This window comes from Acidobacterium sp. S8 (assembly GCF_009765985.1).
Taxonomy (GTDB): domain Bacteria; phylum Acidobacteriota; class Terriglobia; order Terriglobales; family Acidobacteriaceae; genus Alloacidobacterium.
This window is the reverse complement of sequence record NZ_LMUM01000004.1, coordinates 114,061-170,474: the sequence shown is the minus strand read 5'-3', so window position 1 is coordinate 170,474 and position 56,414 is coordinate 114,061. Positions and strand designations below refer to the sequence as shown.

Annotated in this window: 55 protein-coding genes and 1 pseudogene (1 of these 56 running past the window's edge); 32 read left to right on the top strand and 24 right to left on the bottom strand. The window is 55.7% G+C overall.

The window, feature by feature from the left end:
• The 5 genes and pseudogenes from GSQ86_RS23250 to GSQ86_RS01445 form a co-directional block, all read right to left on the bottom strand.
• Nucleotides 1-289 (bottom strand): annotated as a pseudogene (locus tag GSQ86_RS23250) (phosphate ABC transporter permease PtsA); the annotation flags it as partial.
• 16 nt (nt 290-305) lie between these two features.
• Entirely contained in the window at nt 306-1,361 is a 1,056-nt protein-coding gene (gene pstC, locus GSQ86_RS01460; protein ID WP_254062068.1) for a phosphate ABC transporter permease subunit PstC, read from the bottom strand.
• 150 nt (nt 1,362-1,511) lie between these two features.
• Nucleotides 1,512-2,519, bottom strand: a complete 1,008-nt coding sequence (gene pstS, locus GSQ86_RS01455; RefSeq protein WP_174239929.1) for a phosphate ABC transporter substrate-binding protein PstS — start codon at nt 2,517-2,519, stop codon at nt 1,512-1,514.
• Between the two features lie 128 nt (nt 2,520-2,647).
• Nucleotides 2,648-4,102 carry a cell wall metabolism sensor histidine kinase WalK gene (locus GSQ86_RS01450; RefSeq protein WP_254062067.1) on the bottom strand — a complete coding sequence of 485 codons (1,455 nt, stop codon included), beginning with the start codon at nt 4,100-4,102 and terminating at the stop codon, nt 2,648-2,650.
• 3 nt (nt 4,103-4,105) lie between these two features.
• Complete coding sequence (locus GSQ86_RS01445; protein ID WP_158748168.1) at nt 4,106-4,807, bottom strand: winged helix-turn-helix domain-containing protein; 702 nt, start codon at nt 4,805-4,807, stop codon at nt 4,106-4,108.
• Nucleotides 4,808-5,061: 254 nt separating this feature from the next.
• Here GSQ86_RS01445 and GSQ86_RS01440 point away from each other — a divergent pair, with 254 nt between their 5' ends.
• Together GSQ86_RS01440 and GSQ86_RS01435 are read left to right on the top strand one after the other, a co-directional pair.
• Nucleotides 5,062-5,445: a response regulator gene (locus GSQ86_RS01440; RefSeq protein ID WP_158748167.1), complete on the top strand. Its 384-nt coding sequence runs from the start codon at nt 5,062-5,064 to the stop codon at nt 5,443-5,445.
• Complete coding sequence (locus GSQ86_RS01435) at nt 5,442-7,208, top strand: ATP-binding protein (protein WP_158748166.1); 1,767 nt, start codon at nt 5,442-5,444, stop codon at nt 7,206-7,208. The genes GSQ86_RS01440 and GSQ86_RS01435 overlap by 4 nt, the downstream gene beginning before the upstream one ends.
• 66 nt (nt 7,209-7,274) lie before the next feature.
• Here GSQ86_RS01435 and gltB read toward each other — a convergent pair whose 3' ends face one another.
• A complete protein-coding gene (gltB, locus tag GSQ86_RS01430; RefSeq protein ID WP_158748165.1) occupies nt 7,275-11,741 on the bottom strand; it encodes a glutamate synthase large subunit in 4,467 nt (1,488 codons plus the stop codon).
• A 212-nt stretch (nt 11,742-11,953) separates the two neighbouring features.
• Between gltB and GSQ86_RS01425 the strand changes: the two genes are divergently transcribed.
• The 9 genes from GSQ86_RS01425 (at nt 11,954) to GSQ86_RS01385 (ending at nt 20,744) form a co-directional block, all read left to right on the top strand.
• Nucleotides 11,954-12,406: an arginine repressor gene (locus GSQ86_RS01425; RefSeq protein WP_158748164.1), complete on the top strand. Its 453-nt coding sequence runs from the start codon at nt 11,954-11,956 to the stop codon at nt 12,404-12,406.
• Complete coding sequence (gene argC / locus GSQ86_RS01420) at nt 12,403-13,464, top strand: N-acetyl-gamma-glutamyl-phosphate reductase (RefSeq protein ID WP_158748163.1); 1,062 nt, start codon at nt 12,403-12,405, stop codon at nt 13,462-13,464. Before GSQ86_RS01425 ends, argC begins: the two co-directional genes overlap by 4 nt.
• On the top strand, nt 13,461-14,243 hold the full coding sequence (argB, locus tag GSQ86_RS01415) for an acetylglutamate kinase (protein ID WP_158748162.1): 783 nt from the start codon (nt 13,461-13,463) through the stop codon (nt 14,241-14,243). The genes argC and argB overlap by 4 nt, the downstream gene beginning before the upstream one ends.
• 11 nt (nt 14,244-14,254) lie before the next feature.
• Nucleotides 14,255-15,514, top strand: a complete 1,260-nt coding sequence (locus GSQ86_RS01410; RefSeq protein ID WP_158748161.1) for an aspartate aminotransferase family protein — start codon at nt 14,255-14,257, stop codon at nt 15,512-15,514.
• Nucleotides 15,507-16,496 (top strand): ornithine carbamoyltransferase, encoded by a 990-nt coding sequence (argF, locus tag GSQ86_RS01405; protein ID WP_254062066.1) that lies wholly within the window; start codon nt 15,507-15,509, stop codon nt 16,494-16,496. Before GSQ86_RS01410 ends, argF begins: the two co-directional genes overlap by 8 nt.
• An 83-nt stretch (nt 16,497-16,579) precedes the next feature.
• Nucleotides 16,580-17,944, top strand: a complete 1,365-nt coding sequence (gene argG, locus GSQ86_RS01400; protein WP_158748160.1) for an argininosuccinate synthase — start codon at nt 16,580-16,582, stop codon at nt 17,942-17,944.
• On the top strand, nt 17,944-19,413 hold the full coding sequence (gene argH, locus GSQ86_RS01395; RefSeq protein ID WP_158748159.1) for an argininosuccinate lyase: 1,470 nt from the start codon (nt 17,944-17,946) through the stop codon (nt 19,411-19,413). The genes argG and argH overlap by 1 nt, the downstream gene beginning before the upstream one ends.
• On the top strand, nt 19,400-19,921 hold the full coding sequence (locus GSQ86_RS01390; protein ID WP_158748158.1) for a GNAT family N-acetyltransferase: 522 nt from the start codon (nt 19,400-19,402) through the stop codon (nt 19,919-19,921). The genes argH and GSQ86_RS01390 overlap by 14 nt, the downstream gene beginning before the upstream one ends.
• A gap of 64 nt (nt 19,922-19,985) precedes the next feature.
• Nucleotides 19,986-20,744: a hypothetical protein gene (locus tag GSQ86_RS01385; protein WP_158748157.1), complete on the top strand. Its 759-nt coding sequence runs from the start codon at nt 19,986-19,988 to the stop codon at nt 20,742-20,744.
• A gap of 59 nt (nt 20,745-20,803) precedes the next feature.
• Here GSQ86_RS01385 and GSQ86_RS01380 read toward each other — a convergent pair whose 3' ends face one another.
• From GSQ86_RS01380 to GSQ86_RS01365, 4 genes are all read right to left on the bottom strand, one after another.
• Nucleotides 20,804-21,499, bottom strand: coding sequence for a lipid-binding SYLF domain-containing protein (locus tag GSQ86_RS01380; RefSeq protein WP_158748156.1), 696 nt, complete (start codon nt 21,497-21,499; stop codon nt 20,804-20,806).
• 396 nt (nt 21,500-21,895) lie between these two features.
• Nucleotides 21,896-24,352, bottom strand: coding sequence for an ABC transporter permease (locus GSQ86_RS01375; RefSeq protein WP_254062065.1), 2,457 nt, complete (start codon nt 24,350-24,352; stop codon nt 21,896-21,898).
• Nucleotides 24,353-24,518: 166 nt separating this feature from the next.
• Nucleotides 24,519-25,004, bottom strand: a complete 486-nt coding sequence (locus tag GSQ86_RS01370) for a quercetin 2,3-dioxygenase (protein ID WP_158748155.1) — start codon at nt 25,002-25,004, stop codon at nt 24,519-24,521.
• A gap of 71 nt (nt 25,005-25,075) precedes the next feature.
• Nucleotides 25,076-25,420 (bottom strand): hypothetical protein, encoded by a 345-nt coding sequence (locus tag GSQ86_RS01365; RefSeq protein ID WP_254062064.1) that lies wholly within the window; start codon nt 25,418-25,420, stop codon nt 25,076-25,078.
• A gap of 94 nt (nt 25,421-25,514) precedes the next feature.
• Between GSQ86_RS01365 and GSQ86_RS01360 the strand changes: the two genes are divergently transcribed.
• From GSQ86_RS01360 to GSQ86_RS01345, 4 genes are all read left to right on the top strand, one after another.
• The gene (locus GSQ86_RS01360) at nt 25,515-25,763 is read left to right on the top strand and encodes a FeoA family protein (RefSeq protein WP_254062063.1); all 249 of its coding nucleotides are present in this window, start codon (nt 25,515-25,517) and stop codon (nt 25,761-25,763) included.
• Nucleotides 25,760-27,646 (top strand): ferrous iron transport protein B, encoded by a 1,887-nt coding sequence (gene feoB, locus GSQ86_RS01355; RefSeq protein ID WP_158748154.1) that lies wholly within the window; start codon nt 25,760-25,762, stop codon nt 27,644-27,646. Before GSQ86_RS01360 ends, feoB begins: the two co-directional genes overlap by 4 nt.
• 166 nt (nt 27,647-27,812) lie before the next feature.
• A complete protein-coding gene (locus GSQ86_RS01350) occupies nt 27,813-29,420 on the top strand; it encodes an ABC-F family ATP-binding cassette domain-containing protein (protein ID WP_158748153.1) in 1,608 nt (535 codons plus the stop codon).
• Between the two features lie 121 nt (nt 29,421-29,541).
• Nucleotides 29,542-31,353: an ABC-F family ATP-binding cassette domain-containing protein gene (locus tag GSQ86_RS01345; protein ID WP_254062062.1), complete on the top strand. Its 1,812-nt coding sequence runs from the start codon at nt 29,542-29,544 to the stop codon at nt 31,351-31,353.
• Between the two features lie 3 nt (nt 31,354-31,356).
• Here the strand turns inward: GSQ86_RS01345 and GSQ86_RS01340 are convergent, their stop codons facing one another.
• Complete coding sequence (locus GSQ86_RS01340; RefSeq protein ID WP_158748152.1) at nt 31,357-31,794, bottom strand: DUF6526 family protein; 438 nt, start codon at nt 31,792-31,794, stop codon at nt 31,357-31,359.
• 188 nt (nt 31,795-31,982) lie between these two features.
• Between GSQ86_RS01340 and GSQ86_RS01335 the strand changes: the two genes are divergently transcribed.
• Genes GSQ86_RS01335 through GSQ86_RS01310 form a run of 6 tightly spaced genes read left to right on the top strand, consistent with a single transcriptional unit; the run spans nt 31,983 to nt 35,511 of the window.
• Nucleotides 31,983-32,285 (top strand): hypothetical protein, encoded by a 303-nt coding sequence (locus GSQ86_RS01335; RefSeq protein ID WP_254062061.1) that lies wholly within the window; start codon nt 31,983-31,985, stop codon nt 32,283-32,285.
• Nucleotides 32,286-32,344: 59 nt separating this feature from the next.
• A complete protein-coding gene (locus tag GSQ86_RS01330; protein WP_158748151.1) occupies nt 32,345-33,217 on the top strand; it encodes a DUF692 domain-containing protein in 873 nt (290 codons plus the stop codon).
• Nucleotides 33,214-34,089, top strand: a complete 876-nt coding sequence (locus GSQ86_RS01325; RefSeq protein ID WP_158748150.1) for a putative DNA-binding domain-containing protein — start codon at nt 33,214-33,216, stop codon at nt 34,087-34,089. Before GSQ86_RS01330 ends, GSQ86_RS01325 begins: the two co-directional genes overlap by 4 nt.
• A gap of 16 nt (nt 34,090-34,105) precedes the next feature.
• Entirely contained in the window at nt 34,106-34,606 is a 501-nt protein-coding gene (locus GSQ86_RS01320) for a DoxX family protein (RefSeq protein ID WP_158748149.1), read from the top strand.
• Nucleotides 34,607-34,609: 3 nt separating this feature from the next.
• A complete protein-coding gene (locus tag GSQ86_RS01315) occupies nt 34,610-35,266 on the top strand; it encodes a sigma-70 family RNA polymerase sigma factor (RefSeq protein ID WP_158748148.1) in 657 nt (218 codons plus the stop codon).
• On the top strand, nt 35,257-35,511 hold the full coding sequence (locus GSQ86_RS01310) for an anti-sigma factor (RefSeq protein WP_158748147.1): 255 nt from the start codon (nt 35,257-35,259) through the stop codon (nt 35,509-35,511). The genes GSQ86_RS01315 and GSQ86_RS01310 overlap by 10 nt, the downstream gene beginning before the upstream one ends.
• A gap of 3 nt (nt 35,512-35,514) precedes the next feature.
• Here GSQ86_RS01310 and GSQ86_RS01305 read toward each other — a convergent pair whose 3' ends face one another.
• The gene (locus GSQ86_RS01305; protein WP_254062060.1) at nt 35,515-35,943 is read right to left on the bottom strand and encodes a hypothetical protein; all 429 of its coding nucleotides are present in this window, start codon (nt 35,941-35,943) and stop codon (nt 35,515-35,517) included.
• A 223-nt stretch (nt 35,944-36,166) separates the two neighbouring features.
• Here GSQ86_RS01305 and GSQ86_RS01300 point away from each other — a divergent pair, with 223 nt between their 5' ends.
• Nucleotides 36,167-36,697 (top strand): DUF3011 domain-containing protein, encoded by a 531-nt coding sequence (locus tag GSQ86_RS01300; RefSeq protein WP_158748145.1) that lies wholly within the window; start codon nt 36,167-36,169, stop codon nt 36,695-36,697.
• Between the two features lie 57 nt (nt 36,698-36,754).
• Here the strand turns inward: GSQ86_RS01300 and fdhA are convergent, their stop codons facing one another.
• The 6 genes from fdhA to GSQ86_RS01270 form a co-directional block, all read right to left on the bottom strand.
• Nucleotides 36,755-37,951, bottom strand: a complete 1,197-nt coding sequence (gene fdhA / locus GSQ86_RS01295; protein WP_158748144.1) for a formaldehyde dehydrogenase, glutathione-independent — start codon at nt 37,949-37,951, stop codon at nt 36,755-36,757.
• Nucleotides 37,952-38,019: 68 nt separating this feature from the next.
• Complete coding sequence (locus GSQ86_RS01290; protein WP_158748143.1) at nt 38,020-38,439, bottom strand: heme-binding protein; 420 nt, start codon at nt 38,437-38,439, stop codon at nt 38,020-38,022.
• Between the two features lie 161 nt (nt 38,440-38,600).
• Complete coding sequence (locus GSQ86_RS01285) at nt 38,601-38,906, bottom strand: ATP synthase F0 subunit C (RefSeq protein ID WP_158748142.1); 306 nt, start codon at nt 38,904-38,906, stop codon at nt 38,601-38,603.
• A 125-nt stretch (nt 38,907-39,031) separates the two neighbouring features.
• Nucleotides 39,032-39,775 (bottom strand): F0F1 ATP synthase subunit A, encoded by a 744-nt coding sequence (gene atpB, locus GSQ86_RS01280; protein ID WP_158748141.1) that lies wholly within the window; start codon nt 39,773-39,775, stop codon nt 39,032-39,034.
• A gap of 35 nt (nt 39,776-39,810) precedes the next feature.
• Nucleotides 39,811-40,221 (bottom strand): ATP synthase subunit I, encoded by a 411-nt coding sequence (locus GSQ86_RS01275; RefSeq protein ID WP_158748140.1) that lies wholly within the window; start codon nt 40,219-40,221, stop codon nt 39,811-39,813.
• A complete protein-coding gene (locus GSQ86_RS01270; protein ID WP_158748139.1) occupies nt 40,218-40,481 on the bottom strand; it encodes an AtpZ/AtpI family protein in 264 nt (87 codons plus the stop codon). The genes GSQ86_RS01275 and GSQ86_RS01270 overlap by 4 nt, the downstream gene beginning before the upstream one ends.
• Nucleotides 40,482-40,638: 157 nt before the next feature.
• Between GSQ86_RS01270 and lysS the strand changes: the two genes are divergently transcribed.
• Nucleotides 40,639-42,201 (top strand): lysine--tRNA ligase, encoded by a 1,563-nt coding sequence (gene lysS, locus GSQ86_RS01265; RefSeq protein WP_158748138.1) that lies wholly within the window; start codon nt 40,639-40,641, stop codon nt 42,199-42,201.
• Nucleotides 42,202-42,300: 99 nt separating this feature from the next.
• Entirely contained in the window at nt 42,301-43,146 is an 846-nt protein-coding gene (locus GSQ86_RS01260; protein ID WP_158748137.1) for an SCO family protein, read from the top strand.
• A gap of 7 nt (nt 43,147-43,153) precedes the next feature.
• Here the strand turns inward: GSQ86_RS01260 and GSQ86_RS01255 are convergent, their stop codons facing one another.
• The gene (locus GSQ86_RS01255) at nt 43,154-43,411 is read right to left on the bottom strand and encodes a helix-turn-helix domain-containing protein (RefSeq protein WP_174239928.1); all 258 of its coding nucleotides are present in this window, start codon (nt 43,409-43,411) and stop codon (nt 43,154-43,156) included.
• Between the two features lie 271 nt (nt 43,412-43,682).
• Nucleotides 43,683-44,717, bottom strand: a complete 1,035-nt coding sequence (locus GSQ86_RS01250; protein ID WP_158748136.1) for a 6-phosphofructokinase — start codon at nt 44,715-44,717, stop codon at nt 43,683-43,685.
• Between the two features lie 165 nt (nt 44,718-44,882).
• Here GSQ86_RS01250 and GSQ86_RS01245 point away from each other — a divergent pair, with 165 nt between their 5' ends.
• Complete coding sequence (locus GSQ86_RS01245; protein ID WP_158748135.1) at nt 44,883-45,962, top strand: DUF3857 and transglutaminase domain-containing protein; 1,080 nt, start codon at nt 44,883-44,885, stop codon at nt 45,960-45,962.
• 453 nt (nt 45,963-46,415) lie between these two features.
• Here GSQ86_RS01245 and GSQ86_RS01240 read toward each other — a convergent pair whose 3' ends face one another.
• The 3 genes from GSQ86_RS01240 to miaB are packed head-to-tail and all read right to left on the bottom strand — an operon-like array spanning nt 46,416 to nt 48,732.
• Nucleotides 46,416-46,811, bottom strand: a complete 396-nt coding sequence (locus GSQ86_RS01240; protein WP_158748134.1) for a hypothetical protein — start codon at nt 46,809-46,811, stop codon at nt 46,416-46,418.
• Nucleotides 46,812-46,864: 53 nt separating this feature from the next.
• A complete protein-coding gene (locus GSQ86_RS01235; RefSeq protein WP_158748133.1) occupies nt 46,865-47,350 on the bottom strand; it encodes a bifunctional nuclease family protein in 486 nt (161 codons plus the stop codon).
• Between the two features lie 11 nt (nt 47,351-47,361).
• A complete protein-coding gene (gene miaB, locus GSQ86_RS01230; protein ID WP_158748132.1) occupies nt 47,362-48,732 on the bottom strand; it encodes a tRNA (N6-isopentenyl adenosine(37)-C2)-methylthiotransferase MiaB in 1,371 nt (456 codons plus the stop codon).
• Between the two features lie 151 nt (nt 48,733-48,883).
• Between miaB and GSQ86_RS01225 the strand changes: the two genes are divergently transcribed.
• A complete protein-coding gene (locus tag GSQ86_RS01225; RefSeq protein WP_158748131.1) occupies nt 48,884-49,846 on the top strand; it encodes a threonine dehydratase in 963 nt (320 codons plus the stop codon).
• Nucleotides 49,843-50,289 (top strand): PaaI family thioesterase, encoded by a 447-nt coding sequence (locus tag GSQ86_RS01220; RefSeq protein WP_158748130.1) that lies wholly within the window; start codon nt 49,843-49,845, stop codon nt 50,287-50,289. The genes GSQ86_RS01225 and GSQ86_RS01220 overlap by 4 nt, the downstream gene beginning before the upstream one ends.
• Before the next feature lie 116 nt (nt 50,290-50,405).
• Here GSQ86_RS01220 and GSQ86_RS01215 read toward each other — a convergent pair whose 3' ends face one another.
• Entirely contained in the window at nt 50,406-50,681 is a 276-nt protein-coding gene (locus tag GSQ86_RS01215) for a DUF4242 domain-containing protein (protein ID WP_158748129.1), read from the bottom strand.
• Nucleotides 50,682-50,934: 253 nt separating this feature from the next.
• On the opposite strand from GSQ86_RS01215, the gene pdxS reads away from it, so the two are divergent.
• From pdxS to GSQ86_RS01190, 5 genes are all read left to right on the top strand, one after another.
• Nucleotides 50,935-51,900 carry a pyridoxal 5'-phosphate synthase lyase subunit PdxS gene (gene pdxS / locus GSQ86_RS01210; RefSeq protein WP_158748128.1) on the top strand — a complete coding sequence of 322 codons (966 nt, stop codon included), beginning with the start codon at nt 50,935-50,937 and terminating at the stop codon, nt 51,898-51,900.
• Between the two features lie 735 nt (nt 51,901-52,635).
• The gene (gene pdxT, locus GSQ86_RS01205) at nt 52,636-53,241 is read left to right on the top strand and encodes a pyridoxal 5'-phosphate synthase glutaminase subunit PdxT (RefSeq protein ID WP_158748206.1); all 606 of its coding nucleotides are present in this window, start codon (nt 52,636-52,638) and stop codon (nt 53,239-53,241) included.
• A 157-nt stretch (nt 53,242-53,398) separates the two neighbouring features.
• Nucleotides 53,399-54,136, top strand: coding sequence for a cytochrome C oxidase subunit II (locus tag GSQ86_RS01200; protein WP_158748127.1), 738 nt, complete (start codon nt 53,399-53,401; stop codon nt 54,134-54,136).
• Nucleotides 54,133-55,839: a cbb3-type cytochrome c oxidase subunit I gene (locus GSQ86_RS01195; RefSeq protein WP_254062059.1), complete on the top strand. Its 1,707-nt coding sequence runs from the start codon at nt 54,133-54,135 to the stop codon at nt 55,837-55,839. Before GSQ86_RS01200 ends, GSQ86_RS01195 begins: the two co-directional genes overlap by 4 nt.
• A gap of 25 nt (nt 55,840-55,864) precedes the next feature.
• Nucleotides 55,865-56,414 carry the 5' portion of a cytochrome c oxidase subunit 3 gene (locus tag GSQ86_RS01190; RefSeq protein WP_158748126.1) on the top strand. Its footprint extends 209 nt past the window's final position, so 550 of the gene's 759 nt are visible here — the first part of the coding sequence; its start codon is at nt 55,865-55,867; its stop codon lies beyond the right edge, outside the window.

Genomic DNA, 56,414 nt, shown 5'->3' with positions numbered 1-56,414 from the left:
CCGCGGCGATTCCAATGGGAACGCCCATCAGACTGCCTACCGCCAGCAGGACACCTGATCCGACGATAGCATTCGCCATACCACCGCCCTTTTCTCCTACAGGCGCTGGAACCTTAGTGAAGAAATCAAAATTCAGAGAGCTGGCGCCCTTGTAAAGCAGGTAGACAAAAATCGCAATGAGCGGAGCAATGACAAGAATTGTGCTGAGGACAGCAAGGCCGCTTGCCAGATGATTGGCAATGACACGCCGGGTGCGGTTTGCTCTGCTCGTTTTGTATTGAGTGGCCATTCTTTCTCTCAATTGCTTAAGTCACTCTGGGTGGTGCACCACGGGTGACCGCCCAGACCAGCAGCCGCGCCAGCCCATTCACCACAATGGTTACAAGAAAGAGGGCGAGACCAATCTCGATGAGCGCGCTTCGATACATATCATCCGAGGCTTCGCTAAATTCGTTGGCAATCACGCTCGCCATGCTGTAACCCAGTCCAAGCAGGTTTTTTCCGATTACCGGACTATTCCCGATCACCATAGTCACGGCCATCGTTTCGCCCAATGCGCGTCCCAGTCCAAGAATGACCGATCCGACGATACCAATGCGCGCGTTGCGCAATACCCCCATGCGGATCATCTCCCAGCGCGTAGCTCCCAAGGCCAACACAGCCTCACGCTGGGTATGGGGTACGGCTGTCATCACCTCGCGCGTTAACGACGAGATGATGGGCAGGATCATGATCGCCAGGATTACCCCGGCTGCCAGCAGTCCAATACCAAAATTCGGGCCAGAGAAAAAACCTGTCCATCCTAATGCCTTGATCAGAAGCGGATTTACTCGCTCACGAAGGATAGGGACGAGGACAAAAATAGCCCAGAAACCGTAAACAACGCTGGGAATCGCAGCCAACAGCTCGGTCAGAAAGGAGAGCGGCCCTCTCAGAATTTTAGGACACATTTCCGTGAGAAATATGGCAACACCGATTGCGAGTGGCACTGCCAGCAGCAATGCGAGAAACGAAGAAGTCAGGGTCCCGAAGATGAAGGGCAGCGCACCGAAGTTGGCGTTAACCGGATCCCACGCTGACTTGAAGAAAAAGCTAAGCCCAAATTTCGAGATCGTCAACTGCGAGCTTTTTACGAGTTCCACAGCAATCAGCGCGACGATGGCAAAGATGCTCAGGGCGCAGAGCAGCATGATCCAACGAAAAGCGCGGTCGCTGATCGCCGAACTTCCCCGGCTTGTCAGAAACTTCCGAATTTCGGACGGAGCAGGGCTTTCAGTCCCTAGCGATGAGGGCTCCGGCGTTGGCGTTAGTTCTAGAGGCGGGCCGGACACGCGGGCTTCCTGTACTTTAGAATTCAACACCTATTAGCTTAAATGGCAATTTTGAATAGAACGTTAAACGCTATGAAAAATAAGGCAATAAACGCAGCTTTGGGCGTCCATTGTAACGTAATAACGACAAAATGCGCGAGAACGGGCCGTGACCCGCTCCGCGCATTTTGAGGTTATGGTCTACTTCAACTGGCCGACAGTAGTCCGAACCTTTTCGGCAACCGATTTCGGCAGTGGAGCATAATAAAGAGCGCTGGTTTCAGATTGTCCCTGGTCGAGCATCCAGGTCAGGAAATCTTTGATGATCTTTCCATTGGCTCCGTTTGCGGCAGGATCCGGAATCAGCAGCCAAGTGAAGCTCGAAATGGGATAGGCATTTGCTCCGGGAGCGTTTGTAATCGAAACGCGATAATCGGCCGGCATCTGTTTCACCGTGGCCGCCGCTTCCGTAACACCATCTATGCTTCCCTTTACCCAATTCCCGGCCGCATTCCTGATATAACCAAACGAGATCTTGTTCTGCATCGCATAGATAAGCTCGACATATCCAATCGCACCGGGCATCTGGCGGACCATTCCGGCAACGGCCTCGTTACCCTTGCCGCCAATTCCTTTAGGCCACGGCACTGCGGTATTTTTACCTACCGAATTCTTCCAATCGGCACTGACCTTCGAAAGATAGTCAGTGAAGATATAGGTAGTTCCGCTGCCATCGGAGCGATGAACGACGACAATGTCCGAATTCGGCAGATTCACGCCGGGATTGTCTTTTGCAATGCGGGCATCATTCCAATTGCCGATCTTGCCGAGATAGATATCGGCCAGAACATCGGGCGAAAACTTCAGCTCAGCGGAAACTCCGGGCAGGTTGTAGATCGGAACTACAGCTCCCAGAACCGTCGGAATATGCAGAATTTTTACCTTTGAAGCCTTGAGCTGCTCATCGCTCATTGGGCCGTCGCTGGCACCGAAATCGACCGTGCCACTTGTGACCTGACGGATACCCCCGCCACTGCCAATCGGCTGGTAATTGATCTGAACTCCGGAATGTGCCGTGCTGTATTCGCTAAACCATTTTGAATAAATAGGATACGGAAATGTAGCTCCCGCGCCGTTCAGCTTCTGGGCAAATCCTGCAGATGCTGCACACAAAACGAGCGCAGCAGTCAATAATGTACTTTTTTTCACTTCTTCCCCCTCGGAAAAACTAGTTTGATTCTGTGGGGGGATTGTTAAAACCACTTTACGATTGCGTGAATTACGGGCAAACACTCGATGCTGCGGCTGACCAAATGTGCCGCAGTCGAGCGGTTAGATCAGGACACTGTCGCTTCAGGAACTGCCGTAGGAGGTATCGAGACTGCCTTCTTTTCCGGTGCGTAAGGTAGGGTGAAGAGAAATGTCACACCCGCGCCCAATTCGCTTTCGGCGCGAATCATTCCTCCGTGAGCCATAATAATGTGCTTCACAATGGCGAGCCCAAGTCCGGTGCCGCCTGATTCACGGGAACGGGCTTTGTCGACCCTATAAAAACGTTCAAAAATACGGTCCAAATGCTCTGAGGCGATTCCCTGTCCAAAATCCCTGACGAAGAACTCGACCATGTTCTGCGCTTCGAGTGGACGGGCACCGACCTGTACACGTTTGCCGGATTTGCCGTATTTCATTGCGTTCTCGATCAGATTACCGAAGACCTGATTGAGTGCATCGGGATCTGCCAGAACGAGCGTGTCGACACTCTCGGCCGCCTCCAACATGACGGCCGAGTCGATTACCATTCCGGCAAGCGAATCAATGGCGTCCTCGACGATCGCCGAAGCGCGCATCGGCTGAAGTGCCAGCTTGTAGTCGGCCGACTCTACGCTAGCCAACGCCAGCAGATCCTCCGTCAACCGGTTCATACGAGTGGCGTTCCGGAGGATGATGGAAAGAAATTCGCGTGTCGTCGGGGAGGCCTGTTCGGGGGAATCCAGCAGCGTCTCTACATAACCAGAGATGGAGGTGAGGGGTGTGCGCAGCTCATGGGAGACATTCGCGACGAAGTCACGCCGTGTCTTCTCTGCCTTTTCGACGCTTGTCACGTCGTGAAGAACGGCGACAGCGCCACCGCCGGGCATAGGCGCCGCATTCACCTCGAAGATGCGGCCCGGAGCTACAGTAAACGCTTTGCCATTAAAGTTTTCCCGCTTCTGCAATGCCCCTTCCACGCAGGCCAATACGTCGGGATCACGCAGAAGCTCCACTAACGGACGTCCTTCTCGCACGGCAGCGGAGCAGATACGATGCATGACTGCGTTCGACCAGATAACCTGTCCCTGCTCGTTCACGGCAATCACTGCTTCCTGCATGCTGTCGAGCAATGCAGCCAGTTCCCGCCGGCTGGTTTCGAGCGCATGAAAACTCTGCTCGAGACGACTGGCAGTGGCATCCAGCGCGTGGGCTACTTCTGAAAGTTCATCGAGTTCGTCTTCCTCCAGACGCGCAGAGAGATCGCCTGCCGCAATGCGGTTAGCAAAGAGCATGATGCGATCAAAGCGCTGCGCTACCCGGCGGGCAAAAAACGCCGCCAGTAATGTGGCAGCAGCTAAAGCCAGCAGCGATCCGAATATGAAGTCTCGCGTGGCGTGCGGCTGCTCGTGCAATGAATGTTCCACGATCGGCCGCAGGGAAACATCAAGGATGGCAGTGCCGACCAGCAACACCAAAACAAACGATAGAAGAAGCTTTGTAAAGACCCTGCCTGTCAAAGTGAGGCCCCGTTCATTGCGCAAACATCACTGCGCCGCCCGTGGAACCTCGAAACGATATCCGGCGCCGCGCACCGTTTTCAGATATCTCGGGTTCTCGGGGTCTGTCTCAATTTTCTCACGGATGCGGCGCACATATACGTCAACTGAGCGCGGGGTTACAAAGCGCGCATCGCCCCAGACGGCATCCAGCAGATGGTCACGGCTGAAAACGCGGCCGGGATGACGGGCGAGATAATCCAGGAGTCGAAATTCGGTCGCCGTCGTAGTCGTCAGCTCTCCGCGCACCTTTAATTGCATCGCACCTGCATCGATCACAACTTCTTCAAATTGAATGACCGTCGGCGTGGTAGGCCGTTCGAAACGGCGTAACACTGCCTTGACGCGAGCAAGCAGCTCCCGCGGAGCGAACGGCTTGGTGATGTAGTCGTCAGCGCCGAGCTCAAGGCCAAGCACCCGATCGTTCTCTCCAGCGCGCGCGGTCAAAAAGATGATAGGTACTGTGCTCAATCCGGGGTGGCTGCGCAGGCGGCGGCATAAATCAAGCCCATCGCCGCCCGGAACCATAATATCCAAGAGAAAAAGAGCGGGCGTTTGGCGTTCCGCATCCCCAAGAATATTGGCTGGGCTTGCATATACGCGGGCGGCAAAGCCGGCGGCTTCCAAGTGATGCTGCACAAGACGGGAAATATCTGTGTCGTCTTCGAGAACAAATACAATCTGATTCAAGCCGCTTTTCCTCAAGAAATCGTCGCGCGGCAGGACCGCAGGACATAAATATTCATCTACAGCCTATCCGATCACGGCAAAGAGAATGCAAATGTTCTGTTAATTTGAGGACATCCCCGAAGACCACCATTAAGTCGTTCTGCAGGAATATTCTTCAATGCTATACTTCGCCAAGTTATTCTTATCTTGCAGTTTCTGAGATTTTCGTCCTTCTGCTTTGGGTTTACTGTTGGCGTTACAGATTAGGGGTAATCATGTCATCATTCACGATTTTGTGCGTTGATGATGAGGCTTTGGGTTTGCAGATTCGGCGGGCCGTCCTTGAAGTCGCGGGCTATCAGGTACTGACCGCACAGGATGGACAAACGGCATTGGCGATTTTTTCCCACAATTCCGTGCATGCTGTCCTGCTCGATTACCTTATGCCTGGCATGGATGGAAGCCAGGTGGCAGCAGCAATGCGCAGCATTAAGCCCAAAATTCCTATTCTTCTTCATTCTGCATGTGTTGATCTACCCCCGGAAGCCCTGAAGCTTGCCGACGCGACACTATCTAAAGGAGAAGGCCCGGACGCGCTGATTCAGCGCTTACAGCTGCTCATTTCGACTGTGGGAGTCGCTGCGGAGAGCAGCCGGTGACCTTTCAGCAATTCCAGCAGATTCTGAGACAGGCCTTTTTTGTACCGCTGCTTACACTTTTAGCCTTGGCCGGTCTGCTGCTGTGGCAGGTCTCCAGTGCTCAGGATGCACAACGCTGGCTTGACCATAGCGATCGCGTGAGCGCCGAGATAGCAGAACTTGAGCGCAATATTGTTGACCAGCAAACTGCATTACGCGGCTACGAATTAACGGGTGACCGAACCCTCTTGAACGGCAGCGGGCTGGGAAGTGGATCGATTCGCGGCCAGTTCGATCTGTTGCAAGGGCTTGTTTCCGATAATCCGCAGCAAATAGGAAACCTGGTCAACATTAAGGATCGTTACCAGCTATGGCTCGGATTTGCCAACGACACGATCGGCAAACCGTTTGTTGTCGCAGACAAATCGGCAGCATATCGCGGCACCGACCTCATGAATGCGGTGCGCGCAGCAATCAAAGCCATGGGCAATGCCGAAGATGGCCTGAGGGCAGAACGCTTGCAGAAGGCCATCAACATGGAGCGTCAGGAAATCATCCTGATCATCGCTGGAACCCTGGCGGCGGGATTTGCTCTCTCGTTTTTTTCTCTCATGCGACTGCGGCAGGTCTCGAATGCTCACCAACGCTCGCTTCGTGAAATTGAAGAAGGCCGAGAATGGTTGCGCACTACTCTGCGATCTATCGGAGATGCGGTGATCGTATGCAGCGCGGAGAGTGCGGTCCAATTTATGAATCCGGTGGCGGAAGAGCTTACGGGATGGCCACGCTCAGAAGCAGAAGGCAAGCCTCTGCAACAGGTCTTCCACATCATTCATGAACAGACTCGCGAGGAAGCGGAAAATCCGGTTGAGAAAGTTCGCCGATTGAACAAGGTGATCGGACTCGCGAACCATACGGCGCTACTCTCGCGCACGGGCGCCGAATACATCATCGATGACAGCGCTGCACCGATCTTCGACAAGAGCGGAGTGTTGGTCGGAATTGTGCTGGTTTTTCGCGATGTTACTGAACAGCGAAGGAGCGAAGCTGCTCTGATCGCAAGCGAAAAGCTGGCTGTAGCCGGCAGGCTCGCGGCCAGCATTGCACATGAGATCCACAATCCGCTTGATTCCGTGGCTAACCTGCATTACCTGATTTCACGGGAAGAAAACCCGGAAAGAAGGGGGGAATATCTGAATATGGCTGAGCAGGAGTTGAAGCGCACACTCCAGATCAGCCGTACGATGCTGAATCTTTATCGAGAACCTAACGATCCCGTCAAGATTGACCTGAACGATCTTCTCGAAGGCGTTCTGCTACTGCTCCAACGGCGCATTCAGATTGAAGGCGTAAATATACAACGGGAGTTTGAGGGCACATTCATAATCGAGGGCTTCCCTGCTGAGCTTCGCCAGGTCTTTACCAACCTGATCACGAATGCTGTAGATGCGGCGCGTCCCAATGGAAACGTGCTGATCAGGTTGACGGATATTCCAGCTGAAGAATTTCGCGGTGCCGGCGTCGCGGTAGAAATTATCGACAGCGGTCCGGGAATCACAGAACAAGCATCGCAAAAACTATTCCAACCGTTCTTCACGACAAAAGGCGAACAAGGAACCGGACTCGGGTTGTGGGTAACGATGGGTATCGTTCAGAAACATGGAGGGACGATACGCCTTCAAAACAGCAATGATCCAGCGTTTCCCGGCGCCTGCGCGCGTGTCTTTCTACCGGCGCATACACTGGCAACTTCTCTGTCGCGCACCACGGCGCACATGGGTTGACTCTGATAGCGTTTTCTCGAAATGAAAAAGAAAAGCGCGCCTTATGTGAGCGCGCTTTTCTCTTATCTATGCTTGCTTCTTCGGAGTCAGCCGGATGAACCGCTCACCCAGATTGTCCCATTCGGCGAGGAGCCATTGTGCGCGGGTGCTGCCGGTTTTTTCCGCGTGCAGCGCAATCAGATCCCGGATACTGGCTTGTGCCTCTTCGTCGAGCGCGCCATAGCCTTCCGCGTTCAGGAAGTCAGAGTGATAGCGAGCTTCGCTGAGGAACTTGTCTTCCTCATCGAAGACCCACGCCAGACCGCCCGTCATTCCAGCGCCGAAATTGATGCCGGTATCGCCGAGGATAACTACCAGTCCGCCAGTCATATACTCGCAGCCGTGATCGCCCACCCCTTCGACAACGGTGACGGCGCCAGAGTTGCGCACCGCGAAGCGCTCGCCAGCACGCCCCGCAGCGAAGAGCGTGCCGCCGGTTGCGCCGTAGAGGGCCACGTTGCCGAGGATGACGTGCCGCTCACTTTCTCGGGCAGCGCGGCCCTGTCCGCGAAGAATGAGCTCACCGCCGCAGAGTCCCTTGCCCACGAAGTCGTTGGCAAGGCCTTCGAGCGTAAGCGACAGGCCCGGAACAGCGAAGGCTCCAAATGATTGACCGGCAACGCCCTTCAGCTTGAACGACAGGGGCGCCTGTGGAGCTACGCCATAATCCTGCAAGAGAGCCAGTTCGCCCGAAAGTCGTGCGCCGAGCGTACGATCTTCGTTGACGACATTGGCTTCCATCTCGAACGGAACACCAGCCTTGTAAGCTGCAATCGCAGGGGCAACCCAGGCGTCGTCGATGGGAGCATGCTCTTCGGGTCTCAGATTGCGCTGGCCTTGCCAACTGACTATGCCGGTTGCAGGAGCGGCCAGCAGAGGCTTAAGGTCGAGGCCGCCGTCGTGACGCAGCTGTTCCAGCAGGTCGGTGCGACCTATCGCTGCTTCAAGCGACGGAAGGCCGAGCTTGGCCAGCAGCGCCTGAATATCGCGTGCCAGCTCTTCGAAGAACTTGACCAGATGCTCGGGACGACCGCGGAACTTTGCGCGGAGGTCAGGACGTTGTGTGGCAATGCCCGTGGGGCAGGTATTGAGATGGCACTGTCGCGCCATATCGCAACCGAGCGCGACCAGAACAGCGGTGCCGAAAGCGAATTCGTCCGCACCGAGCATGGCGGCAAAGAGAACATCGCGAGCCGTACGCAATCCGCCATCGGTACGGAGACGAACGCGTCCACGCAGCCCGTTTTGGATGAGCACTTGTTGCGCCTCGGCGAGTCCAAGCTCCCACGGATTGCCCGCGTACTTGATGCTCGAAAGTGGCGACGCTCCGGTTCCCCCGTTATGACCGGCGATGACGATGTAGTCGGCATACGCTTTGGCCACGCCTGCGGCTACTGTACCTACCCCAAATTCAGAGACGAGCTTTACGCCGATGGCAGCCTTGGGATTGACACGGCGCAGATCGTGGATTAATTGCGCAAGGTCTTCAATCGAGTAGATATCGTGGTGCGGCGGCGGGCTGATGAGCTGGACACCAGGTTGTGCGTGGCGCAGGCGCGCGATCAGCTCCGTGACCTTGTGACCGGGCAACTGACCGCCCTCTCCGGGCTTCGAGCCTTGCGCGATCTTGATCTCGATCTCTTCAGCATTCATCAGGTATTCGGCGGTCACGCCAAAGCGCGCCGAGGCTACCTGCTTGACCTTGTTATTGAGCAGATGAGCCGGAACATTCACGCCATTCAGGGGTAGCTCGCCTTTAGGGTCGTAAACGGCGCGGTCTTCTCCGCCCTCGCCTGTATTTGAGCGGCCGCCGAGCATGTTCATCGCTGCGGTGATGGTCTGGTGCGCCTCAGGGCTGAGCGAACCAAGAGACATGGCACTGGCAATGAAGCGCTTGTAGAAATTGCCTGAGGTCTCGACCTGTTCCATCGCCAGTGGAGCACCCGCAGGCCGGAACTCCAGCAGATCGCGCAGTACAGCTGGCTCTTTTTCGACTGCAATGGTGGCGAATGCGGCCCAGGCCTGTCCCGGCTCGGCGACTGCGGTGGCATTGCGAGCAGTGCCGACGACGGTTTGCAGAAGACGCACGGTCTGCGGCTGCCAGGAGTGAGGCTCGGCTTTCTCCGCCTTGCGGAAACGAACCCAGCCGTAATCAGGCAGATCCTTGACCGCCGTTGTCGTACCGCCCGGAGCATCTCCCGGAGCGGCATCTTCATTGAAGCTGGCGGTCCATTGCTCGCGAAGAGGCTTTTCCAGTTCGGTAAAGCCAACGCCACTGAGCGGAGCAGGCGTACCGAAGAAGCACTTGTCAATGACTTCGGCATTGAGACCGATAGAGTCGAAGAGATGCGCGCCGCGATAGCTGTCCACTACCGAGATACCCATCTTCGACATGATCTTGGCGAGACCCGCATCCAAGGCATGCAGCAGGTTCTCTTCACCTTTTTCGGCATTCACCGAGCGTGCGGTTTCGAGCGCCAGCCAAGGGCATACGGCACCTGCACCCATGCCGAGTAGGACCGCCCCATGATGCAGATCGCGGCAATCACCGGCTTCGACAGCGAGGCCCACGCGAGTGCGCTCACCGGCGCGGATCAGCGCATGGTGCACGGCTCCCGTTGCCAAAGCCATCGGAATCGGAATGGCAGTCTGCGAGCAGATGCGGTCGGTGAGCAGCAGAATCGCCGCGCCACCGCGCACGAGATCGATGGCCTTGGCGCAGAGATCATCGATCGCCGTCACCAGGTTGCAGGCTGGATTGAAGACGCAGTCGAGCACTGCAAGCGGCAGCTCATCTGCGAGACCATGTTTACGTGTCCGCAGCGCTTCAATCTGCCCGAGAGACAGGAACGGCGATGACAGCGAAAGGCCGGGCAGGTGCGCTTTCTTATTTAGGAGGCTGGGCCATGGGCCGAGACGTGTGTGCAGCTGAATCACGATGGCTTCGCGCAGCGAATCGATAGGAGGATTCGTGACCTGCGCGAAACGCTGGCGGAAGTACGCGTAGACGGGTCTGGGTGTGCGTGCCAACGGCGCGAGTGGCGTATCGTCGCCCATCGACCAGACGGCATCTTTACCGTCACTGGCCATCGGCTGCAAGATCATGCGTGCATCTTCGCGGGTGTAGCCGAATCCAAGTTGAAGGCGCAACAGGTCGGAGGCATTGAGAGCAGCGACCGGTGTTTTCGGATCGAGCGTCGTTTCTTCCAGCAGGTTTTCGTACTGCGGAGCAGCCTGATCGAAAATTTCCAGCAGTTGGTCGTTTTCGTAGAGCTTGTGTTTCTGAATGTCGGCAACGAGCATTTCGCCGGGGCCGAGGCGACCGCTGTGAATCACTTTTTCCGGATCCAAATCGACCAGACCGGCCTCTGAGCCGACAACTACAAGATCGTCTTCCGTCACGAAGAATCGACAAGGCCGGAGACCATTGCGATCAAGCGCGGCGCCTACGAAACGGCCGTCCGTAAAGGAAAGCGCAGCCGGGCCGTCCCATGGTTCGAGACAGTCTTCGTTGTATGCGAAAAATGCAGAGTTACCTTTTTCCTGCGCAGGCGGCAGCAACAGGCGTACTGACTCGGCAATCGTCCGGCCATTGTGTGCCAGCAACTCAAGCACTTCATCGAGGCTGGTCGAGTCGGAGCCATCGGGCGAGAAGATCGGCTTCAGCTCTTCGGCAAGCGTAGCGGCGCGGGCGTCCATGCGCGCACGGTTACCCCATACAGTGTTGATTTCGCCATTGTGGGACAACATGCGGAAGGGTTGCGCACGATCCCATGAAGGGGCAACGTTCGTTGCATACCGTTGATGGAAGACAGCAAAGGGGGTCACGAAACGCGAATCGGCGAGATCGGGATAAAACTCGGGCAAAAGCCGTCCGGCGCACATGCTCTTGTAGATCATCGTTGTTGATGAAAGTGAGCAAACATAGCCCGGAGCTCCACTGCGCTCAAACTGCTTCCGTGCTAAGTACAGGCGACGGTTCAGATGATCCGTATCTTTCGAAGTAATCAATACCTGCCGGATCACCGGCATCGTGGACAAAGCAATTTCACCGAGGATTTCCGGGCGCGTGGGCACATCACGCCATCCCAGCACCTGGCAATTCTGATCGGTGAGCACCTGTTCCAGTTCTGCGTGCGATTCGGCAACATCTCGCGGAAAGAAGACGACACCAACGGCAAGAGGCGCGTCGGGTGCAAGTGTCACGCCGGTAGAGGCAAGCAGAAATTCACGGGGAATGCCGGTACAGATACCAATGCCGTCGCTCGATTTGCCGTCGGCGGCCACGGCGCCACGATGCGCCAGGCGTGCTAGCGCGGTGAGTGCTTTGTCAAGAATGTCATGCGAGGGCTGATTGGTCAGGGTCGCGACGAAGCCAACTCCACAGGAGTCGTGGTCGAAACGGGGATCGATCAATGAAGGGCGGTCTGGGGCGGGAGAGACACCGTGGCGCCCCGGTGGCACCGGCGAATCAAAAAAAGTTATGTAGCCCATAGGTAACTATACGACTCTTTTCCGTGGCAAGCACCAGAATTTTTTAAGATCAAAATGAGGATGAATTGAAGCCAGAAGACTTGCACATTTTCGGATGCAATTAAAATTGCAAAAGATTGCAACCATTCTTGACAATTTGCGTCTGTATATTTATACATTGAATTGTATTTTTATGCAAAGCGAGGCGCGGCATACAGGCCGCGTTTTTCAGTTTGAGCAAAATAGAGAGACACAATGCAATTCGTGAGCTGGTAGGCTCAACCGTTATTTCCAATCAGGAAGAGCTGCGGCGCAAGCTCATCCGGCGCGGTTTTGACGTGACCCAGGCTACGGTTTCGCGCGATATTCACGAACTTCATTTATATAAGGGACCAAACGGATACGCGTTACCGAATGGCAATGGAAATGGGCAGTTTGAGGAGGATGACCTTCCGTCTGTACATGACGTGTTGAGCAGCTTCGGACTGAAGGTCAACCAGGCGCAGAACCAGCTGGTACTGATTACGACCGGCGGCAGCGCACAGGCTGTTGCTCTGGGTATCGATGGCGAAGACTGGCCGGAGGTGGTTGGAACTCTGGCAGGTGACGACACCGTATTGATTATTTGTCCGGATCAGAAACGGGCAGCACAGCTGCGCACGCGCCTCGAAGAGATGATTGGATGAAAAAGACTTTGCAAACTGCGGTACTGGGAGTGAGCGGCTACGCCGGCATGGAGCTGGCGCGGCTGCTGCTGAACCATCCACGGCTCAAGGATGTACCGCCTTTATTCCTCGGGCGCGCGGAAGCCTCCGGTTCTCCGACACCGCTTACCGAACTGCATCCGCATCTGCTGGATAATAACGGCTCACGCTCGCTCGCTATCCAGCCATTCTCCTGGGATCTGTTGAAGAAGCGCGGCGTCGATGTGCTCTTTCTGGCGACTCCGCACGAGCAGTCGCGGACTCTGGCTCCCGAGGCCATCGAGCGCGGGATTCGTGTCATCGACTTGAGCGGAGCATGGCGGCTGACCGAGGCCGGCAATCGCGCCGTATATAAATTTGAAGACGAAGGCACTGCGACCGCCGTTGCTGCGCAGGCAAAGAGCGTGTACGGCATGCCGGAGCTGCACCGCGATGAGATTAAAGATGCGGCATTAGTCGCCAACCCCGGTTGCTATTCCACCTCGATCATTCTTGCGCTCAAGCCGCTGGTTGCTAAGAACTGGATCGATCTCAGCCGTGGCATAGTGAGCGATTCGAAATCCGGCGTCTCCGGCGCGGGTAAAGCTCCTTCAGCAAAAACGCACTTTATGTATGCAGCGGACAACCTCTCTGCGTACGGCGTCTTCGGTCACCGGCACACTGGCGAATTGCTGGAACAGCTCGCGCTCCAACCCGAGCAGATCATCTTTACGCCGCACCTGCTACCGATTCCGCGCGGCATTCTTTCGACGATCTACGTATCGTTCAAAGAACCGAAGAAGGCCGCGGAGGTGGAAGCCTGTTATCGCGACTTCTTTAAGGATAGCCCGCTGGTCAGGGTCTTCCCTGCCGGACAGCTTCCGCAGATTCAGTATTCCGTGCGCACGAATTATTGCGACATCGGTTTCCAGCTGGCCGCCGATGGGCGACTATGCGTGATCGTGTCCTGCCTGGACAACCTGCTGAAGGGCGCTGCCGGACAGGCGGTGCAGAACCTGAACGTAATGTACGGATGGAACGAATCGGAAGGTCTGGCATGAGATATGTCGTAAAACTTGGCGGGGCCGCACTGGAGAATCCTGCACTGCGCGAGAGCTGCGCGAAAGCCATAGCCGAGCTGGTGAAAGACGGCAACCAGGTTGCCCTCGTACATGGCGGCGGCGTGCAGTTGACGAAAACTCTCAAACAGCTTGGCAAGCAGAGCGAATTTATCGCCGGGCTGCGGGTCACCGATGCTGAAACACGCGACACCGCTCTGATGGTCCTGAGTGGCGCCGTGAATAAATCGCTGGTTGCCTCACTCGGAGCACATGGGCAGTCTGCCGTCGGATTGTGCGGCGGCGACGGACTCATCTTCCGCGCGCGTAAGAAGAGGACGGCTCCTGATCTCGGCTTTGTCGGCGAGATCGTTGCTTCGGACACGCGATGGCTCGAGGCCATCTGGAAGATGGGCGCGGTGCCGGTATTGTCGAGCCTTGCGCTCGGCTTCGACGGCGAATACTACAATATCAACGCCGACGAGATGGCCGCGGCCTGCGCCGCAGCCTGCAAGGCCGATGCGCTGGTCTTCCTCACCGATGTCCCGGGGGTACGCGGTGCGGACGGCGAAGTGATGCGCTGGCTGAGTATCGATAAAATCGCTGCCTTGACGAAAGACGCAGTCATCAGCGGCGGCATGCTGCCGAAACTTGGCGCCTGCCGCGAAGCGCTGCTGCAAGGCGTCAAGCGTGTACGCATTCTTCCCGCTGAACTTGCAGGCGTGCTGCCCGACCTGTGCAGCACGCGCGTTACCCACGGCACCGAAGTGATGGTCGCATAGGAGATCAAAGAATGAAATTGGATGCAATTCAGGCGGCAGAAGCAAAACTGCTGCTTCAAACCTATGAGCGGAATCCCATTCTCTTCGTGCGCGGAGAGGGCGTTCACCTCATCGACGAAAATGGCGACCGCTATCTCGATCTGCTGAGCGGCATCGGCGTGAACGCGCTGGGCTATGGACATCCGGCTATTGTCGAGACGATCGCCGAGCAGAGCAAGAAACTCATCCACACCTCAAATCTATTTTTCCACGAAGGACAGGCTGAGCTGGCGCTGCGCCTCACCGAGGCCAGCGGTATGGATCGCGCCTTCTTCAGCAACAGCGGCACTGAAGCCAATGAAGCAGCACTAAAGCTGGCCCGCGCTTATGCAGGCATGAGGCGCAGCGAAGGCAAGCGGCTGGGAACGAAGTTTCTCGCGCTCGAGCACAGTTTCCATGGACGCACGATGGGTGCAGTTGCCGCGACGCACAAGGAAAAGTATCGCGAGCCCTTCGCGCCGGTCATGCCTAACGTAGAATTCGTCCGCTTCAACGATGTTGCCGATCTGAAGACGAAATTCTCCACCGATGTCTGCGCCATTCTCATCGAAGTCGTGCAGGGCGAAGGCGGCATCAACCCTGTATCGCAGGAGTTCTTCGAAGCCGCACGTAAGCTGACGCAATCTACTGGCGCACTGTTGATCGCCGACGAAATCCAGGCAGGACTGGGCCGCACCGGAAAATGGTTTGCCTACCAGCATTACGGAATTCAGCCGGATATCACGACGCTTGCCAAGCCTATCGCCGGAGGCTTGCCGCTCGGCGTCATGCTCTGCACCGAGGAAGTAGCGCAGGCGATTCACCCGGGCATGCACGGCACGACTTTCGGCGGCGGACCGCTGGCCTGCGCAGTCGGCATCGCAGTATTCGACACAATTGAGAAAGAAAGACTGCTCGATCACATCAACGAGATCGGCAGCTACTTTCAGCAGAAGCTCAATGAACTGAAGCAGAAGCACAATGCCATCACAGCGGTGCGGGGCCTCGGCCTCATGCTCGCGGCAGAACTTGATTCGGCAGAATTGGCAAAGACCGTTCTAGCCGAAATGCAGAAGCGGCATATTCTCATCAATCGCACCAGCGAGACGGTGCTGCGCTTCCTGCCGCCATTTGTTCTCGGAAAGCAGCATGTCGATGAAGCCATCGCCGCGCTTGACGAAATTTTCACCGAGCACAGCCCCGCACCCGCGGGTGAGCACGCTCACACCAACGGAGGAACACACATTGGCTAGCAAAGCATTTGCAGTTTTGGAGCAGGAGGCTGGTCTGGCGGCATCGCTCACGGGCCGGGATCTCTGCTCCATCACCGATCTCACACCCGCAGAAGTTGCTGGCATTCTTGAACTGGCGCATAAAGTAAAAGCCAAGCCGTCAGACTATCGTCACGCACTCGATGCTAAACAGATGGTGATGTTCTTCGAGAAGTCGTCACTGCGCACGCGGCTTACCTTCGAGGCTGCAATCAATACTGTTGGCGGCTCGGCGATCTTCGTGGATCAGACGCAGTCGCCTCTGGGTGAGCGCGAGTCACTAGGTGACATTGCCCGCAATCTGGAACGGTGGGTTTCTCTCATCGTGCTGCGGACGTATGCCCACGAAACGATTACCGAGATGGCGCAATACGCGAGCGTTCCTGTCATCAACGCTCTCAGCGATCTCGAACACCCATGCCAGGCGCTGGCGGATTTCATGACGCTTGAGGAGCGCTTCGGTTCGCTCAAAGGCTTTCGGTTCGCTTATGTCGGCGACGGCAATAACGTGTGCCACTCGCTGATGCTCACAGCGGCGCAGCTCGGCGCCCACTGCACCATTGGTACTCCTAAAAACTATGCGCCTAAAGCAGATATTGTGGCGCAGGCGCGCGCCATTGCAAACATTACCGGGAGCGACATCACACTTGTCAACGATCCGGTTGCCGCTGTCACCGGAGCGGATGCCATATACACCGATGTATGCACCAGCATGGGCTTTGAGCATGAAGCGACGAAGCGCGCGCCGATCTTCAAGTCATATCAGGTAAATGAAACATTGATGGCGTACGCCGCTCCGCATGCGGTCTTCATGCACTGCTTGCCGGCGCATCGCAACGCAGAGGTAACGGACGCAGTTCTCGATGGTCCGCAGTCTGTCGTCTTTGATCAGGCGGAAAACCGCATGCACGCGCAGAAGGCATTGATGCTTATGTTGCTGGGCGGGGCAAAGCAGGTGAAGTAAGTTTGTCTCCCCCTCTTTGCGCTAAGTGGTGGGTGCCCCAGGCTGGTCGAATATCACAGCAACCGAAGAACCCGAGGTTTTGTATGTCTGTCATTCTTGAAAGTCTGCCGGTTGGGCAGAAAGTCGGTATCGCTTTTTCCGGCGGCCTTGATACCAGCGCCGCGCTTCACTGGATGAAGCAGAAAGGCGCGCTGCCCTATGCCTACACCGCCAATCTCGGCCAACCGGACGAAACCGATTACGACGCCATCCCCCGCAAGGCCCTTGAGTACGGCGCGGAGAATGCGCGGCTCATCGATTGCCGCGGGCCGCTGGTTCGCGAAGGCATCGCCGCGCTGCAGTCCGGAGCCTTCCACATCTCGACTGCAGGTATCACCTACTTCAACACCACGCCTCTGGGACGCGCTGTTACCGGCACCATGCTGGTCACAGCCATGAAAGAAGATGGCGTTAACATCTGGGGCGACGGCTCGACCTTCAAGGGGAATGACATCGAGCGTTTCTATCGCTATGGGCTGCTCGTCAATCCCGATCTGCAGGTCTATAAGCCGTGGCTCGACCCGCTCTTCATCGATGAGCTTGGCGGCCGCGCCGAAATGTCCGCCTTCCTGCAGAAGTCCGGCTTCGGCTACAAGATGTCCGCTGAGAAGGCCTACTCTACCGACTCCAACCTTCTCGGCGCCACGCACGAAGCCAAAGACCTCGAACAGCTTTCGAGCAGCATCAGCATCGTCGAGCCCATCATGGGAACGGCCTTCTGGCGCGACGATGTGGATGTCAGGCGCGAAGAGGTAACGGTTCGCTTCGAACAGGGCTTCCCTGTCGTATTGAATGGCAACGCATTCTCGAATCCGGTCGAGCTGCTGCTCGAAGCCAACCGCATCGGCGGACGTCACGGCCTGGGCATGAGCGACCAGATTGAGAACCGCATTATCGAGGCCAAGAGCCGTGGCATTTATGAAGCTCCGGGCATGGCTCTGCTTTTCATCGCCTATGAGCGCCTCATCACCGGCATTCACAACGAGGACACTATCGAGCAGTACCGCGAGAATGGCCGCAAGCTGGGCCGCCTGCTCTACCAGGGACGCTGGTTCGATCCCCAGGCCATCATGCTCCGCGAGTCCGCACAGCGCTGGGTGGCGAGCGCCATCACCGGAGAGGTCACGCTCGAGCTGCGCCGAGGCAACGACTATTCGATTCTGAATACCGAGTCGCCCAACCTCACCTTTGCGCCCGAACGCCTGAGCATGGAGAAGACTGAGTCGGCCTTTTCTCCGCGCGACCGCATCGGCCAGCTCACCATGCGCAATCTCGACATCACCGACACCCGCGCCAAGCTGATGACATACGCGCAGACAGGCCTCATCACACTGAGCCACGGCTCGGAGATGCCGCAACTGAACAGCGGGACGAAAAACGAGAGCATAACGAAAGGCGAAGAGAACTGATGAGCGAACAGCACGCCAAGATGTGGTCTGGCCGCTTTCGCGAGCCGCTCGACCCAACTTTCGACCACTGGCAACGTTCGTTCGGCTTTGACCGACAGCTGCTTCAGGAAGAAGTAGCTGCCAGCAAGGCGCATTCCCTTGCGCTGAAAGCAGCGGACATCCTGACCAACGCAGAGCAATCTACGATCGGAGACGCTCTGAGCGCAATCGCGTTGCACGGCGTGGCCGAAGACGCGAAGCAGTGGATGGACGAAGCGTCGAACGCAGAAGACATTCACCACTTCGTCGAGATGAAGCTGGTGGAAGCAATCGGCGACCTCGGGCTCAAATTGCATACCGGCCGCAGCCGCAACGAGCAGATTGCGACCGACCTGCGTTTGTACATTCGTCTGCGTTCGCGGATGCTCATCGCCAACATCGGCGAGTGGGCGCGAGCACTTGTCGAATTGGCGAAGGCTTCCGGAGAAGCCGTGATGCCTTCGTATACACATTTGCAGCGAGCCGAACCTGTTCTCATTGCACACTGGCTGCTCGCTTATGTCGAGATGCTGCTGCGTGATGCTTCGCGACTTGAAGACTGCATTGCGCGTCTGAATTATTCTCCACTCGGTTCGGGGCCTATTGCGGGCGCAACTCTGGCGCTCGACCGTACTATCGCTTCGCAGGAGCTTGCTTTCAGCGCTCCCACCGCGAACAGTATGGATGCAACCAGCGACCGCGACTTCGTGCTCGAATACCTGCATGCGCTCACCCTGCTGACGCTGCATGCCAGTCGCTTCGCCGAAGAGATCACGCTCTTCGCTACGGCTGAATTCGGTTTCGTCGATCTTCCTGAGGCATTCTCGACAGGATCGAGCGCGATGCCACAGAAGAAGAATCCTGATCTGACCGAGCTGGTCCGCGCCAAGGTTGGCCGCGTCAACGGCGCGGCGCAGGCGGTAACGTTGCAGCTCAAAGGGCTTCCGCTCGCCTACAACAAAGACATGCAGGAGACGCAGGAGCCGGTCTTCGCAGCGACCAGCGCGATGCATCTTACTGTCTATCTGCTGGCGAAGTTTACCTCTGCACTCAAGTTCCGCGAGGACCGCATGCGTGCCGCGTGCGAGAACGGCTTCCTGAATGCTATGGCGGCTGCGACCTACCTCGTCTACAAGGGAGTTCCCTTCCGCAAGGCCCACGAAAAGATCGGCAACGCTGTCCGTTATTGTCTCGACAAGAGTTGCGAGCTGAACGACCTGACACTTGAAGAGCTGAAACAATTCGGCCCTGAATTCGAAGACGATTTCTTTGCCGCAATCACACTCGAAGCTACGCTCGATTGCCATGATGTTGTCGGCGGGACGGCACGGCATCGCGTCCGCGAAGCGCTGAAAGATGCAGAAGCCCGCGTTCAGAAGCTCGTCAAGGCTTACGGTACTGTAGACCTCGGCATCCGAAAACCGGCGGAGGCGGCCCATGCTGGTGCGTAAAGCGCGCCTTCAGGACGCGACCAACATTTACGAACTGGTGAACAGTCTTTCAAGCGACGGCACACTGTTGCGCCGCGCCTTCGCCGAAATATGCGAAAACGTCCGCGATTTCACAGTAGCCGAGAGCGATTCGGGCGTCTTTCTTGGCTGTGGCGCGCTCCATCTTTATGGACCGCATCTTGCTGAGGTCAGATCGATCGTCGTCCGCCCAGAAGCGAAGGGCCAGGGAGCGGGGGCGAATCTTCTCAGCGCTCTGCTCGATGAAGCGGAAGACCACGGCATCGGTTGCGTCTGCCTCTTCACGCGCATCCCCGACTTCTTTTTTCGCTATGGTTTTCGCGTCGTCGAAGATCGCGCCGCTCTTCCCGACAAGATTTTCAAGGATTGCCAGAACTGCCCGCGCCTCTATCGCTGCGATGAAGTCGCCATGGCACGTGGGCAGATTCCCAAGGTATCAATCCTCGGACCGCGCATTGAAGCCGAGCAGCTCGTCCGACTCACAGGCTGAATCGCCGAAAGTGCGAGCTAGTACAGAGAAATTCCGAATACGATAGACTGCACTTGGTTCTCAGATGCATTGGAAACTTGCACTCGCGATTGGCTCCTGCGCGCTGCTTGGTTTGCGGCACGGCTTCGACTACGATCATCTTGCTGCTATCTCCGATATCACTGCCGTGCAGCGCACGAGCCGACAAGGCATACGACTCGGCGTTACGTACGCCCTGGGCCACGCCTTTACCGTCATCGCCTTGGGGATACTTGTCATTCTGCTGCACATTTCGCTTCCTGCGAAGCTTGATGGATGGGCAGAGCGGCTCACCGGCCTGACGCTCATCGTTCTGGGAATTCTTGTTGTAGCAAATCTCCTGCGTCACTCGGGCCGAAAACATTCGCACTCTCATCAGCTCATGCAGAGCCGTTGGGCCCTACTCATCAATGCGTTCCGTCATGGAATCTGGCGCGTTCGCCGTGTCTACCAAAAAGATATCCCTCAGCCGGAACCTTTCGCCTGGAGCTATAACGGATCCTCGGTCTTTGGCATCGGCGTGCTGCACGGTCTTGGCGCAGAGACTCCAACCCAGCTAATGCTCTTTTTGCTGACCGCAAGCCTTGGAGGCACCTATCTCGGCCTCCTGGGATTACTCGCTTTCGGCGTAGGCCTGGTCATCATGAACACCGCCATGACTGCCGCATTAAGCGGTTTATTTAGCAGCGGCCTGCGTCGACCGTGGTTTTATCAATTTCTCTCAGTCGCAGGCGCGATATACAGCTTTGCCGTCGGCTGTATCTTTTTGTTTGGAGCCTCCGGCCGCCTGCCTTCGCTCAGCTGAGCAGGCAAAATAAAAACCCCACGCAGTTTCGTGGGGCCTTTATCCAAACAATTCAATGATTAGCTGGCTTGCCTTGGAGTAGTTGTGTCGAGAATCTTCAACAATCCATCTGCGGCCGAAGGTGCCTTTACCTTTCCATCTCGGACGATGTCCGTAGCACTCAGACTCTCGCCGTACAGATTTTTATTGGCATCGCCATCCGAACGCATCGTAGAGCCAGCCAGCGAGACACCAGCGAAGACGCCGCGCGCGCGCGACCAGGAAAGAATCTGCGCCTTCATGACAATGTCGGTTTCTGCGCTGGTATTACGGCCAACCGGACCCGCTGCAATCGAGGCATCTCCGCCCAGCTTTACCTTGCTGGACATGACCGATTTCGCACCGCCTTCATTCATGATCAGGAGCACAAAGTCGGTAGCCTGACCGCCGATCTGGAAACCAAAACTTGCACCTTCAAGCGCATACATAGCCGGAGCGCTCCACTGACCCTTGAAGTCTTCGCCCGAGCGGCAAGTGATAACACCGCGTCCATAGCTTCCTCCAACTACAAAAGCACCCTTTTTGACCGAGGGGAAAACTACGACGCACTCAGACTTATCCAGCAAATCCTTGGGAATGCCTTTGTCGGGGGTTGCGAGAATTTCCTTGAGTACCTGTGCGGAGTCTTTGATACGCTGCTGTTCTGTTGTCTGACCAAAAAGTGGCAGAGCAAGGGACATGCTCATCGCCACAGCTAATATGCGTTTCCTATTCATTTACCCTCCTTACGGATTGATACCTGGGGTTTTGTAGCTTGTGCGTCCTGCTTTGCACGAATTGAAAAAGAACTGAAACTTCGTTACGACAAAAATTCTCTGTTCTGGCCCTGAAGTGCACTACCGCCGCGAAGGCGACACCAAGGCTCAATACATAGGATGGGTCTTTAGAGAGAAATGCTGCTTACCCACGTTTCCAGGGTGAATCCGGGAAAGCTGCAAAGGTGGCGGAATGCGTAGCGAATACCGGCGAGCATGTCGTGCGCTCCTATTGGTTTGCGTAGCCGTTCTGAAACAAGTTTTTGTATTGTTTCCGTCTCTGATGAACTCTTGAAACTAGCGGCACACAAAAAGGAGTTTTTCGCGTTCAGGATGATATGTAAGGCTGGAGCCATGTCACTCGACTCTCAGCGTATCTGCAGGCTGTATGCGGCTGATGCGAAGCGTTGGACCAAAACTGGCAAAAATAGCAATGGCTGCGAGCAGCAACAGAACCGCGACAAATGTAATCGGGTCGTAGGTTTTGATCCCATAAATCTGGCTGGAAAGCGCCCGCAACGCCGCAAAAGACAATGCGATACCAGCAGCAAGTCCCGCGCCCGCGGCCACCAGTCCTGACGAGCCAACGTGCACCATAGCCTCCCGAATCGTCGATCCGAGCGCAATACGGATACCGATCTCGCGCGTCCGCTGCACCACCAGATTCGAAACCAGCGAATAAATGCCGATTGCAGAAAGCACCAGCGCCAGCGAACCAAGAACAGTCAGCAATAAAACCTGTACTCGCTGTATCTGTAGCTGCTCATCCAAAATCTGTTGCATCGAATAGAATCCGGAAAAAGGCAGGTCAGGATCGGCCTCAGCCAGCGCCTTCTGCATCGATTCCGTCAGCCCCTGAACATGTCCATGCGTGCGAACGATCCACGATGGTTGCATAAAGGTGTGAATGATTGGCAGAGACGCTCCTGAAATCTGCGTTGCTGGCACGTAGAAAATTGGCTCCGTCCCAATCGGCGCTTCCCTGATCACATTGGATTGGTCCTGCACATCACCGATGATGCCGACGATCGTATAGACCGAATCGCCTGACTTAAAGTGTCTTCCGATAGGAGACGGATCGTTGTAGAAATGTCTTCCGAACGATGTGTTAACGATTGCCACTGGCTCCGATGTGGGGCTGTCACTGTCTGAAAACAATCGTCCGGCCAGAAGCGGGATCTGCAGCGTGGAAAAATAATCTGTCGTGACGTAGGACAGACTGCTCGAATCACCAGTGCCTGCTTGTTTACCGTCAGCGATCACAATGTAGTCATTTAATGTCGCTTCATACGGAGCGCTTAAGCCGACCGCGGCATCCTCCACCCCAGGAATCTGCTTGATTGCCGTGATGCTCTTTTGCAGCAACGAGCGGAAGGCAGATGCATCATGGTAACGAACGTCATTAAGCGAGACCTTCGCGGCCATAACATTGGATGGATTAAACCCCGGCGGCAATGTTTCCAGATGCACCAGGGTGCGTACCAGAAGCCCTGCAGCCGTCAGGAGAATGACCGTAAGCGCAATCTCGGCACCGATCAGCCACTGGCGTACGCGGCCCGTTCCGCCTGCCACGGCCTTGCTGCCTGCGGCGATAGCAGTGCGCAAATCCACACGGCGTGTCTGCATTGCTGGCAGAGCTCCGAAAAGCAGGCTCGTAATTAAAGTGACACCAAAAGTAAAGGCCAGTACACGCGCGTCGAGATGAAAGCCCCCCATCGGAATCATCGTGTTTGGCAGGAAACCACGAAGCCCATTCAGAATCAGCAGCGCGAGAAATAATCCTGCTCCAGCGCCTGCCACGGCAAGTACCAGGTTCTCTATCCATAGTTGCCGGAGCACGTCGACACACTGTGCACCAAGTGCGAGACGAGTGGCAATTTCCGGCGTACGACGCGAGACTCGCACCAATGCCAGCCCGGCAAGATTTGCGCAGGCGATGAGCAGAATAAAGCTGACAGCGAGCATCAGCATGGCCAGGTTGTCGTGCATCTCGCCAGCTAACGCGAGTTGCAGTGGGCGCGCGTAAATCCATTCGCGTCCGTGATATTTCGTCTCCATCTCTGACGCGTGGGGCAGCCGAATATTGCGGAGCTGCGTATTTATCTCTTGCCATGCCGCGCCCGGCTTGAACCGAGCGAGAATGCCACAATTTTTTCCACCGCATTCACCCGTCGTTGCTGGTTGCAGTGGAATAAAGAGATCGGCGTTGCTCGGAGTAACCGCACTCTCCGGAAGTATCCCGACCACGGTAAAGGGTTCGCCCTTGAGATCGATTGCCCTGCCTATCAGGTGATTGTTGCCATGAAATGTGGACTGCCAGAGACCATAGGTAAGAACTGCCACGGGCGGCCCATTCGGCCGATCTTCGGTTTCGCTAAAGCTGCGGCCCTGATAGAGTGGAATCCCTAAAACGTCGAAATAATGGGCTGAAACGCGGCTGGCATGCACATAGCGAACGGCTCCGCCGGCTTCCGCGTTAGCCTTCAGATTGACACCGCCTGTGCCGCCATAGGACGCCAAAGTGACCGTGCTGATGTTGTCTTTGAGAAGCTGCCAGATAGCGCCCGTCAGATTATCGGCCTCGCTCTGGACGAGCTTTCCGCTCTGTTGGTTCGTGCCTTCTCGATGGAGCACCAGAGCTGCAATCCGTTCCGGCTGCGGATACGGCAATTTGCGCAGCATAAATCCATCTACCATGCTGAAAACTGCCGTATTTACTCCAATTCCGAGCGCAAGTGTGAGGATTATGGCAGCGGAATACCCAGGATTTTTGTACAGCTGGCGAAAAGCAAAACGTAAGTCATTGATAAGCATGGTGGATGATCCTGCCATAGTAGTCGCAGCATCCGATTAGGCAAATGCCAGAGAGGTTAAGTCTTTTGTAATCAGGGCGGCGTGTTCTATGGCTCGGATGGAAAGTGTCCAAAATCAGTGCACGTATGTCCGGAATTGAACGTCTTTTGTGCTGTTTTGAGCGCAATTAAGTGCAGATTTCGAGACCGAAATCGGGAGCGAGCGTCAGCAGGCGAGGCAATACGGTGTCGTCTTCGATCCTCGGTTTTTCGTTCAACCGGCCCGGCTGGCCAAGACCGGCCCACATCCGTTCCAATCCGCCAGGCGTCAGAACGACGAGAATTCTGCCCGGAACCGCTCCAACATTTTTGTATGTGTGCGGCGTGTCTCGCGGGACACGAACGTAATCGCCATCGGCGACGTCATAGATTCGATCGCCCACAATGACAGAAAATGCTCCCTCGACCACGTAGAAACACTCATCTTCGCGGCGGTGGATGTGCATCGGCGGACCGTTGCCGGGAAAAGATTCTATTTCGACGATGGAGTAAGCGCCGCCCGTCTGTGCCGAGGTGGTCTTGATGGCGTAGAAGTCGCCCATCAGCCAGAAACTTTCTCCCTGACCTCTCTCCAGCACACTGATGCCCGACTTGTCTAACACGTTTTCGTTCATAGATCTATTCTGGAATCAGGCAATGTTTTATGGATTGTAGTCCCGGCAGATCGATTTAAAAATATCAAAAATCAACCAGGGATCGATTCTTCTCCCAGAAGAGATTCGACGATTTCCCGCCACTCCACCTCGACTTCTGATTGGCAAAGTTTGCCTCCGCCGAGGCTATACCAATATTGGGCATTTGCCGTATCGCCCTCTTTGCGATGCAGGTAGGCATGAACCCAGGCGGCGTCTCGTGAATCGATCTCTTGCGCGATTTCATGAGCCTGTCCCCAGTTCCCTTTCGCGTCCCACCATAAAGCCTGCAAAAGCGGAGGAAGGTCTGGCGCCGGCTCATCCTCTTTTAAAGAAGCGCTAAATTCGTCGTATCTCATGCCGGCATTGTATCGACGTATCCGGATAACCAGCGTCAAAATAAACTAGGATTAAATAGGTCGCAGTTTGAGTTATGATGAAGAGATAAGGATTGGAATATTCACGGATTCGGCAGGTTGCCGCTGGAAGAGTGTGAGTTTGAAGGCGTTAAGTGAACTGAAGATCGGGCACACGGCAACTGTTGAAGAGCTGAAGCTTCCCGATGAGGTCCAGCATCATTTGATGCACATGGGTTTCACTCCGGAAGCGCTGGTCCTGGCCGTTCGACGCGCCCCAACTGGCGACCCGACGGTATACGCAGTAGACGGCATGGAAGTGGCGCTACGGCGTGAAACGGCACGGTGGATTTCCGTGCGGGAGTTTGAGGAAGGTTCACGGTGAGCGACTGCTGCGCAACTGCAACGATCGAGATCGCACCCACACCCCGGGTCGCCGGGAAGATCCAGACAGTCGCCCTTGTTGGACCGCCGAATTCCGGCAAATCCACGCTCTTCAACCGCCTCACCGGCCTTCGCCAGAAGGTTGCAAACTATCCCGGCGTTACCGTCGAGCAACACTATGGAAAGCTCAGCGGCGTAGGACGCGGCGATCTGACACTGATCGATCTGCCGGGAATCTACAGTCTTAACACCAGCTCAGAAGATGCTCGCGTGGCGGTGGATGTACTTCACGGCCGCATGCCAGGCGCGCCGGTACCTGATGCCGTGCTGCTGGTCCTCGATTCCCTGCACCTGCAACGACAGTTGATGCTGGCCGCTCCCATTCTTGCGCTGGGCCTGCCTACGCTGGTTCTGCTCAATATGAGCGACCTAATGGAAACACGCGGCGGCGAGGTAGACACGCTGGCGCTGGCCCGGGAACTGGGTGTTCCGGTAGCAAAGATCAGCGCCGCTCGCGGTACGGGGCTGGACTCCATCCGGCATTTTCTCGATAAGAAAAGCGAACCGGTAACGGTCAAGCCGCGTTTGGAGCTGCCCGTGATGGGTAATCCGCGCTCCTACCGGCAGTGGGCCACCGGTATCAGCACGCGGACAAAGTACAAAGCTCCGCTTTCGTCTGAATGGACGCGCAAGATTGATTCAGTGCTGTTGGGACGCATCACCGGACCGCTGCTATTTCTCGCTGTTGTCTTCGGTGTTTTCCAGATCGTATTTTCTGTGGGCCTGCCCGTCAGCAATGCCTTTCAGACGGTGCTGACGGGCGCAGGCAGTAAAGTTGGCCTTCTCCTTGGAAACGGTTGGCTCGAATCGCTCCTGATTGACGGCGTATGGAAGGGCGTTTCGTCCGTTCTGGTTTTTCTGCCCCAGATATTGCTGCTTTTTCTGTTTGTCGGAGTTCTTGAAGATTCCGGATATCTTGCCCGTGCCGCTCTCATCGCTGACCGCGTCATGCGGGCGATTGGCCTCAACGGCAAGGCATTCATTCCACTGCTCTCCGCTTACGCCTGCGCCGTGCCAGCCATTATGGCCACGCGGACGATTGAGAATAAACGCGACCGTTTTGCGACCATTCTGGTGGCGCCGTTCATGACGTGTTCGGCCCGGCTGCCGATTTACATGCTGATGATTGCGGCGTTTATCCCTAACAAGCCCTTGCTCGGAAGCTTTTTCGGATTGCAGGCTGCCGTGATGCTCAGTCTTTACGTCCTCGGATTTCTGGCGGCGCTGGCTACGGCTCGCCTGCTGAAATCTTCCATCCTTAAAGCGTCGTCGGCACCTTTCATTCTGGAGCTGCCGCAGTATCGCGTACCGACAGTGCGCTCGCTGAGCCTGCGGCTGATCGACCGTGGCAAAGTGTTTGTAAAGCAGGCCGGCACTGTCATCCTTTGTGTCACGCTGGTGCTGTGGGTTTTGAGCCATATTCCTTTCCATGCGGATTTGCCGCAGAGCATTATCGGCCATGTGGGCCAATGGATTGAGCCGATTATCAAGCCCCTGGGCTTCAACTGGAAGATCGGTATAGGACTTCTCAGTTCGGTCATCGCGCGGGAAGTCATCGTAGGCACGCTAGGCACGCTCTATGGGGCCGATCCGGCGACGCAATCGCTCAGCCTGCAGGCTGCGCTGCGCCACGACCTGACGCTTGGGGGCGCGATGGCGCTGGTTGTTTTCTTCGCTTTTGCCATGCAGTGCACCTCGACGCTGGCGATTGTGAAACGCGAGACAAACAGCTGGAGATGGCCCGCCCTGCAGTTTGCATACATGAGCGTACTGGCCTACATAGCCGCATTGGCAACCAACGTATTGATTTCGCACTTTTTCTAGTAAAATAGAAGAGACGGCGGTGACATGGGGTCGCGGTTTTAGCCTCATTTCCTGAGGTTCATCGCAACGGCGCTCCATCATTTCGAAAATTTCAGCACAGAGGACGCAACAGCCATAAAGGCTCGTCGCGAGAATTGCGTTCACTGTCTAAGCAACAGGACAGGCAATGATTTCAGTCAGCAATGTAAGCATGCGGTACGGATCGAAGGTCCTCTTTGAGGAAGTATCCGTTACATTCACATCGGGCCGTCGTTACGGTCTCACCGGGCCCAACGGCGCGGGCAAATCGACTTTCATGAAGGTTCTTACCGGCGAGCTGGATGCTCAGAAGGGTTCGGTTGTACGCCCGAAAAAGCTGGGAGTACTGCGCCAGGACCAGTATGCCTTCGATGCTTATCGCGTTATCGACACGGTCATCATGGGCAATAAAGCTCTGTGGGCGGCAATGGAAGAGCGCTCCGCGATCTACTCGAAAGCAGAGTTGACCGACGATGACGGCATGCGCCTCGGCGAGCTCGAAGGTGTTGTCGGCGAAGAAGACGGTTATACCGCCGAGAGCGATGCGGCGATCCTTTTGCAGGGGCTCGACATCCCCGATGAACTGCACGAGCGCAAGATGAGCGAACTGCAGGGCGGACAGAAAGTTCGCGTGCTGCTGGCCCAGGCACTCTTCGGCAATCCGCAGGCACTGCTGCTCGACGAGCCCACGAACCACCTTGATCTCGATTCGATTCACTGGCTGCAGGAATTTCTGCTGCGCTTTGAAGGCACGCTGATCACGATCTCGCACGATCGCCACTTCCTCAACAGCGTCTGCACGCACACAGCGGATATCGATTATCAAACGATCATCACCTATACCGGTGGATACGACGAGATGGTGCTGGCCAAGACGCAGGTACGCTCACGCCTGGAGGCGCAGAACGAGCAGCGCGAAAAGAAAATTGCGCAGCTGAATGAGTTCATCGCGCGCTTCTCTGCCGGTACACGTTCCAGCCAGGTGACCAGCCGCAAGAAAGAAGTCGAGCGGCTGCAAACGAACGACCTCGCGCGTTCCAACATTCAACGTCCGTTCATCCGTTTCGATCAGGTGCGCCCCTCAGGCAAGCACACGCTCGAGGTCGAAGGCATTCGCAAGACGTATGGCGATCAGGTTGTTATCGACGGCTTTGCCGGATCGATCATGCGCGGCGAGAAGGTCTGCCTTATCGGGCGCAACGGCCAGGGCAAGACGACGATGCTCAAGTCCCTGCTTGCGAACGATCGGGACCTCGCAGAAAAGGATTTCGATCTTGATGCAGGCACTGTGAAGTGGGGACACGAAGCGCAGATCGGCTACTTTCCGCAGGATCACGCGGGAGTCATCCAGCATGGCATGACGGTCAACGAGTGGCTGCACCAGTTCGATCCGAAGGCCACGACCGAAGACATTCGCGGCATCCTCGGGCAGATGCTCTTCCGCGGCGAGGAAGGATTGAAGCCAACTGCAGCTCTTTCGGGCGGCGAAGCGGCACGTCTTCTATTCTGCAAGCTGATGCTGCAGAAGCCGAACATCCTCATCTTTGATGAGCCGACGAACCACCTCGATCTCGAATCGATCAACGCGCTGAATATCGCGCTGCAGCGCTACGAGGGCACCGTATTACTGGTCACGCATGATCAGGATTTGATCGAAGAAGTGGGGACACGCATCTGGCACTTTGAAGATGGGAAGATCGAAGACTTCAAAGGCCCCTACGAGGAATACATGGCCGCTGCCGCAGCAGCAAAGTAACTTCTAAAGTAGCTCGTCATTCTGAGCGTGGTGAAGTGGAAGCAGTTTCTTCACCGTGCTCAGAATCAAGTTAGCGTCAAATCCTTGTTGCCCCATCCTTCGCTGCGCGGGGGATGGAATATTGTCAAAATATCAAGCCACTTTGCTCATACTCAACGCAAAAGATATCTCGAAAGCATTCGGCGCGACTTCTCTCTTTCGCGACATTTCCTTCACCGTGGATGAAGGCGACCGCATTGGTCTCATCGGTCCGAACGGGTCAGGAAAATCGACACTGCTGAAGATTCTTGCCGGCGAACTCGAACCCGACTCCGGCGAGGTGGCCGCGCGAAAGCTGACACGCCTGAGCTACGTAGCGCAGGATTCAGAATTCGCCGAAGGCGACACCGTACGTACAGTCATTCAATCTGCGTTGCAGCGCGCAGGAGTTCCGGAAACAGAGTGGGAAGCCCGACTCCGCGAAACATTGGGACGCGCAGGTTTTGCCGATTTTGAAACCGAAGCAGTTACATTTTCAGGGGGCTGGCGTAAGCGTCTCGCCATCATAGAAGCGCTTGTGCAGAAGCCCGACGTGTTGCTGCTCGACGAGCCGACAAATCATCTTGATCTGGCCGGGATCGAATGGCTGGAAAGTATTCTCGAATCGGCGCCCTTCGCTTGCGTGGTTATCAGCCACGACCGCTATTTTCTTGAGAATGTTACTACGCAGATGGCCGAGCTGAACCGCGCATATCCTGACGGCCTGCTGCGCGTGAGCGGCAATTACAGTGAGTTTTTAGAAATGAAGCAGGAGTTCCTCGCCGCGCAGTCCCGCCGCCAGGACGCTCTCGAAAATCGTGTCCGCATTGAAAAGGAATGGCTGCGTCGCGGACCCAAGGCGCGCACTACAAAATCCAAGGCACGTATTGATCGCGCTAACGAGTTGATCGGCGAGTTGACCGAGCTTGGCGGCCGCCTGCAGACACGTTCCGCGGCGATCGACTTTACGGCAACGGACCGTCAGACCAAGCGACTGGTCTCGCTTGAAGATCTCGATTACTCCGCCGGAAACAAGAGGCTCTTCGATAAGCTGAATTTCGTCATCACCGCGGGAATGCGCGTCGGGCTGGTTGGCCCCAACGGAAGCGGCAAGACGACGTTGCTGCGTCTGCTCAGCGGTGAGTTGCAGGAAGATGCTGGCTCTCTTCAGCGCGCCAACATGCTCAAGGTTGTCTACTTCGAGCAGAATCGCCAGATGGATGAGACTTTGACGCTACGTCGCGCTCTTGCTCCCGAAGGCGACTCCATCATCTATCAGGATCGCGTGATTCACGTTGCATCCTGGGCGTCTCGCTTTCTCTTTACCGGCGAACAATTGAACCAGCCGGTCTCCAGGCTAAGCGGCGGTGAAAGAGCGCGGGTACTGATTGCGAAGCTCATGCTGCAGCCCGCGGACCTTCTGTTGCTCGACGAGCCCACCAACGACCTCGATATCGCGACGCTCGAAATTCTGGAAGAAAGCCTGCTCGAATATCCCGGCGCATTGGTGCTGGTCACGCACGATCGCTACATGCTCGACCGCATTTCTAATGTCGTGCTGGGTCTCGACGGCGTGGGTGGCGCCGAGCGCTTTGCCGATTATCTGCAGTGGGAGTCGTGGCTGGCATCACGCAAGCCGCAGAAGGAACTGGCGGCAAAGACCGCCGGAAAATCCGTTTCAGCGCCATCAAAGAAAAAGCTCTCGTATCTCGAAGCGCGCGAGTGGTCGGAGATCGAACAGCGGATCGCGGAAGCTGAAGAATCTCTCGCCCGCAAGAAGGCGGCTCTCGAAGATCCAACGGTTGCGATTGATTCGATTCGGCTGCAGGCGGCTCTTGCCCAGACAGAAGAAGCCAGTGCGCTGGTGGATTCGCTCTATGCTCGCTGGGCAGAGCTTGAGGCCAAGCAAGTCTGATTTTCAGATGCGGAAATGATCGGGACGCCAGTTCTGAATCCGCTTCTTTATCTCTTTCGAATCCAAGTTATTCTGGAGTGTTTCTCCTACAAGCCGGGGGATTTCTGCGTCTGAAGCAAAGCGAAGCGCAATCAGCTGGCGCTCGGTTAACTCCAGTATGCGCGGCTGCATGTTGCCAGGCAGCAATAATGAGAGGCGCAATCTCTCTTCCAGCCGAATGACGCGGTCCTGCACCTTTACAGCGTTCATGCGGGAGAGAAATGCCAGCACAAGCAGGGCTAGGCCAAGAATCACCATCCATGTGCTTGTAAGACTCGGATGGCGCACGTCGTAGACAGTCGCGAAAATAAAGTTCAGAATGAGTACCGGAATCAGAAAAAAGTGGAACGCCGGTTGACGTCGCGCATGGTGCGCGTAAGACTGTTTCTGCTCTTCACTCATGGCTGTTCATCCTATAAAAAAGCACTGTATTTATCATGAATCCAACGTCCCAGCGGATTTCTCCAGTCTCCCGTTGCATTCAGGATGAAATGCTGTAACCTTTTGTTCGTCCCATAGTCTCATGGGCAGAAGCAAGTCTCCCACCGGCATGTGAATGCCTGGTCTTAGATTTGCAAATCTACGGAGGAATGACAACGATGAAACACTCAATGAAGACCTTAATGGTTGCCGCGGCAGTGTCCGGCATGCTGGGCGGTGCAGCAACTATGCAGGCAGCAGCCTCGTCAACCAGCGCCACGTCAGTGGTGAAGGTGGGCAAAGCGTCATTTGCAAACGGCTCAATGCAAGACACCACCAAGCACTCTTGTAAGGGCAAGAATGATTGCAAAGGACAAGGCGGCTGCAAGAGCAGCGACAACGGCTGCAAGGCGAAGAACAGCTGCAAAGGCAAGGGCGGCTGCGCAACTGACGGCTCCAAGATGCCGAAGTAGTTTCCAACGAGGGCCATGCGTGGTTCAGCGTGGCCCTTTCCATTTTCAGGGAGCTCGCTGTGCCTGCAAATCGTTTTAACAGTTTCACGGAATATGGCGTCGGCATCGGCCTGCGTATCCCGCACTACCATCACATCCTGAGCGAGAAGCCGGTTGTCGACTGGTTCGAGATCATCTCGGAAAACTACATGGTTGACGGCGGCCGTCCGCTTCAAGTACTCGATCAGATCCTCGAACAATATAATGTCGTTCAGCATGGCGTCTCCATGTACTTCGGCTCGGCCAGCAATCCCGATCCGGAGCATCTGAAAAAGCTAAAACGGCTGGTCAAGCGCACAAAGACTCCGTGGCTCAGCGATCATCTTTGCTGGGGCTCTGTTGACGGACGCTATACACACGATCTGCTGCCCATGCCCTACACCTGGGAAGCAGTAAAAATCACGGCAGACCGCATCCGCAATGTGCAGGACTTCCTTGAAATCCCAGTAGTTGTCGAAAATGTTTCCAGCTACGCCGAATATCACGCTTCTGAAATGACGGAATGGGAATTTATCAACGAGGTGGTCGAAAAGGCTGACTGCGGCATCCTGCTCGATGTGAACAACATTTATGTCTCGTCGCAAAATCACAACTTCGATCCGTTCACTTATGTGAACGCTGTACCCGCGGATCGTATTGCGCAGATCCATATCGCCGGCCACTCGAAGTTTGAAAAGTATATTCTCGACACGCACGATCATCCCGTGCTCGAGCCTGTTTGGCAGCTGTACGCGCGCACCATCGAGCGAGCCGGCCCAACGGCAACACTGCTCGAGTGGGACGATAACATTCCCTCATTTGAGGAAGTCCACGCAGAAGCCTTGAAAGCGAACCAGTTCCTGCAAGCTGCTGCCAAACCCGCCGTGCCGCAACTTACGGAGGTCGCCCGATGAGCGAGCTTCTTGAAATACAGCGCCGGGTCGCTGCAGCCGTCATGCACCCATTGACTCGTCAGGAGACGATGCCGCGTCGTCGCAGCAATGGAGTCTCCAACACCGCAGAAGCGGATGCCTTGATTAAGCCGAATGATCGCCTTACATCGTTTGAGCGCCTTGAGATCTATAACCGCCAATACTGGTTCCGGCTGTACTCTTCATTTGAAGAAGATTTTCCCGGATTGATGGCAATCGTCGGACGCAGGAAATTCGATACGCTCATGCGTGCCTATCTCACAGATTTTCCTTCGGCATCCTTCACATTGCGCAATCTCGGTTCGCATCTCGAACAATGGCTCACTGAGCATCCGGAGCATATCGAGCCACGCAAAAATCTCGCGATGGACATGGTTCGCCTGGAATGGGCGCACATTGAGGTATTCGATTCCGCTGTTGAGCCTTTGATTGACCCCGACGATCTATCGGAGCTTCACGACGGCTCACAGCTTCGACTGCAGCCCTATCTCCGCTTTTTAGAATTACGATATCCGGTGGATGATCTGATTATCGAAGTTCGCAGCGAAGGCGGCAGCAGCGACGGCAGCAGTAATAATGCCAGCATCTCCAGGAAGCATCGGAAAGTGCGTCACATAGCCTCTCTGGCTCCTGAAGAAATTCATCTGGCCGTGCATCGCCACGAGAACTCGGTATATTACAAACGCCTCCATCGCGAAGAATACCGGCTACTTACGACGCTTTCGACAGGCGAAACCATCAGCGAAGCGATTGATATGGCATTTGCAGAGAGCGCAATTCCTGAAGAAGAGCGAGCGCCTTTTTTACAAGCGGCTTTTCAAACCTGGTCTTCACTCGGCTGGTTCATTCGATAAGAAAGGCAAAAATCTCATGAGCACGCAGCCCAAAGTTATAAACGCAAGGCCATCCATCGGATCCAGGTTTAGTTATTTTTACTGCCGCTTCAAGTACTATGCAGCGCATCTGGATTCGCCTTTTCTGTTGCTGGTGCGGCTCTATTGGGGATGGCAATTTGCGCAGACGGGTTGGGGTAAGCTGCACAATCTTCCGCATGTGCGTGATTTTTTCGCCAGCCTTAATATTCCCGCTCCGGGAGTCATGGCACCGGCCATCGCGTCTCTTGAATTCTTTGGCGGTATATTGCTGATCGTCGGACTCGCCTCACGCCTTACAGGGCTATTGCTGGCCTGCAACATGTTTGTCGCATACGTCGCTTCAGACCGTGAAGCTCTCAGCTCCATCCTGAGCAATCCCGGCAAATTCTATGTTGCTGATCCCTTCACCTTTCTTTTTGCATCGCTTATCGTGCTCATCTTCGGCGCGGGTTACTTCTCGCTCGATCATTATTTCGCGCACAGACGCAAACGTTAGCCAATGACTACCTCACCACCCGGAGCAGAACTACAGCAACAGCGCGAAACCGCGCTTATCGCTGCTATTCTCTCTGGCGAACGCGAAAAGTTTCATGATCTCATCCGTCCCTACGAGCGACAGGTCTACCATACTGCCCTTGCGCTGTTGAAGAATGAGACGGAAGCCGAGGACGTAGCACAGGAAGCTATCCTGCGAGCTTATCGCAAACTGGCAAGCTTTCGTGGTGATGCCAGATTCAGCACGTGGCTCCTCGCTATCACGCTTAACGAAGCACGCACATGCCTGCGTGCGGAAAAGAGGGCTAGCCTCGATTCACTCGACAGCACTGACTATGGCGATGGTGTTGTCACTCCGGCCCAGCTCACCGACTGGCGTGAACTTCCCTCGGAGGCATTGGAGCGCGAAGAGGTGCGCTCACTCATGCAACAGGCAATAGCGGAGCTGCCGGTTACGTTCCGCGAGGTCGTGATCTTGCGTGATATGGAAGAGCTGAGCGTGAACGAAACTGCCGAAGCGCTGGGGATTTCCATCTCACTGGTCAAGGTCCGATTACATCGCGCGCGCCTGCTTCTGCAAAAAGCGCTGGCTCCGCGATTGCGCGTCGCCTGGAAGCCGGAAAAGAAGCGCGGAGTTATAAGGAGGTTGCCATGGTTCTGAACTGCCGACATGTATGGGACCGCATCTCCGACTACATTGATGGGACACTCGATCCCGAAGTGCGCGCCGATGTGGAGCGGCATCTGGCTCACTGTGAAATCTGTTCCGCCGTGCTCGATTCCACGCGCAACATCATCATTTTGATGGCGGATGACCGTGTCTTTGAATTGCCCGTCGACTTCAGCCAGCGGCTGCATGCGCGGCTCGACGCCGTGCTGTCATCGGAAGCTCCCGATTCCGCCTGAGGGTTAATTTAAGGGATGGTGCAACATCGAATGTGTCCACCATTCAAGGGCAAGCAGGATCAAGGTTACGATCGAAAGCGCAATCTGAAAATTTTCAGAGCGTTTTTGTCTCGGGGTTACTGGCTGTACCCGCCACTGCGAAGCCGGCCTGCGGCGCAGACTTCGCACCCGCCAGACTCCGTACAAAGTAATGACCGTTCCCACGAGCGCAAAGATCATCATGGGGATACGAATCGAATCCCGATGAAAGCCTTTTGCAGGAGCATTTGTTCCTGCTGCCGCTGCAAGCGCACTAAGTCCTATAAGAACGCGAACACTGCTTGTCGCAAGCACGAAGGTGCATGCACTTTGCAAGAATGCGAAGAGGAGGCTCGACCATCCGAGCCAGCGAACATTGCGGTTCTTCTGCAACGTGTGGATGGATTCTGGCACTTCTTGATTCATTCACTTCCCATTAGAACAGCAGTAAAAGTCTCTGTGTTTTATTCTTAGGTGCGCGTCGCTGCCACATTTCGTTTGATCCCATAATCCCAATTCGGTTACAACGTCTTTGAGGTTTTTCTCGCCCAACTGATGAACTTTCATAAAGCGGATTTGGTGCTGAGGCGAATACAGGATATGCTTCCTATTCGATTCGAGGAGGGAAATTTTGAGAATGCTGAAGTTCATTCTTCTCGCCGCGAGTTTCGTGGTGCCTTGCACATCGCATCTTTATGCGCAGAGCGGTACAACGTATCGAGACGGCCCGAGATTGACTTGCGCCTCCGATGACGGCAACCGACACTATTGCCGCGCAGACACACGATACGGCGTACGCATGGTGAACCAGCGAAGCAACGCTGTTTGCCGGCAGGGCTACAGTTGGGGCTACGATCAGCGCGGCATATGGGTCGATCGAGGCTGCAGAGCAGACTTCATCACTAGAGTTCCCGCGTATGGTCCGGGACCGGGCTATCCTCCTGGTGGACCTGGAGGACCCGGTGGACCTCCGCCCCCTCCAGGTGGCGTAATCACCTGCTCCTCTGACAATGGCGGCAGAAATTACTGCCGCGTGCCGACCGGAGGCGGCGTACGCCTTGTAAGGCAGCGCAGCGACGCTCCTTGCAAGCAGGGCTACAGCTGGGGTTATGATCGCAGCGGAATATGGGTAGATAAAGGGTGCAGAGCCGATTTTGCGGTTCGTTGATCGGAATCACTCTCAAGACAAAACAGAAGGCCACCAGAGATTGGAGGCCTTCTTAATTTAAGCTGCCTTCGCCAGATATCCATTCGGATCGAGCACATATTTCTTTGCTGCGCCCTTATCGAAATCGGCATAGCCTTCCGGCGCGTTATCCAGGCTGATGATGGTTGCGTTTACGATCTTCGCAATCGGCAAACGGTCATGCAGAATAGCCTGCATCAGCTGCCGATTGTACTGAAGCACTGGCGCCTGCCCGGTATGGAAATGCAATGAACGCGACCAACCCTTGCCGAAGCGAATCTTCAGAATTCCCTTCTTTGCATCTTCATTCGGCGCGCCCGGATCTTCCACAACATAGAGGCCCGGAATACCGATGCCGCCCGCTACGAACGTAATGCCCATCAGCTCATTCAATACGCTTGCGGGAGCCGCCTCGTTGGGATCTCCATGCGCGCTGGCTTCGAATCCGACAGCATCGATCGCCGCATCGACTTCCGGCACGCCAACAATCTGTTCAATCTGCTCGGAGAGATTGTCATGCTTACCGATGTCAATCGTTTCGTAGCCCATTTTCTTCGCATGCGCCAGACGCTCCTGGTTCTTGTCGCCTACGATGATGACAGCTGCACCGAGAATATAAGCCGAGGCTGCCGCCGCAAGGCCAACAGGTCCGGCTCCGGCAACGTAGACGATCGAGCCAACCTCAACACCTGCCGACTTGGCGCCGTGATATCCCGTGGGCAAAATATCGGAGAGCATAGTCAGGTCTTTGATCTTCGACATTGCCTGGTCCTTGTCAGGAAATTTGAGCAAGTTGAAATCGGCATAAGGAACGAGCACATACTGCGCCTGCCCACCGGCCCATCCACCCATATCTACGTAGCCATAAGCGCCGCCTGGCTGCTTTGGATTCACATTCAGGCAAACACCGGTATGTCGCTCGCGGCAGGCCCGACAGCGGCCGCACGCGATGTTAAAGGGAACGGAGACAAGATCACCGATATTGATGAACTCAACATCCTTTCCCTTCTCGATTACCTCACCGGTGATTTCATGGCCGAGGGTCAATCCCTTCGGCGCAGTCGTGCGTCCGCGTACCATGTGCTGGTCGGAGCCACATATATTTGTTGAGACGATTTTTAAGATAGCCCCATGCTCAATAGGTATGCCCTGGGGTGTTTGCATCTTAGGATAATCAATGTTCTGGACCTCAACCTTGCCGGGGCCCATATAGACAACACCACGATTCGTGGCCATGGTTCCTCCATACTGCGTGTAAATATCTGGCTGGTTTACGTTCCTTATGTAGGTTGGCGGCTTGTAATCTAGAACGCCGCTGCGCCTGCTTCTGCTACTGCATGATCCTGATCACCTGAACCGCCGCTTACGCCGATGGCTCCGACAACCTTGTCGCCACTCTTCAATGGGATGCCGCCTGCGAAGATCATGACCTTACCGTTATTGGAAGCATGAATGCCAAAGAACTGGTTGCCACTCTGCGAATGCTGCGCCAGATCTTTTGTAGAGATATCAAACGCGCGCGAAGTAAAAGCCTTCTTCTGAGCGATATCGATGCTTCCAAGCCATGCGCCTTCCATACGGATAAAGGCCACGAGGTTCGCGCCTTCATCGGCCACGGCGATGTTCATAGGCTGGCCGATCTCCTGCGCTTTTTTCTCTGCTGCGGCAATAATGCGGCGCGCGTCCTCAAGCGATACACTTGTTTTCGTTTGTGCTGTTGCCATCGTTCGTTCCTTTCGTGTCTTTTATCAGATGAGATGAACTGCGCCTCATATCTTATGGGATGCGCATAAGGCATACATGAAAATCGAATCACAGGAATGCCTGTGAAAAAGCAAATGGCCCCCGGCGAACCGGAGGCCATTTGCCATACCGCAAACTGCGACTACTTATTAACCACTGCGAAGATGATGAGCAGGGTAAAGAGAGCGAGCGACTCGATAAACGCCAGGCCGAGAATCAGCACCAGCTGAATACCGGCGCGTGCTCCGGGGTTACGAGCCAGGGCCTCCGCTGCTGAACCGGCAACACGGCCCTGTCCAAGGCCGCAAAGGCCGGAAGCAATGGCCATGCCGATACCGGCGCCGATAGGAACCCAGCTAGGGGCCGAGGTACCGCCAGTCTGTGCGAATGCAGGCGATGCCATGAAGAGCACAGCCAGCGTCATGAATAGATATTGCAGTTTGCGCATTGTATTTCTCCTTGCTTCCTTCAAAGTATGCCGTCAGTGGGTGGTTGAGGCTCACCGGGCTGGCCCCCTCACGCTAACGGCCGCTTCACCGAAGTGGAAGCAGAACTTCGGCTTCGAAACATAAATTAGTGGCTCTCGACTGCCGTCGCTTCCGCGAGATAAATCATCGTCAGCAGCATGAAGACGTACGCCTGAATCAAAGCGACGCCAAAGTGCAGCGCGAGAAAGATCACCGGTATGCCGACGGGGATCATCGAAAAGAAGACGAGCGTCAGCAGATCGCTGGCGAACATGTTGGCATAGAGACGAACCGTAAGCGACATGATGCGCGTGAGGTTCGAGATGATCTCAATCGGAAGCATGAGCGGCGAAATCCAGATGACCGGGCCAAGAAAATGCTTGAAATAGCCGATCGGTCCCTGGGCGCGCACGCCCTGATAATTGAAATAAATGAACGTGACCGCTGCGATGCCGAGCGGGACAACTGTACTCGCAGTCGGCGTCGGAATACCCGGCAGCAATCCAAGTACGTTGCACAGCAGCACGAAAAGCAGGATGGTCGTCACGAAGGGAATATGCTTTTCGTATCCGTGCTCTGCCATCACCGACTGCGCCTGCTCGTCGACGAAATCGTACACCATCTCCGCCAGGTGCTGCAGACTGCCCGGCTTCTCAACGTTGAGCGTGGCCCGCACTGCGATAAAGAACAGCACCATCACCGCGCCGACGACTAATTCGAGCGTAAATTCGTTGCTGATCGGCGCTCTTGGATGAAGCGGATGAATACCGAGCTTGTAGAGCAGCGCAGTCACCGGCGCGCCGAAGGCATTGTTAAGCAGAGCTGTAAGTGCGAGAAGTAAGCTGTGCATGAATCCCTGTCAGGTAATTTGCTACGGATGTGTCTTTAGGAGCGAATCATGCGCACAGCTTCCACGGTGAGAAAGAAAATACCTAATCCCAAACCGCCTACAAGCGCGTAAACCGATCCATGCAAACACTTTAGACTAACATATAGTATACCCCCGGCGAATAAGAGCCGAAGAAAAAACGTCGTCATGACACGGGCGGCACCAGGTCCCTGCTGTTTATCCAGCTTCGCATTGATAAACACCACCAACCGCTGCCATTCCCATAGTCCTGTGACCGAAATTACAGCCCCAGCCAGCAGGAGAATGCCCGTCTGCCAGCCGCGAAGCACAGTAAGCACAATTGCCAGTACCACCCCCGCAATCGCGGTTCCCTGGGTAGCGCGGCGAAGCGCGATTTTCAGATCAGCGTCACTGAAGCTGAACAATGGTTGACTGCTCTCGGTCATTTCATATCTTTCTCTGATTCAGACACCAGCCTGAAAATCTGAATAAATCCTGCGACCGCTCCAAAGATGATCCCTGCGATATAAATCCAGTGCTGGTGAAGCCACTTATCGAGTGCCACACCCAATATCCATCCGATAAAAACGGCCACCGGCAAGATAAATGCAATCTGCGTCAGCTTCTCCGCCCGAAGCAGGGTGGACATTCCACCATCATCGGATTTTGCGCCGGGCTTCTTCGGCGGTGGATTATTGAATGCCATATCGAAGCTTGTTATATCACTTCAGGTATTCGACAGGTCAGTGTGCCTTCCGGGGAAACAGGTCAGCACAAATCGCGTGCTCGCTTACCCGCTCACTTCATGACTCGCTATACTGAAATTTACAACCATTCAATCTGAAGTTTTTTGAGGCATCCACGTGTTTGAATCCGAGTTCGAGCGGAATCTTTTTGCTCTCCGCCGCGACAAACTGAACCAGATCACCGCTCTCGGCCAGCAGGCCTACCCGAACCAGTACGTTTCGACCGACACTATTCCGGAAATCTGGGCTAAATATCGCGAAACTACCGCGGAAGAGCTGGAAACCAATCGCGTAGAAGTCTCCGTCTCCGGGCGGCTGATGGCCATTCGCGGCCAGGGCAAAGCCGGCTTCGCCCATCTCCAACAGAACGGTGAGCGCCTGCAAATTTACGTCCGTAAGGATGATGTAGGGGAAGACAATTTCCAGCTCTATAAGCTGCTCGATCTCGGCGATCACATCGGCGTGAAGGGTTATCTCTTCCGTACGCGTACCGGCGAGTTGTCGGTTCACGTCCAGACCATTACCTTCCTCTCGAAGGCGATGCTGGCGCTGCCGGAGAAATATCACGGCCTATCAGATGTGGAACTGCGGTACCGCCAGCGCTACGTCGATCTTTTTATGAACACGCCGCTCAACGAAGGCGGCCCTGACGAGATCAACGTCCGTAGCGTCTTCATCAAACGCGCACAGGTTCTCAAGGCCATGCGCAACTTCTTCGACGCGCGCGGTTACATCGAAGTCGAAACGCCAATAATGCAGCCTATCGCCGGAGGCGCAGCTGCGCGTCCCTTCGTCACGCATCACAACACGCTCGACATGAACTTGTTTCTGCGGATTGCGCCCGAGCTTTATCTCAAGCGCCTCGTAGTCGGCGGACTCGACCGCGTCTACGAGATCAATCGCAACTTCCGCAACGAAGGAATCTCGACGCAGCACAATCCCGAGTTCACGATGCTTGAGTTCTATCAGGCATACGCGAACTATCACGATCTGATGCAGTTGACGGAAGAGCTGATCGCCACTGTCGCGACGGAAGTAAACGGCACCACCATCACACACTTCAACGGTGATGAAATCGATCTCGGTAAGTGGCGGCGTTTCTCGATGCGCGAGGCCATCGTCGAATTCTGGCCGGAAGCAGCGGGGGAAAAGCCGGCTATCGAAAACTTCAGCAGCGATGCATCTGTCATAGCGTTAGTCGAGCGCCTGCGTTCGGCAAAAATTCATATCGAGTACAAGCCCGGGGAGCCGCGCGGCAAAACCATCGCCACGATTTTTGAGACTGTTGCCGAAGATCATCTCATCCAGCCGACGATCATTTACGACTTCCCTCTCGCCGTCTCGCCTCTGTCCAAGCAGAAGCCCGACGAGCCTGACTGGGTTGAGCGCTTCGAGTTCTACATTGGCGGATTCGAAGTAGGTAACGCCTTCAGTGAGCTGAACGATCCCGAAGAACAGCGCAGGCGCTTTGAAGATCAGCTCACCCAACGCGAACACGGTGACGACGAAGCCCACCAGATGGACGAGGACTACGTTCGCGCTCTTTCTTATGGGCTGCCACCCACCGGTGGTGAAGGCATCGGCATCGACCGCCTGACGATGATCCTGACCGGAGCCAGGTCGATCCGCGATGTGATCCTGTTCCCGTTGCTGCGACCGCAATCGGCTCCGGAAGCGTAAGATCACCGTCATCTAGTCCGGGATAATCGATGCTGGTGCTCTTGATTGAACCGGCATCGATTGTTGTGCGCCACGATGGGGAGCAGCGTATTCTGAAATGTGAACCTGCTCCGGATATTCCTCAGCGTCGCACTAAGCTCTGTTTTTTGCATTGGCTCTTACGCGCAAAGCTATTCTGCCGATAAGCCGCTGGGCGCTTCCGCGCAATCTACTCCGGCTTATCTAAAAAATGCAGGTATCGATCAAAATCTTAACCATTCTCTTCCACTTGGCGATCACTTTCGCGATGAAAACGGCAACGATGTTGCGCTGGGAAGTTATTTTGGACATCGGCCGGTTGTCATGGCGCTTGTCTATTACAAGTGCGGAATGCTTTGCCCGCAGGTCCTGCATGGCCTGGGTTCAGCCTTGAAACAGACCGGGCTGCATCTCGGGCGTGACTATGAAATTGTCATCACCAGCATTGACCCCACTGACACACCTGCCGATTCTGTCGAAGCCAAGCAGCATTTTCTGATGATGCTTGGTGATTCCTCTTCCGCTGACAGTGTTCATTTTCTTACCGGAGAGCAGGCAGCTATCACGGATCTGGCGCAGGCCACTGGGTTCCATTATGTGCGCGTACCGGGTCCGGACGGCAAAATGAACCAGTTCGCTCATTCGAGCGTCATTATGATCGCCACTCCGGATGGCCGAATGTCGAAGTATCTTTCCGGCGTTGAATACCAGTCGCGTGACGTGCGGCTGGCGCTGGTGGAGGCCAGCAATCACAAAATTGGGTCGCTTTCTGACCTCATCCTGCTCTATTGCTGCAACTACACGCCCAGCCAGGGGCGTTATACGGTTGCCATCATGCGGGTACTCGGGCTTGCTGCGATGGGATCGGTTCTGATGCTGGCCGTGGTGGTATATCTGCTTGGGAAAAAGCCGAAGCTCGCCGTATAGAGGGTGCCTAACGGGCGGCCCGAACCGGTTTACGCTGGCGTGGCTTCACTTCCTTAGTCTCCGCCTGATATGACCCGCCCGACTGCTGATCCATCCAGTCATCGAGCCGGGACTTCTTAAAGCGCCAGCGATTTCCGAGCTTGAATGCGGGAATAAAGCTTTCAGATGCGTATTTGTATAGTGTGTCGGGGCTGATGCCGAGATAGCTGGCTGCCTGTCGAATGTCCATTACTTCCCGAACTTCATTGCGCGTCGCTGCTTTCATGGAAGGCTCTCCCAGGAATCAAGTGTGCGGGTAGGCCAACTTACCCGGCTCTGTGCTTATACCGCGTTCTATAGTGTTTGTTCAAGAAATTTCCTTAAATCACTGGCTTTTATCCGCTTATTGCCGCTATTTATCTGAAATCTATTTAGCTGATAACCAATCTGGTTCCCAAACCGGTTCGACATCACCTATTACATGCGATTTCTCCTGTAAGCAAAAGAAAAAGCTGGACATGTAGTCCAGCCTTTCAATATCAACATTTGCTTCACTTCTAGACTTTGGGTTCCAGGCCGTTGAGAATTTCGAGGAAGTTCTCCGTTACCGTACGGTTTTTGGAGATGGCTTCAGCGATGGGAATGTCCTTGATTTCGGTCCCGCGGAGGACGACGAGACGCCCAAAATTACCTTGATGGACCAGATCGATAGCCGCCAGCCCGTACCGGGTAGCCAGCATGCGGTCGTAGGCGGTTGGAGTTCCACCGCGTTGCGTGTGTCCGAGATTGACCGAGCGGGTCTCGTAACCGGTCTTTTCCTCGATAGCTTCAGAGAGTGCCTGTGCGATACCGCTCAGCCGAGCGTGACCGAAGGAATCAACCTTTGAGCCCAAAATTGCCTGCCCCACGCCTGGAAGCTTGGCGCCTTCGGCGACCACAACGATGCCGTATTTCTTGCCGTGATCATGGTTGTACTTGAGCAACGCACAAACATGTTCGAGATCAATCGGCTTTTCTGGGACCAGAACGACATGAGCGCCGCCAGCGACACCTGCGGTGAGGGCGATCCAACCGGCATCGCGACCCATGACCTCGCAGACGATGACACGGTTGTGCGCTTCGGCAGTGGTATGGAGGCGATCGATCGCTTCAGTGGCGATGGAAACGGCGGTGTCGAAGCCGAAGCAGGCATCGGTGCCATATAGGTCGTTGTCGATGGTTTTGGGAACGCCTACACCGGGTACGCCTGCCTGGATCAGGGCGTTGGTCACGGATTGGGTATCGTCGCCGCCGATGGCAATCAGGGCATCAATTTTGGCCGCTTTGAGCGTGGCTACACACTTTTCAATGCCACCTTCGATCTTGCGGACATTTGTGCGCGAGGTGCGAAGAATGGTGCCGCCCTGGTCCAGAATGCCGTCCACCGATTCAAGCGTGAGCGGGATGGTGTTGTTATCCAGCACGCCGCGCCAGCCTTCAAGGAAGCCGACAAATTCATCGCCGTAATGAAGAATGCCTTTTTTCACCGCTGCGTGAATCACAGCATTCAGTCCGGGACAATCACCGCCCCCTGTAAGCAAACCAACTCGCATCTTTCTGTTCTCCTCCAAAAATCACTCTGACTGGGTAATTTTTTGCGAAAATCGCGTAGCAACTCTCCACACGATCATATTCGCTGTTTGCTGTGAGTTACAAATTTGCGCTACGGTGAGAATTTGCTGGCGCGGAGCGAAGTCATTACGGTAATAAATAGAGCAATGTTCCGCTGCTCGACTTCTCTTTCTGCCTTGTTTCTCGTTGTATCGGTTGCCTCAACCTCTGGTTTTTCTCAAGCGAAACCGGAGCCACCGCCAGCCGGGGTAAGACTTGCCAAGGCACCTTATGACTACTCGCGGGAATCGGTGGTCTTCGACAAGCTGGTGACCAGCTATCAATACAACGCCGATGGGACGGGCGAAAAAATCCTGACCTTTGCTGCGCGCATCCAATCGGACGCTGCCGTACGGCAGCTTGGTGTCATCGATATTCCCTACGCGGCTGGCAATGAACGTCCCGAACTCGTCTATCTCCGCGTTCGCAAAAAGGACGGATCAGTGGTGGAGACGCCGCCGGGTGATGCGCAGGATATGCCGTCGCAAGTTTCGCGCATCGCTCCTTTTTACAGCGACTTGAAGGAGAAGCAGATTCCTGTTAAATCGCTGAGTCCGGGCGACTCGCTGGAATACCAGGTTCGCTTTTACATCGAAAAACCACAGGCTCCGAATCAGTTCTGGGGAGCTGAGAATTTCACAATAAATGCCGTAGTACTGGATCAGAGTGTTGAGTTGTCCATTCCGAAGGATAAGTATGCGCTTGTTCTGAGTCCTAAGGCGCAGCCTGTCATTTCAGAAGAAAACGACAAGAAGGTGTATCGGTGGAAAGCATCGCATCCGGAACCAACGCCCACCAAGGAAGACAAGAAGGATGCTCCAAAGCCAGATCCCGATCCTCAGCCTACGATCGCGTGGACTACTTTCAAAAGCTGGGAGGAAGTGGGCGCATGGTTTGGCGGCTTATCCAAAGACCGGACTGCCACCACGCCGGAGCTGAAGGCCAAAGCTGACGAGCTTATCAAAGGCAAGACGACCGACGACGAGAAGATTCAGGCGATCTATGAATATGTCTCGACGCAGGTTCGTTATATAGGTGTCGCATTCGGCATTGGACGCTATCAACCGCATTCAGCGGAAGCGGTCATGGATAACCAATATGGAGACTGCAAGGACAAGCACACGCTGCTGGCCGCCACAATGGCTATGGCGGCCTGCTCTAGGTATGAAAAACTCGCGATGTGGTAAACCGGCCAGAGAAAAACAAGACTGCTGATCGCCAGGAAGCCGAAGAGCTGATAAACCGGTGTCCGGTCTACCTTGGCGGTGTCAGCGAAAAGTCTCGCGTTCAGGCGAAGCAGGTAGAAAAGCTGCAATATTTCGCTGCCAAGCCACGTCACAAGGTAGCCAGCCAGACCAAACCTCATCATCACCGGAATGGCGATTGCCAGCTGAAGACTATAGGAGAAAATCGTCATGTACGAGATGGCTTGCACCTGGTTGCTCGAAAACTGGAACTGATACTTATGTTCCTTAATGCTGAGAACAGAAACAGTGAGTCCCAATAACAGGCAGACGCTCGGATCGTAAAGATTGCCCTTGTGCAGCCAAATCTGTAACAACAGCGGAGTCGCCAGCATGGAGCCAAAGGTGATCGGCGTCGTCATCAGCAGAATAATGCGCTCGGAGAATTCATAGAGCTTATTCGAGAATGTAGAGAGTCCATTGCGCCGCAAGCTGCGGAATAGTCAGATGCAACAGCGCATTGACCGGAATAAGAAATATAACCAGCAGCGCCGCGCCAATAATGAAGAACCCAGCGAATAGAATTCTCAACCCGGCCGACTGAACCTCGCGGGTCTCCTGCACCTCCCCACGGTTGTAGTGGATTGTCATCTGCATATTGGTGTAGGTCTGCAGGCCGTAATTGAAGGTAGTCAAATATGCCACGGCAGCCGTCAACGCCAGCCACTGGCCATACAGACTTACACCATAGGAATGAAGAAATGCGGGCGGTAGCAATAACTGCGTCAGCACTGTTACCAGCTGCCCGAAATTCTGAGCGGCAAATAGCTTTCCAATGCGGCGTAAACTCATACGTGCGCACCGTACATAGGCGCTGTCGCTCCCGAACAAACTTTTTGTGCAAACTACATCTTGTAACGGCCGAGATCCTCGTCGTTGAGGTTTTCCAGCCAGCGCCGCAGCTCTTCCTGCGTCGCCTGGTCTGTAGGATTTGGAATCACCTTGGCGACACGCAGCACATCTTCTTCCACAAAAATTGGACAATCCGCGCGCAATGCCAAAGCCAATGCATCGGAAGGACGGCAATCTATGGTGACAAGCTCACCATCCTGTTCCAGCCACAACACGGCATAGAACGTGTCATTCTTCAGCTCCGTCACAACCACGCGTTGGATCGTGGCGTTCAGCCCCTGGACAAGATTCTTCAGAAGATCGTGCGTCATCGGACGCGGAGTCGTCGCCTTCTCCACTTCGAGCGCGATCGAATTCGCCTCGTACAGGCCCACCCAGATCGGTAGCACCGTATCGCTCTGTACGTCCTTCAAAATCACGATCGGCGCATTCGTAGCAGGATCGACCATAAGGCCCCGGATTTTCATCTCGATTTCCATGCAATTCGCCCCTATGCGACGGATTCGCCTACCAGACTATTCGGAAAACTCTTTGTCACGCGCACCGGCAAATAACTTCCGCCCGCCGGAAGAATCGGCTGGCCAGTGGTGAAATTCAATGTCTTGTTCTGCGATGTGCGGCCGATCACCTGCCCGCGCGCCTGGTTATGACCTTCAACCATTACTTCAAGAACTTCGCCTACATGTTTCTCGTAGGTGAATCGCTGAATCTCGCGCTGCCTCTCAAGCAATATCTGCAGCCGCTGCGATTTCACCTCGTCCGAAATCGAATCCGGCATCGTGATCGCAGGAGTATTGGGCCGCGGCGAATACTTGAAAGCAAAAACGCCGTCATACTGCACCTCGTGCAGCAGCGTGACCGTCTGCTCAAAATCCGCCGGAGTTTCTCCCGGAAAGCCGACAATGATATCCGTCGTCATGCTGATCTTGCGTTTCGCCGCCTTGATCCATGAGATGCGCTCCAGATACCAGTCCCTCGTATATTCGCGCTGCATCATGTGCAGCACATCCGACGATCCGCTCTGCACCGGCAGATGCACATGGTCGCACAGCGTAGGCACTGCATCGATCGCTTCAACGATATCCCGCGTAAAGTCCCTCGGATGCGAGGTCGTAAAACGCACGCGCCGGATTCCGGGAATTTCACCCACCGCCGCCAGCAATTCCGCGAAAGACTTCTTCCCTTCCGTATCGCGGTATGAATTCACATTCTGCCCAAGCAGCTGAATTTCGGTGTACCCGCTATCAGCCATGCGTTGCGCTTCCGCCAGCACCGAAGTCGAAGTGCGGCTGCGCTCTTTGCCACGCGTATACGGAACTACGCAGTACGCACAGAACTTGTCACATCCTTCAATAATGGTGATATACCCGCGATGCTGATTGCTGCGAGCCGTGAACTCCGTCTCAAATGTCTCTTCCGTTTGCCGGTCGTCCAGGCCGGTAATCCTCTTCTCGCCCAGCTCTAAACGAACCAGCATCTCCGGCAGCTTGCGATACGAAGCCGATCCCGACACCAGCGATACATAAGGAGCGCGCTCGAAAATCTGCTCGCCCTCCTGCTGCGCCACGCAGCCCAGCACGCCAAAGCGCTTACCCTGCTTCACCAGCTTCTTGTAGTCATTGAGACGATTGAAGACCTTCTGCTCCGCCTTATCGCGAATCGAGCAGGTGTTATAGAGGATCAGATCCGCAGCCTCTTCCGTATCTACCTGGTGGTAGCCCTGCTGCGTCAGCGTGCCAATGACTTTCTCCGAGTCATGCACATTCATCTGGCAGCCAAAGGTCTCCAGGTAAAACGTTTTCGATGCATGCGCCGCGTCCGGTTTAGACTGCAGCACATCCGATATTTCAAAATCCGCCATAACTACACTGATTATATCGCTCAACCTGGGTGCCCCATTCTGAGCCGCAGGCGAAGGGTGGGATACCGAAGACTCCGATCCTGACACCAACCTCCATTATCCCGAAACAAAAATTTGTTACCTTTCCCGTAACAACCAACATCCATTCCCCATGCAGACGCCCACTATCGCTGAAATCGAGCGCGCCACCGAGCTTGTCCGCACCGTTATGCTACCCACGCCGCAATACACCTGGCCCTTGCTGAACAAACGCGCCGGAGCCGAAGTCTGGGTCAAGCATGAAAACCATTCTCCCGTGGGAGCTTTCAAACTCCGCGGGGCCATGCTCTATATGGATTGGCTGAAGCAGAACCACCCGGCAGTCACCGGCGTCATCGCAGCCACGCGCGGCAATCACGGACAAGGCGTAGCCCTCGCCGCCACTCGTCTCGGCTTGACCTCGACCATCGTCGTACCCCACGGCAACAGCCGCGAGAAAAACCAGGCCATGCAATCCCTGGGAGGCGAACTCATCGAGCATGGCGACGACTTCCAGGCTGCGCTCGAATACGCCAGAGAACTCGCCGAGTCACGTGGCCTGCACATGATCCCGTCATTCCACCCGCTGCTCGTCCTCGGCACCGCGACCTATGCTTACGAGCTCTTCAGCACCGCACCCGCACTCGACGCCGTCTACGTGCCCATCGGCATGGGCTCCTCCATCTGCGGAGTCGTCTCCGTTCGTAACGCTCTCGGCGCGAAAACAAAAATCATCGGCGTCGTCGCCGAAGCAGCACCCGCCTATGCCCTCTCCTTCCGCGAAAAGCAGCCCGTCTCGCATGCCGCAAACTCGCGTCTTGCCGACGGTCTCTCCTGCCGCGTTCCTGTCCCCGAAGCGCTCGACCTCATCCTCGCCAATGTCGATCACATCGTCACGGTCAGCGAAGAAGAAATCGCCGCCGCCATGCGCGTCTACTATCAAGACACGCACAACATCGCCGAAGGCGCAGCCGCCGCAGGCCTTGCAGGTCTGCTCAAGGAACGCGAAGCCCTCAAGGACAAGCGCGCTGGCGTGGTATTAACCGGAGGCAATGTCGACCGCGAAATCTTCCTCTCCGCGCTGAGCCAGGCATGAGCGTCAAACCACTCTCACATGGCGCGCCGCACAACTGCTTCGGCTGCGGCGAAGCCAACCACTCCGGTCTGCACCTGAAGTTTTTCGTAGACGATCAGCAACAGATCATCTGCAATACAAGCCTCGCTCGCAGCTTTGAAGGTCCGCCCGGATACGCCCACGGCGGCATCATCGCCACTCTGCTCGACGAGGCCATGAGCAAAGCCAACCGCCAGCACGGCGTCACCGCCATGACGCGCCAGATGGAGATCGACTATCTTCGCCCGGTACCGTTGGAGCAGCCGATTACTATCACCGGTCGCCACCTCTCGCATCAAGGCCGCAAACACTCCTGCGAAGCCGAAATCAAAGACGGCGCAGGCACAGTGTTGGCTCAGGGAAAAGCCCTCTTCATCGCCATCGACCGCAGCATCCTTCTCAAATCCGCTTCCCGGCAACAATAGGCCGTCCGCACTTATGATAGAAGCGAGTCATTCGCGCGAAGAATCCAGAAGACGCCAACAAGCGATATTAATCCTCGCAAATTTCTCGACTAAGACACCTTAAAGTGGGAGAACTACTACGCGTCCGCAGTCGTCGGATCGATCATCGATTCAATCCGTGAAATCCGGTTCGCCGGAAATCCGCCCTGCACCGCATGCTCTCGTACCACATCCGCACTCGGTGCAATATAGACGCAGTAAATCTTGTCCTCAGTCACATAACTGTGCAGCCACTGAATCTCCGGCCCCAGCTTTCGCAGCACACCGCACGACGTCTGCGAAACCGCCTTGAGTTGTTCCGCAGACATCTTCCCAGCTCCCGGAATCTCGCGCTCAATCAAATACTTCGGCATCCCTGTCCTCCTCTGAATGCAACCCTCAACCCGCAAAGAGAAACATCGAGCCTGAATTCTTCGCCAATCCCCCAGTGAAGTCCAGCACTTATTTCAACGCGCAAACACTGGGTGCTCATCCTTTCGCGTTCTCTGCGAAAGGGTGGGATAGCAATCCCCTGATCCCTCCGAAACGGTATAAACTTAAGTGTTCCGAAGAATTTAAGCTGCGCTCTCATATAACACTTCGCGCAGCCGTCGAGAGGGAAACACCATGGCAGACCTGCACGCAAACAACGGCAATCAGAACGGCACCACATCCACCGGCCTCCGCCTCAAAATCGGCCTCGCCGAAATGCTCAAAGGCGGCGTCATTATGGACGTCATGAACGTAGAGCAGGCCCGCATTGCCGAAGAAGCCGGAGCAGTCTCCGTCATGGCCCTCGAGCGCGTCCCCGCCATGATCCGCGCTGAAGGCGGGGTCGCCCGCATGGCCAACCCCAAGCTCATCAAGGAAATCATGGCCGCCGTCTCCATCCCGGTCATGGCCAAGGCCCGCATCGGCCACTTCGTCGAAGCCCAGGTGCTGCAGGATATCGGCGTCGACTTCATCGACGAGTCCGAAGTCCTCACCCCCGCCGATGAGGCCAACCACATCGACAAGCACGCCTTCACCACGCCCTTCGTCTGCGGCGCGCGCGACCTCGGCGAAGCCCTCCGCCGCATCGCCGAAGGCGCAGCCATGATCCGCACTAAGGGCGAAGCCGGTACCGGCGATGTCGTCCACGCCGTGAAGCACATGCGCCAGATCGTCCGCGACATCCGCTCGCTCACCGTCCTCGGCGACGACGAGCTCTACGTCGCCGCAAAGGAACATAAGGCGCCCTACGAACTCATCCGCATGGTCGCAAAATCCGGCAAGCTTCCCGTTCCCAACTTCTCCGCCGGAGGCATCGCCACCCCCGCCGACGCAGCCCTCATGATGCAGCTCGGCGCAGAAACCGTCTTCGTCGGCTCTGGCATCTTCATGAAGGAGCGCGCCACCCCGCTCGACGTCGAACACGACGCAGCCGAACGCGCCGAAGCCGTATCCCGCGCCCGCGCCATCGTCATAGCAACCACCCACTACAACGATCCCAAGAAAGTAGCCGAAGCCTCCGAACAAGTAACCGGAACCATGAAGGGTCTGGCCATCTCCACCCTGGACCAGGAACAACTCCTCCAAACCCGCGGCTGGTGAACTGGCCGTTCAGACAATCCCGCTTCGCGCAAAAACAAAAGGCTCAGCTTGTCAAAAAGCTGAGTCTTTTACACTCCACGCATTCGTGGATTGGCAGGTAGAGTATTCGCGGGCTAACAGGTAGAAGCACCGGCCTTCAGGCCGGTGAACCCCAGCGGTATCAGAACGGGCTTTAGCCCCCGCGCTTCTCCTCATTTTCCATATAAAAACCGCGACCGATTGACGCCGGTGCCCCATCCTTTCGCGCATTCTGCGAAAGGGTGGGATTCTCATGCACTCGGATGTGGTTACATAGCGCATCAAAATCCACCATCCGTCATTCTGAGCGCAGCGAAGAATCTCAAATCAGGCTGGTCATAGTTTGACACCTGCCCACGAACCATCCGTCACTCTAGCCACATCCATAGAAACGGGTGCCCCAGGTTCGCGAAGCTAACCTGGGTTTTCCTAACCAAGTCGCTGAGCACCTCACGGCAAGCGTTCACATTAAAGGTGCCGGTTAAATTTTATTCGTCGCAACAACCATTGGCAGAGTATTACACCCAAATCAGGTATCCTGAATATAGAGACAAGATTCTGAAAATAGTCTTCTGCAAATGATTTACAGGAACCTTTTATTTTCAACAGCTTAGCCGCATAAAACTAAACCATTGAAAATAAACGATCTCCGTACAGAATATTTCCTGTAAATTATTGAAAATAAACAATCCCCGTACAAAATAGGGGAGGGGTACCCTGGCCGCCGAAACGCAAAATCCGCCACGCATCGGAGTCCTCGCCATTCAGGGCGATTACGACGCCCACGCCTCAGCCCTACGCGATGCCGGAGCCGAAGCCATCCTCGTCCGCAAGCCCGAAGAGCTGGCCAGCATCGATGGCCTCATCATCCCCGGCGGCGAATCGACCACCTTCCTCAAGTTTCTTGCCCGCGACCGCTTCCTCGACGCCCTCCAGAGCTTCGTCCGCCAGAAGCCGACCTTCGGCACCTGCGCCGGATGCATCCTGCTGGCAAAAGAGGTGCGCAACCCCTCGCAGGAAAGCCTCGCCGTCCTCAATGCGACTGTAGAACGCAACGCCTACGGCCGCCAGCTCGACAGCGCCATCATCCAGGCTCCTACGCAGCTCGAAGGCGGACCGCTCGAAATGGTCTACATCCGCGCCCCGCGCATCATCAAAACCGGCCCCGAAGTAGAAGTGCTCGCCGAACGCGACGGCTTTCCCACCCTGGTCCGTCAAAAGAACATTCTCGCCGCCACATTCCACCCGGAGCTATCCACCGACCGCCGCGTCCATCGCTTCTTCGTCGATCTCGTCCGATCCCAACAAAACCAATCTCGCTGAATCGATAGATCCCCTCCTTAGGTAGAAGAGTAGAACCTGGTCTTTGGGTAGAAGCACCGGCCTTTAGGCCGGTGAAAATGAGCGAACTTCTCAGGGCTTTAGCCTTGGGAAGTCCAATGATGCATCACAAATAGCCCCACTGAGCGACAATGATTCTATGACCGACCACATCTGGTGGATGCCGCCCAATGGAGCCCTGCACGGCGCGGCAATCGACCACCTGATGTGGTGGAACTTGACAGCGCTCACCACACTCTTCTTACTCGCCCACATCTTCCTCATCGCCGCACTCTTCCGCACCAGGAAAAGCGGTAACGATCTCTCGCAACTCCGCTGGAAATTCCTGCCGCTGGCTGGGCTCACGCTTCTCTACGCATGGATGGCGATCAGCGCCCAGAAACTCTGGGCTACCATCCGCTTCCAAGGCGCAGCACCAAACGCCTTGCAAGTCGAAATCACCGGAGAGCAGTTCCAGTGGTACTTCCGCTACCCAGGTGCCGACGCCACCTTCGGCCTCACCCGCCCCGAACTCATCAATGCTCCGGCAGGAAACCCCCTCGGCGTCGACCGCACCGACGAACATAGCGCCGACGACATCATATCGAGCATCCTCATACTCCCGGCGGGCCACGAAGTCGACCTAGGAATCCGCAGCATCGACGTCATCCACGGCTTCTTCATCCCCGGCATGCGCGTGAAGCAAAACGCCGTCCCCGGCATGGAAATGCACATCCACTTCACCCCCGACACTCCGGGCGACTACCCCATCCTTTGCTCGCAGGTCTGCGGCTCCGGCCACGCTCGCATGCAGACCCACCTCCAGGTAGTTTCAGAAAATGAGTACGAAATATGGCTCAAAAAGCACGCTCCAGAGCACCTTGGAGCCACAAAATGAGCCAAATAATGCACAAAAAAGTTGCACGCAGAAGCAAAATCTTCACCACCGATCACCGATCCATCGGCATCAACTACCTCCTGCTCTCGCTCGTCGCCGTCGCCATCGGCACGATCCTGTCGCTCTTCATGCGGATTCACATCATTGCGCCCGGATGGAAGATCCCTTTCTGGGGAGTGGTTCCGCCGGAAGGCTATCTGGCGCTGGTCACCATGCACGGCACGCTGATGGTCTTCTTCGTCCTGACCACCGCGCCGGTCAGCGGATTCGGCAGCCTGATCCTGCCAACCCAAATCGGCGCGCGACGCATGGCCTTCCCGCTGCTAAACGCCCTATCCTTCTGGCTGACAACGCTCTCACTGGCAGTCTTGCTGGCAGCCTTCTTCGTAATTGGAGGAGCTCCAATCTCCGGATGGACCAACTACCCACCCCTCAGCGCCATCGCCGCCGCAGGCCCGGGACAAGCGGCAGGTATGGACCTGTGGCTGGTGAGCATCGGCGTCTTCTGCCTCGCATCCATTCTCGGAGCAGTCAACCAGCTCACCACCATCATCGCCAAACGCTGCCAAGGGATGATGCTGATGCGTATGCCCCTCACCGTCTGGTCATGGCTGGTAACGGCGATCTTGATCCTCTTCGCCTTCAGCATTCTGCTTGCAGCCGTCGTTCTCTTGTTCAGCGACCGTCATCTCGCCACCAGCTTTTTCATCCCGTCGGGCGAAGTCATCAACGGCCTCGCCATCGATCCGCACGCCAATGGATCGCCCATGCTCTGGCTGCATCTTTTCTGGTTCTTCGGACACCCCGAGGTTTACATCGCCATCCTGCCCGCGATGGGTCTGACCTCGTCCTTGCTGGCCAACTTCACTCGCAAGCCGGTCTTCGGCTATCGCTTCATGGTGACAACCACGCTGCTTATCGGCTTCTTCGGCCTGCTCGTTTGGGGGCATCACATGTTCGTCAGCGGCATGAATCCCTATGCCGGAACCGCCTTCGCCCTGACGACCATGGCCATTGCCATCCCTAGTTCGGGCAAAGTCCTCGGTTGGCTGGCCATGCTCTGGCGCGGACGGGACAGCCGTGTCCACCCGCTGCCCACGCCGATGCTTTTCACCCTCGGCTTCCTCTCGTTCTTTATCGCCGGAGGACTCACCGGCCCCATCCTCGCCCAGCCCGTCCTCGACGCCTACCTGCACAACACGTACTTCGTCGTCGCCCACTTCCATCTCATCATGGCCATGGCCGGAGTCTTCTCGCTCTTCGCAGCGGTCTACTACTGGTTCCCACTGCTGACCGGACGACTCATGAACGAGCGTCTGGGAAAATGGCATTTCTGGCTATCCCTGATCGGTGCCTATGGCACTTTCTTCCCCATGCACTTCGCGGGATTAGCCGGCCTGCCCCGCCACTATGCCCAGCTCACCGGTAGCACTTCGACACTGGCTTCGTTTCTGCCTCTACAAACAGGCATCACTCACACCGCTTTTCTGCTCGCTGGCGCACAACTCCTTTTCCTCATTAACCTCTTCTGGAGCGCCCATCGAGGACAGTCAGCCGGAAACAATCCCTGGCTCGCCACCACGCTCGAGTGGGCGGCTCCCGCAGAAGGCTGCATCGTCCGTCGCGGACCGTATGAATACGGTTTTCACAGAAATTTACCGGACTTTATTCCGCAGTGTGCTGAAGACCCGGAACAGGAGTAAGCTGTTAGCCGAGAGGGATTCGCGCATGCCCGCTACCTTCAGCCGGACACCTACAGACATTGAGCGTAAAGATACTGGCATCGGCGGCAAACCGCCGGTTGACAGGCGGCCTACGGGTGGGGGCGGAGGAGACGACAACTGGGATAATCATCCCAGTGGACGTCGCGGCCCGCGGGAACTGCTAACCCGTTATCGGCTGGGCCTTTCTTGCGCATTAGCTGGCGACTTGATTTTCTTTATCGCGCTGGTCAGCGCCTTCTTTGTGCATCAGACCGCCGGACATTTCGATCTTCGCGAGAATTACGTTTCGGATTGGCATCCGCTGACAATTCCCCCCATTCTCTGGATCAACACCGCAGTTCTATTGCTCAGCAGTCTCACCATTGAAATTGCCCGACGGCATCTTTTTCATGAAGTAGATGTGATGGAAGAATGGCTGGGACTGGGTCGCCCGGCCGTGCGTCGTGCGGCTCCCTGGCTCATCGCTACAGTAGCTCTTGGATCTCTGTTCCTCGCAGGACAGTGGATCGCCTGGAGTCAGCTCGCCTCTGAAGGTCTGACATTTACGACAACAC

Bases quoted from the DNA above. Each gene is read 5' to 3' on its own strand.
- GSQ86_RS01440 (WP_158748167.1), top strand. From the start codon at position 5,062: ATGTCATCATTCACGATTTTGTGCGTTGATGATGAGGCTTTGGGTTTG.
- gltB (WP_158748165.1), bottom strand. From the start codon at position 11,741: ATGGGCTACATAACTTTTTTTGATTCGCCGGTGCCACCGGGGCGCCAC.
- argC (WP_158748163.1), top strand. From the start codon at position 12,403: ATGAAAAAGACTTTGCAAACTGCGGTACTGGGAGTGAGCGGCTACGCC.
- argB (WP_158748162.1), top strand. From the start codon at position 13,461: ATGAGATATGTCGTAAAACTTGGCGGGGCCGCACTGGAGAATCCTGCA.
- GSQ86_RS01410 (WP_158748161.1), top strand. From the start codon at position 14,255: ATGAAATTGGATGCAATTCAGGCGGCAGAAGCAAAACTGCTGCTTCAA.
- argG (WP_158748160.1), top strand. From the start codon at position 16,580: ATGTCTGTCATTCTTGAAAGTCTGCCGGTTGGGCAGAAAGTCGGTATC.
- argH (WP_158748159.1), top strand. From the start codon at position 17,944: ATGAGCGAACAGCACGCCAAGATGTGGTCTGGCCGCTTTCGCGAGCCG.
- GSQ86_RS01390 (WP_158748158.1), top strand. From the start codon at position 19,400: ATGCTGGTGCGTAAAGCGCGCCTTCAGGACGCGACCAACATTTACGAA.
- GSQ86_RS01385 (WP_158748157.1), top strand. From the start codon at position 19,986: ATGCATTGGAAACTTGCACTCGCGATTGGCTCCTGCGCGCTGCTTGGT.
- GSQ86_RS01380 (WP_158748156.1), bottom strand. From the start codon at position 21,499: ATGAATAGGAAACGCATATTAGCTGTGGCGATGAGCATGTCCCTTGCT.
- GSQ86_RS01375 (WP_254062065.1), bottom strand. From the start codon at position 24,352: ATGCTTATCAATGACTTACGTTTTGCTTTTCGCCAGCTGTACAAAAAT.
- GSQ86_RS01370 (WP_158748155.1), bottom strand. From the start codon at position 25,004: ATGAACGAAAACGTGTTAGACAAGTCGGGCATCAGTGTGCTGGAGAGA.
- GSQ86_RS01350 (WP_158748153.1), top strand. From the start codon at position 27,813: ATGATTTCAGTCAGCAATGTAAGCATGCGGTACGGATCGAAGGTCCTC.
- GSQ86_RS01340 (WP_158748152.1), bottom strand. From the start codon at position 31,794: ATGAGTGAAGAGCAGAAACAGTCTTACGCGCACCATGCGCGACGTCAA.
- GSQ86_RS01335 (WP_254062061.1), top strand. From the start codon at position 31,983: ATGACAACGATGAAACACTCAATGAAGACCTTAATGGTTGCCGCGGCA.
- GSQ86_RS01325 (WP_158748150.1), top strand. From the start codon at position 33,214: ATGAGCGAGCTTCTTGAAATACAGCGCCGGGTCGCTGCAGCCGTCATG.
- GSQ86_RS01320 (WP_158748149.1), top strand. From the start codon at position 34,106: ATGAGCACGCAGCCCAAAGTTATAAACGCAAGGCCATCCATCGGATCC.
- GSQ86_RS01315 (WP_158748148.1), top strand. From the start codon at position 34,610: ATGACTACCTCACCACCCGGAGCAGAACTACAGCAACAGCGCGAAACC.
- GSQ86_RS01310 (WP_158748147.1), top strand. From the start codon at position 35,257: ATGGTTCTGAACTGCCGACATGTATGGGACCGCATCTCCGACTACATT.
- GSQ86_RS01300 (WP_158748145.1), top strand. From the start codon at position 36,167: ATGCTGAAGTTCATTCTTCTCGCCGCGAGTTTCGTGGTGCCTTGCACA.
- fdhA (WP_158748144.1), bottom strand. From the start codon at position 37,951: ATGGCCACGAATCGTGGTGTTGTCTATATGGGCCCCGGCAAGGTTGAG.
- GSQ86_RS01290 (WP_158748143.1), bottom strand. From the start codon at position 38,439: ATGGCAACAGCACAAACGAAAACAAGTGTATCGCTTGAGGACGCGCGC.
- GSQ86_RS01285 (WP_158748142.1), bottom strand. From the start codon at position 38,906: ATGCGCAAACTGCAATATCTATTCATGACGCTGGCTGTGCTCTTCATG.
- atpB (WP_158748141.1), bottom strand. From the start codon at position 39,775: ATGCACAGCTTACTTCTCGCACTTACAGCTCTGCTTAACAATGCCTTC.
- GSQ86_RS01275 (WP_158748140.1), bottom strand. From the start codon at position 40,221: ATGACCGAGAGCAGTCAACCATTGTTCAGCTTCAGTGACGCTGATCTG.
- GSQ86_RS01270 (WP_158748139.1), bottom strand. From the start codon at position 40,481: ATGGCATTCAATAATCCACCGCCGAAGAAGCCCGGCGCAAAATCCGAT.
- GSQ86_RS01255 (WP_174239928.1), bottom strand. From the start codon at position 43,411: ATGAAAGCAGCGACGCGCAATGAAGTTCGGGAAGTAATGGACATTCGA.
- GSQ86_RS01250 (WP_158748136.1), bottom strand. From the start codon at position 44,717: ATGCGAGTTGGTTTGCTTACAGGGGGCGGTGATTGTCCCGGACTGAAT.
- GSQ86_RS01245 (WP_158748135.1), top strand. From the start codon at position 44,883: ATGTTCCGCTGCTCGACTTCTCTTTCTGCCTTGTTTCTCGTTGTATCG.
- GSQ86_RS01240 (WP_158748134.1), bottom strand. From the start codon at position 46,811: ATGAGTTTACGCCGCATTGGAAAGCTATTTGCCGCTCAGAATTTCGGG.
- GSQ86_RS01235 (WP_158748133.1), bottom strand. From the start codon at position 47,350: ATGGAAATCGAGATGAAAATCCGGGGCCTTATGGTCGATCCTGCTACG.
- miaB (WP_158748132.1), bottom strand. From the start codon at position 48,732: ATGGCGGATTTTGAAATATCGGATGTGCTGCAGTCTAAACCGGACGCG.
- GSQ86_RS01225 (WP_158748131.1), top strand. From the start codon at position 48,884: ATGCAGACGCCCACTATCGCTGAAATCGAGCGCGCCACCGAGCTTGTC.
- GSQ86_RS01220 (WP_158748130.1), top strand. From the start codon at position 49,843: ATGAGCGTCAAACCACTCTCACATGGCGCGCCGCACAACTGCTTCGGC.
- GSQ86_RS01215 (WP_158748129.1), bottom strand. From the start codon at position 50,681: ATGCCGAAGTATTTGATTGAGCGCGAGATTCCGGGAGCTGGGAAGATG.
- pdxS (WP_158748128.1), top strand. From the start codon at position 50,935: ATGGCAGACCTGCACGCAAACAACGGCAATCAGAACGGCACCACATCC.
- GSQ86_RS01200 (WP_158748127.1), top strand. From the start codon at position 53,399: ATGACCGACCACATCTGGTGGATGCCGCCCAATGGAGCCCTGCACGGC.
- GSQ86_RS01195 (WP_254062059.1), top strand. From the start codon at position 54,133: ATGAGCCAAATAATGCACAAAAAAGTTGCACGCAGAAGCAAAATCTTC.